At 73.3% G+C, this 55,792-nt stretch carries 52 protein-coding genes and 4 tRNA genes (1 of these 56 cut by a window edge); 35 read left to right on the forward strand and 21 right to left on the reverse strand.

What is annotated here, in order from left to right; translation table 11 throughout:
• Both SH587_RS20565 and SH587_RS20570 read right to left on the reverse strand, forming a co-directional pair.
• Positions 1 to 354 (reverse strand): collagen-like triple helix repeat-containing protein (locus tag SH587_RS20565; protein ID WP_375341795.1); only part of this gene is annotated, 354 nt, incomplete at its 3' end.
• A 100-nt stretch (positions 355 to 454) separates the two neighbouring features.
• Positions 455 to 527, reverse strand: a tRNA-Lys gene (locus tag SH587_RS20570).
• Between the two features lie 54 nt (positions 528 to 581).
• On the opposite strand from SH587_RS20570, the gene SH587_RS20575 reads away from it, so the two are divergent.
• The 5 genes from SH587_RS20575 (at position 582) to SH587_RS20595 (ending at position 2,984) form a co-directional block, all read left to right on the forward strand.
• Complete coding sequence (locus SH587_RS20575; RefSeq protein ID WP_320672528.1) at positions 582 to 851, forward strand: hypothetical protein; 270 nt, start codon at positions 582 to 584, stop codon at positions 849 to 851.
• A 29-nt stretch (positions 852 to 880) separates the two neighbouring features.
• Entirely contained in the window at positions 881 to 1,144 is a 264-nt protein-coding gene (locus SH587_RS20580; RefSeq protein ID WP_320672529.1) for a hypothetical protein, read from the forward strand.
• A 51-nt stretch (positions 1,145 to 1,195) separates the two neighbouring features.
• A tRNA-Glu gene (locus SH587_RS20585) sits at positions 1,196 to 1,267 on the forward strand.
• Between the two features lie 269 nt (positions 1,268 to 1,536).
• Positions 1,537 to 2,097, forward strand: a complete 561-nt coding sequence (locus SH587_RS20590) for an RNA polymerase sigma factor (protein WP_320672530.1) — start codon at positions 1,537 to 1,539, stop codon at positions 2,095 to 2,097.
• Positions 2,094 to 2,984, forward strand: a complete 891-nt coding sequence (locus SH587_RS20595) for a hypothetical protein (RefSeq protein WP_320672531.1) — start codon at positions 2,094 to 2,096, stop codon at positions 2,982 to 2,984. Before SH587_RS20590 ends, SH587_RS20595 begins: the two co-directional genes overlap by 4 nt.
• Here the strand turns inward: SH587_RS20595 and SH587_RS20600 are convergent.
• Positions 2,953 to 3,705 carry a hypothetical protein gene (locus tag SH587_RS20600; protein WP_320672532.1) on the reverse strand — a complete coding sequence of 251 codons (753 nt, stop codon included), beginning with the start codon at positions 3,703 to 3,705 and terminating at the stop codon, positions 2,953 to 2,955. The genes SH587_RS20595 and SH587_RS20600 overlap by 32 nt on opposite strands.
• A 3-nt stretch (positions 3,706 to 3,708) precedes the next feature.
• Between SH587_RS20600 and SH587_RS20605 the strand changes: the two genes are divergently transcribed.
• On the forward strand, positions 3,709 to 4,341 hold the full coding sequence (locus SH587_RS20605; RefSeq protein ID WP_320672533.1) for a hypothetical protein: 633 nt from the start codon (positions 3,709 to 3,711) through the stop codon (positions 4,339 to 4,341).
• Here SH587_RS20605 and SH587_RS20610 read toward each other — a convergent pair.
• The gene (locus tag SH587_RS20610; RefSeq protein ID WP_320672534.1) at positions 4,236 to 4,916 is read right to left on the reverse strand and encodes a hypothetical protein; all 681 of its coding nucleotides are present in this window, start codon (positions 4,914 to 4,916) and stop codon (positions 4,236 to 4,238) included. The genes SH587_RS20605 and SH587_RS20610 overlap by 106 nt on opposite strands.
• A 472-nt stretch (positions 4,917 to 5,388) precedes the next feature.
• Here SH587_RS20610 and SH587_RS20615 point away from each other — a divergent pair, with 472 nt between their 5' ends.
• Positions 5,389 to 6,324, forward strand: a complete 936-nt coding sequence (locus SH587_RS20615) for a hypothetical protein (protein ID WP_320672535.1) — start codon at positions 5,389 to 5,391, stop codon at positions 6,322 to 6,324.
• 19 nt (positions 6,325 to 6,343) lie between these two features.
• Here SH587_RS20615 and SH587_RS20620 read toward each other — a convergent pair whose 3' ends face one another.
• Positions 6,344 to 7,870 carry a BNR-4 repeat-containing protein gene (locus SH587_RS20620; RefSeq protein ID WP_320672536.1) on the reverse strand — a complete coding sequence of 509 codons (1,527 nt, stop codon included), beginning with the start codon at positions 7,868 to 7,870 and terminating at the stop codon, positions 6,344 to 6,346.
• Between the two features lie 85 nt (positions 7,871 to 7,955).
• Between SH587_RS20620 and SH587_RS20625 the strand changes: the two genes are divergently transcribed.
• The gene (locus SH587_RS20625; protein WP_320672537.1) at positions 7,956 to 9,686 is read left to right on the forward strand and encodes a pyruvate dehydrogenase; all 1,731 of its coding nucleotides are present in this window, start codon (positions 7,956 to 7,958) and stop codon (positions 9,684 to 9,686) included.
• Positions 9,687 to 9,689: 3 nt separating this feature from the next.
• Here SH587_RS20625 and SH587_RS20630 read toward each other — a convergent pair whose 3' ends face one another.
• From SH587_RS20630 to SH587_RS20655, 6 genes are all read right to left on the reverse strand, one after another.
• Positions 9,690 to 10,724, reverse strand: a complete 1,035-nt coding sequence (locus SH587_RS20630; RefSeq protein WP_320672538.1) for an SDR family NAD(P)-dependent oxidoreductase — start codon at positions 10,722 to 10,724, stop codon at positions 9,690 to 9,692.
• Between the two features lie 48 nt (positions 10,725 to 10,772).
• The gene (locus SH587_RS20635) at positions 10,773 to 12,446 is read right to left on the reverse strand and encodes an acyl-CoA synthetase (RefSeq protein WP_320672539.1); all 1,674 of its coding nucleotides are present in this window, start codon (positions 12,444 to 12,446) and stop codon (positions 10,773 to 10,775) included.
• 57 nt (positions 12,447 to 12,503) lie between these two features.
• Entirely contained in the window at positions 12,504 to 13,262 is a 759-nt protein-coding gene (locus SH587_RS20640) for an SDR family oxidoreductase (RefSeq protein WP_320672540.1), read from the reverse strand.
• Between the two features lie 20 nt (positions 13,263 to 13,282).
• Positions 13,283 to 14,938: an ABC-F family ATP-binding cassette domain-containing protein gene (locus tag SH587_RS20645; protein WP_320672541.1), complete on the reverse strand. Its 1,656-nt coding sequence runs from the start codon at positions 14,936 to 14,938 to the stop codon at positions 13,283 to 13,285.
• 224 nt (positions 14,939 to 15,162) lie between these two features.
• Positions 15,163 to 16,059 carry an enoyl-CoA hydratase/isomerase family protein gene (locus SH587_RS20650; RefSeq protein WP_320672542.1) on the reverse strand — a complete coding sequence of 299 codons (897 nt, stop codon included), beginning with the start codon at positions 16,057 to 16,059 and terminating at the stop codon, positions 15,163 to 15,165.
• Positions 16,056 to 16,763 (reverse strand): TetR/AcrR family transcriptional regulator, encoded by a 708-nt coding sequence (locus SH587_RS20655; protein ID WP_320672543.1) that lies wholly within the window; start codon positions 16,761 to 16,763, stop codon positions 16,056 to 16,058. Before SH587_RS20655 ends, SH587_RS20650 begins: the two co-directional genes overlap by 4 nt.
• Positions 16,764 to 16,843: 80 nt before the next feature.
• On the opposite strand from SH587_RS20655, the gene SH587_RS20660 reads away from it, so the two are divergent.
• Positions 16,844 to 18,172 (forward strand): adenosylhomocysteinase, encoded by a 1,329-nt coding sequence (locus tag SH587_RS20660; RefSeq protein WP_320672544.1) that lies wholly within the window; start codon positions 16,844 to 16,846, stop codon positions 18,170 to 18,172.
• Between the two features lie 6 nt (positions 18,173 to 18,178).
• Here SH587_RS20660 and SH587_RS20665 read toward each other — a convergent pair whose 3' ends face one another.
• Together SH587_RS20665 and SH587_RS20670 are read right to left on the reverse strand one after the other, a co-directional pair.
• Positions 18,179 to 19,609: an arylsulfotransferase family protein gene (locus SH587_RS20665; RefSeq protein ID WP_320672545.1), complete on the reverse strand. Its 1,431-nt coding sequence runs from the start codon at positions 19,607 to 19,609 to the stop codon at positions 18,179 to 18,181.
• A gap of 187 nt (positions 19,610 to 19,796) precedes the next feature.
• Entirely contained in the window at positions 19,797 to 20,480 is a 684-nt protein-coding gene (locus SH587_RS20670; RefSeq protein WP_320672546.1) for a hypothetical protein, read from the reverse strand.
• A gap of 89 nt (positions 20,481 to 20,569) precedes the next feature.
• On the opposite strand from SH587_RS20670, the gene SH587_RS20675 reads away from it, so the two are divergent.
• Positions 20,570 to 21,379, forward strand: a complete 810-nt coding sequence (locus tag SH587_RS20675; RefSeq protein WP_320672547.1) for a dienelactone hydrolase family protein — start codon at positions 20,570 to 20,572, stop codon at positions 21,377 to 21,379.
• Here SH587_RS20675 and SH587_RS20680 read toward each other — a convergent pair.
• Complete coding sequence (locus SH587_RS20680; RefSeq protein WP_320672548.1) at positions 21,376 to 21,765, reverse strand: hypothetical protein; 390 nt, start codon at positions 21,763 to 21,765, stop codon at positions 21,376 to 21,378. The two genes, SH587_RS20675 and SH587_RS20680, sit on opposite strands and share 4 nt — an antisense overlap.
• A gap of 106 nt (positions 21,766 to 21,871) precedes the next feature.
• Here SH587_RS20680 and SH587_RS20685 point away from each other — a divergent pair, with 106 nt between their 5' ends.
• The 3 genes from SH587_RS20685 (at position 21,872) to SH587_RS20695 (ending at position 25,183) form a co-directional block, all read left to right on the forward strand.
• Positions 21,872 to 22,255 carry a MerR family transcriptional regulator gene (locus tag SH587_RS20685; RefSeq protein WP_320672549.1) on the forward strand — a complete coding sequence of 128 codons (384 nt, stop codon included), beginning with the start codon at positions 21,872 to 21,874 and terminating at the stop codon, positions 22,253 to 22,255.
• Positions 22,252 to 23,709 (forward strand): adenosylhomocysteinase, encoded by a 1,458-nt coding sequence (gene ahcY, locus SH587_RS20690; protein ID WP_320672550.1) that lies wholly within the window; start codon positions 22,252 to 22,254, stop codon positions 23,707 to 23,709. Before SH587_RS20685 ends, ahcY begins: the two co-directional genes overlap by 4 nt.
• 238 nt (positions 23,710 to 23,947) lie before the next feature.
• On the forward strand, positions 23,948 to 25,183 hold the full coding sequence (locus SH587_RS20695) for a hypothetical protein (RefSeq protein ID WP_320672551.1): 1,236 nt from the start codon (positions 23,948 to 23,950) through the stop codon (positions 25,181 to 25,183).
• A gap of 3 nt (positions 25,184 to 25,186) precedes the next feature.
• Here SH587_RS20695 and SH587_RS20700 read toward each other — a convergent pair whose 3' ends face one another.
• The 3 genes from SH587_RS20700 to SH587_RS20710 form a co-directional block, all read right to left on the reverse strand.
• Positions 25,187 to 26,869, reverse strand: a complete 1,683-nt coding sequence (locus SH587_RS20700) for an FAD-binding dehydrogenase (protein WP_320672552.1) — start codon at positions 26,867 to 26,869, stop codon at positions 25,187 to 25,189.
• A 117-nt stretch (positions 26,870 to 26,986) separates the two neighbouring features.
• Positions 26,987 to 27,559, reverse strand: a complete 573-nt coding sequence (locus tag SH587_RS20705) for a type 1 glutamine amidotransferase domain-containing protein (RefSeq protein ID WP_320672553.1) — start codon at positions 27,557 to 27,559, stop codon at positions 26,987 to 26,989.
• Positions 27,560 to 27,807: 248 nt separating this feature from the next.
• On the reverse strand, positions 27,808 to 28,518 hold the full coding sequence (locus tag SH587_RS20710) for a TVP38/TMEM64 family protein (protein WP_320672554.1): 711 nt from the start codon (positions 28,516 to 28,518) through the stop codon (positions 27,808 to 27,810).
• 125 nt (positions 28,519 to 28,643) lie between these two features.
• On the opposite strand from SH587_RS20710, the gene SH587_RS20715 reads away from it, so the two are divergent.
• On the forward strand, positions 28,644 to 29,219 hold the full coding sequence (locus SH587_RS20715; RefSeq protein ID WP_320672555.1) for a hypothetical protein: 576 nt from the start codon (positions 28,644 to 28,646) through the stop codon (positions 29,217 to 29,219).
• A gap of 18 nt (positions 29,220 to 29,237) precedes the next feature.
• Here SH587_RS20715 and SH587_RS20720 read toward each other — a convergent pair.
• A tRNA-Val gene (locus tag SH587_RS20720) sits at positions 29,238 to 29,311 on the reverse strand.
• Positions 29,312 to 29,420: 109 nt separating this feature from the next.
• Between SH587_RS20720 and SH587_RS20725 the strand changes: the two genes are divergently transcribed.
• Positions 29,421 to 29,759 carry a hypothetical protein gene (locus tag SH587_RS20725; RefSeq protein ID WP_320672556.1) on the forward strand — a complete coding sequence of 113 codons (339 nt, stop codon included), beginning with the start codon at positions 29,421 to 29,423 and terminating at the stop codon, positions 29,757 to 29,759.
• A gap of 240 nt (positions 29,760 to 29,999) precedes the next feature.
• Here the strand turns inward: SH587_RS20725 and SH587_RS20730 are convergent, their stop codons facing one another.
• The gene (locus tag SH587_RS20730) at positions 30,000 to 31,655 is read right to left on the reverse strand and encodes a hypothetical protein (protein ID WP_320672557.1); all 1,656 of its coding nucleotides are present in this window, start codon (positions 31,653 to 31,655) and stop codon (positions 30,000 to 30,002) included.
• A gap of 79 nt (positions 31,656 to 31,734) precedes the next feature.
• Between SH587_RS20730 and SH587_RS20735 the strand changes: the two genes are divergently transcribed.
• Both SH587_RS20735 and SH587_RS20740 read left to right on the forward strand, forming a co-directional pair.
• The gene (locus SH587_RS20735; RefSeq protein ID WP_320672558.1) at positions 31,735 to 32,652 is read left to right on the forward strand and encodes a glycosyltransferase family 2 protein; all 918 of its coding nucleotides are present in this window, start codon (positions 31,735 to 31,737) and stop codon (positions 32,650 to 32,652) included.
• Positions 32,653 to 32,715: 63 nt separating this feature from the next.
• Positions 32,716 to 32,789 (forward strand) — tRNA-Asp (locus tag SH587_RS20740).
• 46 nt (positions 32,790 to 32,835) lie between these two features.
• Here SH587_RS20740 and SH587_RS20745 read toward each other — a convergent pair.
• A complete protein-coding gene (locus tag SH587_RS20745) occupies positions 32,836 to 33,507 on the reverse strand; it encodes a DUF899 domain-containing protein (protein ID WP_320672559.1) in 672 nt (223 codons plus the stop codon).
• A gap of 113 nt (positions 33,508 to 33,620) precedes the next feature.
• On the opposite strand from SH587_RS20745, the gene SH587_RS20750 reads away from it, so the two are divergent.
• The 3 genes from SH587_RS20750 to SH587_RS20760 are packed head-to-tail and all read left to right on the forward strand — an operon-like array spanning position 33,621 to position 35,064.
• Entirely contained in the window at positions 33,621 to 34,181 is a 561-nt protein-coding gene (locus tag SH587_RS20750; RefSeq protein WP_320672560.1) for an HhH-GPD-type base excision DNA repair protein, read from the forward strand.
• 55 nt (positions 34,182 to 34,236) lie between these two features.
• Complete coding sequence (locus tag SH587_RS20755) at positions 34,237 to 34,593, forward strand: hypothetical protein (RefSeq protein WP_320672561.1); 357 nt, start codon at positions 34,237 to 34,239, stop codon at positions 34,591 to 34,593.
• 30 nt (positions 34,594 to 34,623) lie between these two features.
• The gene (locus SH587_RS20760; protein ID WP_320672562.1) at positions 34,624 to 35,064 is read left to right on the forward strand and encodes an acyl-CoA thioesterase; all 441 of its coding nucleotides are present in this window, start codon (positions 34,624 to 34,626) and stop codon (positions 35,062 to 35,064) included.
• A 126-nt stretch (positions 35,065 to 35,190) separates the two neighbouring features.
• On the opposite strand, the gene SH587_RS20765 is transcribed toward SH587_RS20760, so the two are convergent.
• Complete coding sequence (locus SH587_RS20765) at positions 35,191 to 35,931, reverse strand: hypothetical protein (protein WP_320672563.1); 741 nt, start codon at positions 35,929 to 35,931, stop codon at positions 35,191 to 35,193.
• Between the two features lie 402 nt (positions 35,932 to 36,333).
• On the opposite strand from SH587_RS20765, the gene SH587_RS20770 reads away from it, so the two are divergent.
• The 15 genes from SH587_RS20770 to SH587_RS20840 form a co-directional block, all read left to right on the forward strand.
• Positions 36,334 to 37,650, forward strand: coding sequence for an MlaD family protein (locus SH587_RS20770; protein WP_320672564.1), 1,317 nt, complete (start codon positions 36,334 to 36,336; stop codon positions 37,648 to 37,650).
• A complete protein-coding gene (locus tag SH587_RS20775; RefSeq protein ID WP_320672565.1) occupies positions 37,647 to 39,233 on the forward strand; it encodes an MlaD family protein in 1,587 nt (528 codons plus the stop codon). Before SH587_RS20770 ends, SH587_RS20775 begins: the two co-directional genes overlap by 4 nt.
• Positions 39,230 to 40,702, forward strand: coding sequence for an MlaD family protein (locus SH587_RS20780; RefSeq protein ID WP_320672566.1), 1,473 nt, complete (start codon positions 39,230 to 39,232; stop codon positions 40,700 to 40,702). The genes SH587_RS20775 and SH587_RS20780 overlap by 4 nt, the downstream gene beginning before the upstream one ends.
• Entirely contained in the window at positions 40,702 to 42,228 is a 1,527-nt protein-coding gene (locus SH587_RS20785) for an MlaD family protein (RefSeq protein WP_320672567.1), read from the forward strand. The genes SH587_RS20780 and SH587_RS20785 overlap by 1 nt, the downstream gene beginning before the upstream one ends.
• Positions 42,225 to 43,571 (forward strand): MlaD family protein, encoded by a 1,347-nt coding sequence (locus SH587_RS20790; protein ID WP_320672568.1) that lies wholly within the window; start codon positions 42,225 to 42,227, stop codon positions 43,569 to 43,571. Before SH587_RS20785 ends, SH587_RS20790 begins: the two co-directional genes overlap by 4 nt.
• A complete protein-coding gene (locus tag SH587_RS20795) occupies positions 43,568 to 45,067 on the forward strand; it encodes an MlaD family protein (RefSeq protein ID WP_320672569.1) in 1,500 nt (499 codons plus the stop codon). Before SH587_RS20790 ends, SH587_RS20795 begins: the two co-directional genes overlap by 4 nt.
• Entirely contained in the window at positions 45,064 to 48,093 is a 3,030-nt protein-coding gene (locus SH587_RS20800; protein ID WP_320672570.1) for a lytic murein transglycosylase, read from the forward strand. The genes SH587_RS20795 and SH587_RS20800 overlap by 4 nt, the downstream gene beginning before the upstream one ends.
• Before the next feature lie 197 nt (positions 48,094 to 48,290).
• A complete protein-coding gene (locus tag SH587_RS20805; protein ID WP_320672571.1) occupies positions 48,291 to 49,091 on the forward strand; it encodes a hypothetical protein in 801 nt (266 codons plus the stop codon).
• Positions 49,092 to 49,199: 108 nt separating this feature from the next.
• Positions 49,200 to 49,826: a hypothetical protein gene (locus SH587_RS20810; RefSeq protein WP_320672572.1), complete on the forward strand. Its 627-nt coding sequence runs from the start codon at positions 49,200 to 49,202 to the stop codon at positions 49,824 to 49,826.
• 135 nt (positions 49,827 to 49,961) lie between these two features.
• Entirely contained in the window at positions 49,962 to 50,762 is an 801-nt protein-coding gene (locus SH587_RS20815; protein WP_320672573.1) for a hypothetical protein, read from the forward strand.
• Positions 50,763 to 50,874: 112 nt separating this feature from the next.
• Positions 50,875 to 51,504, forward strand: a complete 630-nt coding sequence (locus SH587_RS20820; protein ID WP_320672574.1) for a hypothetical protein — start codon at positions 50,875 to 50,877, stop codon at positions 51,502 to 51,504.
• 179 nt (positions 51,505 to 51,683) lie between these two features.
• The gene (locus tag SH587_RS20825; protein ID WP_320672575.1) at positions 51,684 to 52,322 is read left to right on the forward strand and encodes a hypothetical protein; all 639 of its coding nucleotides are present in this window, start codon (positions 51,684 to 51,686) and stop codon (positions 52,320 to 52,322) included.
• A 51-nt stretch (positions 52,323 to 52,373) separates the two neighbouring features.
• Positions 52,374 to 52,994, forward strand: coding sequence for a hypothetical protein (locus SH587_RS20830; protein WP_320672576.1), 621 nt, complete (start codon positions 52,374 to 52,376; stop codon positions 52,992 to 52,994).
• A gap of 83 nt (positions 52,995 to 53,077) precedes the next feature.
• On the forward strand, positions 53,078 to 53,704 hold the full coding sequence (locus SH587_RS20835; protein ID WP_320672577.1) for a hypothetical protein: 627 nt from the start codon (positions 53,078 to 53,080) through the stop codon (positions 53,702 to 53,704).
• Positions 53,705 to 54,166: 462 nt separating this feature from the next.
• Positions 54,167 to 55,792, forward strand: partial view of a hypothetical protein gene (locus SH587_RS20840; RefSeq protein ID WP_320672578.1) — the 5' portion only. 717 nt of this gene lie beyond the right edge of the window; 1,626 of the gene's 2,343 nt are visible here — the first part of the coding sequence; it begins with the start codon at positions 54,167 to 54,169; its stop codon lies beyond the right edge, outside the window.

Below are 55,792 nucleotides of genomic sequence, written 5' to 3' on the forward strand. Positions count from 1 at the left end.
GGCCTCGCCGGTCGGGCCGGGGCGGCCGTCGGCGCCGGGCGCGCCGTCGCTGCCGCGGGCACCGGCCGGACCGGTCGCCCCGGTGCGGCCGGTGGCGCCGGCCCGTCCGCGGGCGCCGTCGTCGCCGGGACGGCCCTCGGCGTTGAACGAGATCTTCTGCTCGCCGGCGTCGCAGCGGCCGCGGGCGGTGGTCAGGTTGAGGGTCTTGTAGCGCGGGGTGACGCACGCGTAGTACGTCTTGCCGGCCGCTGGGCGGGCCGCGCTCGTGACCGCGTAGGACGTGCCGCCGAGGGCGACGAACAGCGCCAGCAGCGCGATCGAATGACGCCGCACGAGCGTCGTCAGCAGGGACATGCGGGGGTTCCTTCCGTGGGGGACCGCGCGACGATAGGGCCGGCGGCGAGCGTCGACGGCGTCCACTGGACGGGTAGGCCGACGCGGTCGCGGAGGGAGGTGGGCCGCCTGGGACTCGAACCCAGAACCACGAGCTTAAAAGGCTCTTGCTCTACCGATTGAGCTAGCGGCCCGTGGCGGAGGGTATCCCGGAGGACGCCCGCGCGGCGATGTGGGAGGCTCGCACCATGAGCGACCCGGGGGACTACGACCACGAGCGGCGGCTGCTGCGGCGTCGGCGTCTGGAGCAGGCCCCGCTCGACGAGGCCGGCGAGGGCGAGTCGGAGGGCTTCGAGCTGGCCGAGCGCGACCTGATCGAGCACGCCAGCCACGGCGACAGCCACAACACGCTGCCGATCATCCGCGACGGCCGCGACGAGGCCGAGCGCGACGTCGCCCGCGACAGCTACGGCGAGGCGGACCAGGAGCGCCCCTGCGACCTCGGTCCGGGGGACTGAACCGGGGCGCGGGCGGGTAGCGGGGGGGCATGAGCACTCCCGACGATCACGAGCAGCGGCTGCAGGAGCGCCGGCGCCAGGAGCAGGCCCCGCTCGAGGAGGCGGGCGAGGGCGAGTCCGAGGGCTTCGAGCTGGCCGAGCGCGACCTGATCGAGCACGCCAGCCACGGGGACGGCCACAACACCCAGCCGATCATCCGCGACGCCCGCGACGAGGCCGAGCCCGACCCGGCCGCCGACGGCTACGGCGACGCCGACGAGGCAACCCCGGACGACCTCGGGCCCGAGCCCTGAGCGTCGGCGCCGGTCGTCCCGGACCCCGGGCGTTCTACACTCGGAAGACCCGCCCCCATGGTGTAGCGGTTAGCACGTCAGCCTTTCACGCTGGTAGCAGGGGTTCGATTCCCCTTGGGGGTACTGCGGCGCCCGATTGCCCTCGGGCTTCGCACTCTGTAGCGTCTCCGGGACCGTCGCTCGCGGCGGCTGAGGGAGACGTGCGTGTCGAGAGCAACCACCTGAGCGACCGGCGACGGTCGTACGCCGGGCACGGCAGGGTCCCCCGGTCCCGAGAGGCCTCGGGTCCGTGCCATCGGCGGTCACCGGGAGCCGCGCCGGGCTTCGGGGTATCGTCTCGTCTCCGACGCCGCAGGTCGAGCGACTGCGGCGGCGGCCGGAGTGAGCCGAGGATGACGTCGACGCCAGACCACGCGCGTGCGGCCGCGTTCGAACGGATCTTCGCGCTCCACTACGCCGAGGTCGTCGCCTACGGCCACCGGCGGGCATCAGCCGACCTCGCCGAGGACATGGCGGAGGAGACCTTCCTCGCCGCCTGGCGCGAGCTGGAGGAGCTGCCGGAGGACGCCCTGCCCTGGCTGCTGGCCGTCGCCGGCCGGACCCTCGCCTCCTACGAGGCGGCGAGCGAGCGGCGCGAGGCCCTGCTCGACCGCCTGGCCGTCGTGCCGCTCTCCAGCGACGAGGAGCGGTTCCGGATCTCGACCAGCCTCCGGAGCGAACTGGAGCTGCTCTCGCCCGCCGAGCTGGAGGCGCTGCTGCTGGTCGCCTGGGAGGACCTGAGCCCGGCCCGCGCCGCGGCCGCGGCCGGCTGCAGCCGCGGGGCCTTCCGCGTCCGCCTGCACCGGGCGCGCCGCCGCGTCGGCGCCGCGCTCGAGGCCTCCTGGCGCCGCACCGGCCAGGTCACCGGCGAGCACCCGGTCGTCCCGCCGGCGGTCGATCGGGGGGCCCGGTGAGCGACGGACGGTCCTGGGCGGTCGCCGTCCGCAATCCGGTCAAGGACCCGGACGCGATCGTCGATCCCGACGTCCGTGCCCAGACCCTGCGGACGATCACGGCCTCGCCCTACCCTGCCTACCGCGCCCGCCGCAGCGCCTGGTCGCCGGCGACCTTCATGGTCGCCCTCGCCGCCCTCGTCGTCGCCGGCTCGGTGCTCTTCGCCGTCACCCGCCAGGGCACGATCGGCGGCCTGCCCGGCGCGGCGACCGCGCTGGCGAACGTGATCGAGTCGAGGGACACCGTCCTGCACGTCGTGACACGGGAACCCGATGACGTCCCCAACGCCGCCGAGGGCGGGTCGCGGATCACCGCGACCGAGCAGTGGATGACGATCGACAGCAGGACCACCGGCGTCTCGCGCGTGCTGACGCGCTACGCGAACGGGTCGTTCGAGGACATGCGGACCGTCCTGCAGCGCAAGCGGTACCGGATCTCGGTCTATCGATCGAAGGACAACACGCTGACGATCGAGCCCTGGCTGCGGAACGTCACGAAGAAGACGCCCGCCGGCGAGCTCGTGCGGGCACAGGCCGATGCCTTCGTCAACGCGGTTCGCAACGGCACGGCGACGCTCGATGGCGAAACCGACGTCGACGGCGTTCCCGCCTATCGGATCGTGGCCAAGGACCCGGGCAGCGGCCCGAAGGCCTGGTACATCTCGCGCGACGAGCACTCGCCGCGGCTGCTCCGGGTCGAGTCCGGCTGCGGCGGAACGAAGGAGCGGCCGCAGTGCCCGGTCACGACCTTCGAGGTCTACGAGACGATCAACGATCGCAGCGTCCTGAAGCTGCCGGCGCGACCGGGCCAGAAGGTCATCCGCCGGGCGCTCGAGCGCCGGCCCTGAGCGGCCGCAGGACGAACACGCGGACCTCGTCCCGGCGCGTCCGGGGATTCGGCACCGTGGCCATCGCGTAGGTCCGACCGTCGAGCCGCGCCAGGCCGTAGTAGAGCGGCACGCTGAACCGTGAGCTGCGGCGGAGCGGCTGTCCGACCTGCGCCGTCCGTCCGGTCCGCCGGTCGAGCCGCAGGACCACCACCCGGGTCGCCAACGAGCCGGCGTTCGGTCGCTGGTCGAAGCGGATCGCCCACAGCTCGCGGCCGAGCGCGAAGAGCGAGCCCTGCTCGTTCCACCCCGGATCCTCGCCGGCGACCGACGTCGGCCGCCACTCCTGCCCCCGAAGGGCGTGCACCCGCCAGTCGCCGGCACGGCCGGCGAAGCGGTCGACGCCGACATGGATCTCGTCGCCGATCGCCGCGGCGCCGTCGACGCCGAACGCGATCCCGGGCACCCGGGCCCCGCCGGTCGGGTCGAGCACCGGCCCGGTACGACGCCAGCGCCCCTGGAAGAAGCAGCTGACCGTGATCACCGGCGAGCGCGTGCGGTCCGCCGGCAGCGCGTCGTAGGCAACGCAGGCCCGGCCGCGGACGGCGAAGCCGAACGGTCGCTGCGCTCCGCCGGGAACGGTCGGGGCGATCTCGCCCGGAGGATCCGCCACCCACTGCCCGGCCCGCAGCCGAAAGGCGGTGGTGCGCAGCCGGCTCCCGGGAGCCAGGGCGGTGGGCACTCGTTGGACACGCAGGAGCACGACGCCCTGACGGTCGCGGAGCGCGCCGCCGAACGACGTCCGCTCGTCGGTCGTGAAGGCCGGAGGGAGCGCCCGCCAGCGGCCAGCGCGCAGGCAGTGGACACGAACCCGGCCGCGGGAGGCGCCGGCGACACAGCCCTCGGGGCCGCCGAGCAGCTCCATTCGCTGATCGCGGTCGATCAGGAGCGGCTCGCCGGCTCGCCGGAGCGGCTTCCAGCCTGGGCCCTGGCGAGCGGCGACGAGCACCTCGCTGGGCCGGGAACCGGGACGCCGGGCGACGACGGCGACCAACAGCCGGCCACCGGCGATCGCCATTTGCGCGCCGTCGAGGTCGATCTCTCGGCCGTTCGGAAGCGCCGGCAGCGGGACCCACGCCGCCCGAACCGCCGGGCGGTCCGGGTGCGTGGAGCGGGGAGCCGGGGCATCGTCACCGCCGCAGCCGGTCAACAGGGTGGCGCCGCTGGCGCCCGCTATGGCGAGCGCCAACGGAAGCCGGTGGGCCACCGGCGCTACCAGCCGGCGAAGGAGCTGAAACGGTCGTTCGCCGTCCCGCCGTCGTTCATCGTGTTGTTCGACAGATCGTTGTCCGTGACACAGGTGCCGATCGGCCCGTAGTAGGCGCCGGCGCCGTCCTGCAGGTCGTGCCAGCGGGTGTCCCAGGCCTGGTTCGTCGTCCGGAACGACGAGATCTGGTTGCTGTACGTCGAGGAGTAGTTCTGCCAGACGTTGGTGCCGGTCTGGCCCTGGGTCCCGACCGTGCCACCGCCCGAGGTTCCCGTGGCGACCTGCGTGCTCGCCTTGCAGGCGTCGAAGGCCAACAGGCTCACGCCCTTGCTCGCGCTGCCGCCGGCGTCCGCGTCGAAGGCCTGGGCCAGCGCCTCGCGCTCCGGCTGGGTTGCCGGGATCACGCCCCAGCCGGGGGGCAGCTCACCGGCCCGCACCGCTGCTGCCTGCGCGGTGGCGAGCAGCTCATAGGTGCTGAAGCACTCGTTGACCCCCGAATCGTTCGGCGCCGCACCGCAGATGGCGCCGGCGGCCACGATCGCGGCCTGGGTCGAGGGTTGACCGTCGAGGGTGAACAGCTCGTCGGCGTTGGCTGTCGCGGGGACGATTCCGGCGACTAGCGCGGCCGCTCCGGCGAGCAGCAGGCGACGGGCTGAACGGGGTCCTCGGGGGGTGGGAGACGTCACGGTTCCTCCTGATCGTGTAAGAAACGGTTGTGTCCTGGACACGGTAGACGACAACGGGACCTTGGCGGGGAAAAGCTCGCTCGGGCTGTTACGCGCCCGCCGTCCAACATCCGCTGTTACATCGGCCAGGGGGCCGTGCCGATGCGTCCGAAAGCTTGTTTCGCGCTGGGTCCGCGGGCTACGGTCGCACCGCCCCGGGCGACGCACCCACCTCGTCGCCGGAGGCGCTCGAACCCCCCGTCCGGAGAACCAGCACGCCGTGCACCGCAGCGCACTTGGAACCACGCGAGAGCGTCCGCCGCGCCGGCGTGAGACCGTCGAACCACCCCCTGCCGCTCCCGACCGCCAGCGCTTCGACGACGTGTTCGCGTCCGTCGTCGCGCTCGAGGCGGGCGTGCGAGCGGTCAGTGGGCAGCCTTCGACGGATCTGATCCTCGCTCCCACGTTCGCCGCCGCCCAGCGTGTGGCCGGTGTGCGAACGTGGGAGTGGCTCGAAGCCGACCTGCCGACCCTGATCGAGCCGCTGGTCGACGTCCAGACCTACGGCCAGCGGTTCGCGGAGCTGGCGCCCGACCTGGCCCGTCACGCCGCCGGCGGCGCCGGCGCCCGTCCCTGGTGGCAGGTCTCGACCGCGCTCGACGACCTCTGCCGGGTGCTGGCCGCGGCCCGCGAGACGGTCGTCGACTGCGGCGCCGCGATCCAGCGGCTGGCGACCACCAACCGCCGGGCCCGGATCCGCCTGGGCCTCGAGGTCGACGACCTGCGCGACGACCGCCACCGCCCCTCGGTGGTCGACTACGCGGTGATCGCCGCCTCGGCCGCCGCCACCGCCGGCCGCCTCAGCGACGCCAACCTGACGATCGCCAGCGCCGCCCCGGCCGCCATCCGCGAGGGTCGGATCGCCGGCGTCAGCCTCTGTCCGGCCTGGGTCCCGCTCGGCGAGACGAGCCTGGTCGTGAGCGAGAACATCGAGATCGCCCATGGCATCTGCGGGGTCTGCGACAACGCGATGGACGACGCCCGGCGCGGGGTCGAGGAGCACGCCGCCGCGGTCGCCGAGTTGCCCGGCGACGGTCGCGAGCTGAGCGTGCTGGCCGCGGCCCGCGCCCACGTCGACGCGGTCGACCGCCAGATCGCCTTCGCCTCCCGCGTCCTGCGCGCGGTCGACGACACCTGGGCCTCGGAGCAGCGGCGGCTGCTGCGCTGGTTCGACGGTCCCGAGGCGCTCGGCGGCCCCGAGGTCGCCGACCACCTGCGGCGGACCGGCGAGCACTGGGCCTGCCACGCCGTCGACGCGATGGCGCTGGTGCGCGGCTACTCCCGCACCGCCCGCCACGAGCCGACCGACTGGAGCGGCGACCCCGGCCTCCGCTTCGACGACCGCGACTGGTCGCGGCTGCTGCGCTGACCCGCGGGCCGACCCGGATTCAGCGGATCGCGAGCGGCCGCCAGGCCAGCCGCCGCTGCTGGCTCCAGACCGACACCCGGTAGCGGCCGGCGGCCAGCGCGGGCACGCGGCCGACCGCGCGTCCGTCCCGCAATCGCAGCGTCCGCCGGGCGGCGATCCGCAGCGGACCGCCGCTGCCCGTCGCCTCCACCGCCACGAACCGCAGCTCGATCCGGTCGCCGGCAGCGGTCGCTGCGACGGCGATCGCCGTGCCGCTGCGGGCCGGGGACGGGAACGCGATCCGCGCCGTCGGCGTCAGCGGCGGCCGGCCGACCGGGGTCGCCGCCCCGCGCGGCAGCCAGACCAGGCTGGTGCCGAAGGTCTGGTAGCCGGAGTAGCGGCCGCGCATCCACGCCACCCCGCCGGCGAGCGGGAACGGCCGCACGTTGGCGGCCGGCGAGCGACGGGTGATCGGGGCCGCGCTCCAGCCGTCCGGCGTCCGCATCCAGCGGTCGATCTCGTGGACGCCACCGATCGCCCGCGACAGCCAGGCGACCGTCGGATCGCGCGGGTCGAGGGCGATCCCGCCCGAGTAGCGCTGCTCGCGGGCGTCCTCGGTGAAGGCCGGCCCGGCGTGGGCGATCGCCTCCTCGCTCCAGCGGCGGCGGTCCGGATCCCAGCGCGCCCAGCGGTAGACGTGGTCGCGGACGCTCGGGAAGGTGGCGTAGGCCAGCACCGGCCGCCCCTGCCGGTCGACGGCCAGGTCGTGGATCCAGGCCCCGCCGTGGCGCCGCTCGGGCAGCACCACGTCGCCCGCGGTCGAGGCGATCCGGTCGCGGCCGGGGACGCCCAGGCGGCGCCCGTCCTGGCGGTAGAGGACGCCGTCGCGGAGCACCGCGTGGCGGACCCCGCTGCGGCCCTGGCGCGGGTGCTTGAGCGTCCACGCCAGGTGGATCCCGTCGGCGGCCGCGGCGTACTTCACGTAGCGCACGTAGGGCGTCGCGGGGTCGAACAGCCGCCGCGCCGGTCCCCAGTGGTCGCCGTCGTCGGCCGACACCGCGAAGGTCGCGTGCGAGCCCGAGCCCGACCAGAACAGGTAGAGCCGGTCGTCGGACCGGACCGGGTTGGGGTAGGTGTAGCCGGGCCGACCGCCGGGCGGGTTCGGCGGCGCCTGGGTCGCCGGTCCCCAGGCCCCGACGTCGCGGCCGACCGTCGTCCGCTGCTCCAGCGACGCGCCGCGGTGGCCCGACCAGAAGGCGGTCAGCCGTCCGTCGCGGCGGACGTAGAAGGCCGGGTTGTCGTGGTCGTTGCGCTCCAGCCGCTCCTGCAGCACCGCCCGCCGGCCGGTGAGGTCGCCGACCATCACCGAGCCGTCGTCGGCGACCCAGCCGAGCACCGTGGTGCCGCCGTAGTCGATCGCCCGCGGATCGGCGAACCAGCCCCAGGCGCCGACCTCGGCGATCGTGACCGGCTCGTCGGCGGCCGCCGCGCCCGCTCCGGCCGCCAGCAGCAGGACCACGGCGGCGACCGCCCGCGCTCCCCGTCCCCCTGATCGACCGCGTCCCACCCGCGGCACCCTAGACGGCAGGGGGCAGGCACCGCGGCCGGGTAGCGTGGGACCCGTCCCGTCCGCTCCCCCCGGAGGTCTCCCGATGAACGTCGCCGAGCAGTTCGTGCAGGTCCTGCGCCAGGCCGGCGTCGAGCGCGTCTACGGCGTGGTCGGCGACAGCCTCAACCCGATCGTCGACGCGATCCGCCGCGCCGACGGGATCGACTGGGTCCACGTCCACAACGAGGAGGCGGGCGCCTTCGCCGCGGCCGCCGAGGCCCAGCTGACGGGCCGGCTGGCCGTCTGCGCGGGCAGCTGCGGGCCCGGCAACACCCACCTGATCCAGGGTCTCTACGACGCCCAGCGCTCGGGGGCGCCGGTGCTGGCGCTGGCCTCGCACATCCCCTCCGAGCAGATCGGGACCGGCTTCTTCCAGGAGACCCACCCCGAGCGGCTGTTCGTCGACTGCAGCGTCTTCTGCGAGACGATCGGCCGCGCCGAGCAGATGCCGCGGATCCAGCGGGTCGCGATCCAGCGGGCGCTCGGCGACCGCGGCGTCGCCGTGCTGGTGGTGCCGGGCGACGTCGCCGACCTGCCGACCGCCCACCCGACCGGCGAGGGGGCCTTCGTCAGCGAGCGCGCCGCCGCCGCGCCGCCGGCCGCCCAGGTCGAGGCGCTGGCGGCCGCGATCAACGCCGCCGAGACGGTCGCGATCTTCGCCGGCACCGGCGCCCGCGACGCCCGCGACGAGCTGCTCGACCTGGCGGAGACGGTCAAGGCCCCGATCGGCCACACGCTCCGCGGCAAGGAGGCGATCCAGCACGACAACCCGTTCGACGTCGGGATGAGCGGCCTGCTCGGCTACGGCGCCTGCTACGACGCGATGCACGAGGCCGACCTGGTGCTGCTGCTCGGCACCGACTTCCCCTACGACGCCTTCCTGCCCGGCCGCAACACCGCCCAGGTCGACCACGACCTGGCCCGCCTCGGCCGCCGCACGCCGCTCGACGTGGCCGTCCACGGCGACGTCGGGGCGACCCTCCGGGCGCTGCGGCCGCTGGTCCACGCGAAGCCCGACCGGAGCTTCCTCGACGGGATGCTGCGGCGCCACGAGAAGGCGCTGCGAAACGTCGTCGACGCCTACACCGGCGACCTCCGCCAGCGGACCCCGATCCACCCGGAGTACGTCGCCGACGTGCTCGACGAGCTGGCCGCCGAGGACGCGATCTTCACCGTCGACACCGGCATGAACAACGTCTGGGCCGCCCGCTACCTGACGCCGAACGGGCGCCGGCGGGTGCTCGGGTCGTTCCTCCACGGGACGATGGCCAACGCGCTGCCGCACGCGATCGGCGCCCAGTTCGCCGAGCCGGGCCGGCAGGTGGTGTCGATGTCGGGCGACGGCGGGCTGGCGATGCTGCTCGGCGAGCTGCTGACGCTCCGCCGCCACGCGCTGCCGGTCAAGGTCGTCGTGTTCAACAACTCGACGCTGGGGATGGTGAAGCTGGAGATGCTGGTCGAGGGGCTGCCCGACTTCGGGACCGACCACGACCCGATCGACTACGCGATGATCGCCCGCGGCGTCGGGCTCGAGGCGGTCCGGATCGAGCGGCCGGAGGAGTTGCGCGACGGGCTCGCCCGGGCGCTGTCGGCGCCCGGCCCGGTGCTGGTCGACGTCGTCACCGACCCCAACGCGCTCTCGATGCCGCCGCACGTGACCGCGCAGCAGATCCGCGGGTTCGCGACCGCCGCCGGCAGGACGGTGCTCGGCGGCGGCGTCGGCAAGATGCTCGACCTGGCGAAGGCGAACCTCCGCAACGTGCGCGGCGTCTGACCGCTACCAGTGGATGCCGCGCGTCATCCGCGCGAACGTCTCGCCCGCGCGGCCGATCTCGGCGTCGCTGTGCTGCGGGTCCGGCTTGCCCTTGGCGGCCTTCGAGTCGGGGAACAGGTGGTAGCCGCGGTTGCGGACCGCGTCCATCACCTGCGGGTTGAGCGCGTCGGCGAACGCCGCCACCTGCCCGATCGGCGAGCCGAGCCGCCGCGGGCGGTAGACGATCGCGTTGGCCAGCACGTCGGCGGCCTGCTCCGGCGTCAGCGTCGGGAACTTGTCGTAGAGCGTCGTCGGGGCGATCATCGGCGTCCGCACCAGCGGCATGTGGACCGTGGTGAAGCGGACGTTGTCGTCGTGGGCCTCGGCCTGGATCGCGTCGGAGAGCGTGTCGAGCGCCGACTTCGACGCGATGTAGGCGCCGAACCGCGGCACCCGCGTCTGGACTCCGATCGAGCTGACGTTGATCACGTGGCCGGACTTCCGCTCGCGCATCCCCGGCAGCAGCTTCAGGATCAGCCGCAGCGGCGCGAAGTAGTTCAGCTGCATCGTCCGCTCGAAGTCGTGGAAGCGGTCGTAGGAGAGCGCGACCGAGCGGCGGATCGAGCGGCCGGCGTTGTTGACCAGCACGTCGACCCGGCCGTAGGCGGCGATCACGTCGTCGGCCAGCTGGTCGATCGCCTCCAGGTCGCTGAGGTCGGTCGGGTGGACGTGGGCGGTGCCGCCGACCGCCTCGACCGCGGCCTGGGCCTCCTCCAGCTTCTCGCGCCCGCGGGCGACGAGGATCACCGTGCCGCGCGCCGCGCCGATCTTCTCGGCGGTCGCCAGGCCGATCCCCGACGACGCCCCGGTGATCAGGATCACCTTGTCGGCGACCGCGTCCTCGAGCGAGCGTGGGCCGTTGATCACCCGGTCCAGCAGGTGGGTGCCGTAGACGGGGCGGTAGCTGCCGGCGTTGCCCATCGGGGTGTTCGCCAGACGGGTGACGGTGCCGATCGGTCGGCTGACGACCTTGGGAAGCCGGGGAAGGCGCGGGGCCATATGGTTGCTCCTGGGGACGGTTCGAGGTGAAGGGGTTCGCGCTGGCGCTCAGACGTCCTGCTGGCCGTCGTCGTGGGCGGCCAGCTCGCGCTTGAGGACCTTGCCGGTCGGGTTGCGGGGGAGGGCCTCGACGAAGATCACGTCGCGCGGGGTCTTGTAGCGGGCGAGGTTGTCGCGGACGTGCTGCTTGATCTCGTCCTCGCTGATCCCGTCCGGCTCGTGGGGGACGACGAAGGCCCGCAGCCGCTGGCCGAACTTCGCGTCCTCGACCCCGATCACGGCCGCCTCGCGGACCGCGTCGAGCCCGCCGATCAGGTCCTCGACCTCGGCCGGGAAGACGTTCTCCCCGCCCGAGACGATCATGTCGTCGTCGCGGCCGTCGATGAACAGCAGCCCGCGCTCGTCGAAGTGGCCGACGTCGCCGGACGACAGCAGCCCGTCGACGATCTCCTTGTGGCCACCGCCGGTGTAGCCCTCGAAGGCGATCGCGTTGCCGACGAAGACCCGGCCGACGGTCCCGGGCGCGGCCTCGCCACCGGACTCGTCGATCACCTTCACGATCGCGCCGCGCGGCACCCGGCCGACGGTGGCGGGGTCGGCCACCAGGTCCTCCGGGGTGGCGATCGTGGCGAAGGCGACCTCGGTCGAGCCGTAGAGGTTGTAGAGCACCGGGCCGAGGTCCTGGAGCGTCCGCTTGGCCAGCTCCGCGCCCAGCGCCGAGCCGGAGACGAAGACGATCCGCAGCGAGCCGAGGTCGTCGCGTTCGGGGTGGGCGGCGCGCTCGTCGAGCAGCCGCGCGAGCATGATCGGGACCACGATCAGCGCGGTCGTGCCGTGGGCGGCGACGTCGCGCAGCACCTGGTCGGGGTCGAACTTGCGGCGCAGGATCAGGGTCGATCCGAGGCCGACGCCGATCATCCCGTGCAGGAACCCGAGCGCGTGGAAGAGCGGCGCGCAGACGGCGGTCACCTCGCCCGAGCGCAGCGGCACCTTCGAGAGGATCCCGCCGATCGGGGCCAGCGAGTTCGGCTGGTCGCGGGGCGCGCCCTTCGGGGTCCCGGTGGTGCCGCTGGTCAGGATCACGAACGACGACTTGCGCTCGGGCCGCGGCGGCTCGCCGTCGGGGCCGGTCGCGATCAGGTGCTCGAGCGTGTCGGGCGCCGGATCGCCGTCGGGGTCGTCGTCGGTCCAGGCCCGCCAGCGGCCGAGCGGCGGGTCGATCCCCTCCAGGAAGGCCCCGTACTCGTCGTCGTGGACGAGCATCCGGGTGCCCTCGCGCTCCGAGACCTCGCGGATCTGGGGGCCGGCGAAGTCGGTGTTGAGGAAGATCGCCCGCGCCCCCGCCTTGGCGCAGGCGAAGGTCGCGTCGAGGAACCAGCGGTGGTTGCGGCAGAGGATCGCGACCCCGTCGCCGGGCCGCAGGCCGCGCGCGGTCCAGGCGTTGGCCAGCGCGCTGCTGCGGCGGTCGAGCTCGCCGAAGCTGACCGTGCCGCGGTCGTCGATCACCCCGGGCCGGTCGCCGTGGCGGGCGGCCGCGATCCGGATCGACGCCCCCAGCAGCCCCCAGCGCTCGAGCGCCCGCAGCGCGGCGACCGCCTTGTGCGGCGCGACCGGGGCGATCAGCCCGGCCCGCACCAGCGTCAGGGCGAAGTGGGCCTCGTCGTTCGCGCGCCCGGCCAGCTGGGTCGCGCCGGTCAGCAGCGATCGCGGGTTCGGGGCCATGTGCCCAGCCTATGCCGGCGGCGGGCGCCTGTCAGGCGGGTCTCGGGAGGGATCCCGTCACCAGACGCCGCGCAGCAGGCCGCCGTCGACCGGGATCGCCGTCCCGGTCACGTAGGACGCCTGCCGCGAGCAGAGGAAGGCGGCGACCGCGGCCATCTCCTCCGGCCGGCCCAGCCGCCCGGCGGGGACCGCGCTGCGGGCGGCCTCCTCGGCCCGCTCCAGCGACCCGCCCCAGGCCGCCGCGATCCGGCCGGTCGCGATCTGGCCGGTCAGGAGGCTGTTGAGCGTGACGCCGTCGCCGGCGACCTCGCGGGCGAGGGTCTTGAAGGCGCCGAGCGCGGCCGAGCGCTCGGCGTTGGAGAGCATCAGCGCCGGGATCGGCTCGCGGACCGAGCTGGAGACGACGTTCACCACCCGTCCCCAGCCGCGCTCGCGCATCCCCGGCAGCACCCGCCGCAGCAGCGCCATCGGCGAGCGGACCAGGTGCCGGTGGGCGGCCTCCCACTGCTCGTCGTCGAAGGCCAGCGGGTCGGCGTTGGGCGGCGGCCCGCCGGTGTTGACGATCGCGATCTCGACCGGTCCGTGCTCGGCCTCGACCCGGTCGACGAGCGCGTCGGCGCCGGCCACGTCGCCGGTGTCCCAGGCCACGTGGCCGGCCGCGCCCAGCTCGGCCGCGGCGGCCGCGGTCCGCTCGGGATCGCGCGAGCTGACGATCACCCGCGCGCCCTCGGCCACCAGCGCCGCGGCGATCGCGCGCCCGATCCCCGCCGACGCGCCGCCGACGATCGCCACCCTGCCGTCGATCCCCAGGTCCATCGACCCAGTATCGCGGGGTCTCAGAGCGCCACGGTCCGGGTCACCTCCAGGTTGTCGCGCAGCCGCTGGTCGTGGGTGGCGACGACCAGTGCGCCGGGCCAGTCGGCCAGCGCGCCCTCGAGCGCCTCCAGCGAGCGCACGTCGAGGTGGTTGGTCGGCTCGTCGAGCAGCAGGCAGGTGACCCGCAGCCCGGCGAGCACGGCCAGCTCGGCGCGGGTCCGCTCGCCGGGGGAGAGGGTCGCCGCCGGTCGCCCGACCACCTCCGGCCCGAGGCCGAAGACGGCCAGCGCGGTCCGGGCCTCGGTGACCACCGCCGGCGGCGGCGCGCCGGCGTCGGCCGCGCCGCCGGTCCGGGCCCGGTGCAGCAGCTCGGTGACCGCCTCGGCGACCGGACGCGGATCGGCCGCCAGCTGGTCGCGGGCCTGCCCGAGCTCGGCGACGACCGCGGTCGGGCCGCGGCGGACGGCGCCGGCGGCGGGGGCGATCCGGCCGGCGATCGCGCCCAGCAGCGTCGACTTGCCGCTGCCGTTGGCGCCGGTCAGCAGCACCCGGTCGCCGTGGCCGACGGTCAGGTCGAGCGGTCCCAGCGACCAGTCGCCGCGCCGCAGCACCACGCCCTCCAGCGCGACCGTCCACGGCGCCCGCCGCTCCGACGGCGTCAGCTCCAGCCGCAGCGGCGGGTCCTCCCAGGGACGGTCGGGGACGTCGATCCGGTCGGCCCGCTCGGCGACCTTGCGGGCCCGCTGGCGCATCCCGTCGGCCCGCATCCGGACCCACTCGGCGCTGTGCTTGTCGCCGTCGTGCTTGTGGGTCTTGGCCTTGCGGAAGCTGGTCGCGGCCCGCCGCCGGGTCTCGGCGACGGCGTCGTCCAGCCGCGCCTGGGCGGCCAGCGCGTGGTCGCGGTCGGCCAGCGTCCGCAGCCGCTGCTCCTCGCGCCGGCGCTCGTAGGCCGCGTAGCCGCCGCCGTGGTGCTCGGCCGTGCCGCTGCGGGCGTCGAGCACCAGCAGCTCGTCGACCGCCGCCTCGAGCAGCGCCCGGTCGTGGGTCACCAGCACCACGCCGCCGCGGTGCTCGGCCAGGAACCGCCGCAGGACGGTCAGCCCGGCCGCGTCGAGGTGGTTGGTGGGCTCGTCGAGCAGCACCGCGTCGCTGCGGACCGTCCGCAGCGCGGCCAGCCCGACCCGCGCCGCCTGCCCGCCGGAGAGCGAGCGCAGCGGCCGGTCGAGCAGCGCGGCCGGCAGGCCGACCTCGTCGGCCGCGATCGCCAGCCGCGCCTCGGCGTCGTCGCCGCCGAGCGCCAGCCAGCGCTCGAGCGCGTCGGCGTGCGGCTGCAGCGCGTCGAGGTCGCCCGCGCCGAGCCGGGCGGCCAGGCGGTCGACCTCGCGGCTGGCGGCCGCGACGCCGATCCGCTCCAGCACCACCTGGCGGGCGGGGCGGTCGTCGTCGCTGCCGGCCAGCTGCGGCAGGTAGCCGACCGGGCCGTGACGGCGGACGCTGCCGCCGTCGGGCGCCTCGACCCCGGCGACGATCCGCAGCAGGGTCGACTTGCCGGCGCCGTTCGGCCCGACGAGCCCGATCCGGCTGTCGCGGTGGACGGTCAGCGAGACGTCGTGGAGGACGGTGCGCGGGCCGTGGTGACGGGTGATGTGGGACGCGTCGAGGACGGTCGAAGACATGCGGTTCCCTCCGGGGAGCGGGCCGGACGGCGGAGGGGCGACGCAGGTGGTTCGTCCTCCCCGTCGGCCGGTGGGCGACGGACGGACAGCCGCGGCGACCGGGCGGACCGGTCGGCGAGTTCGGGGCGGCTGTCAGCGGGAGGAGCGCATAGGAGGCCCGGCGGGCCGCCCTCGACGGTAGCAGAGGCCCCCGCGGCCGCGCGACCGCGGGAGCCCCTGGCGGGTCAGCCGGCGGCGTAGCGCTCGACGTCCTTCTCGGCGGCCGGGAAGCGGTGGATCGCGTCGGCGAAGTCGCCGTTGACGAAGCACTGCGGCTCGGCGAACTCCTCGGCCACCAGGGCGTGGTCCCAGCTGCTGTCGGCGGCCTGGCGCAGCAGCACCTTGGTCAGCTGCAGCGCCTGCTCCGGCTGGGCGGCGACCAGCCCGACCCAGCGGTCGACCGCGGCGTCGAGCTCGGCGGCGGGGACGACCTCCTGGACCAGGCCCAGGTCGAGCGCCTCGGCGGCGGAGATCGGCTCGCCGGTCAGGTAGCGGGCGAACGCGCCGGCGCGGCCGAGCGCCCGCGTCATCGTCCACGAGGTGCCGACCTCGGGCACCAGGCCGATCCGGCCGAACGCCGGCACCAGCACGGCGCGGTCGGTCGCCACGACCAGGTCGGAGGCGAGCGCGAAGGCGAGGCCGACGCCGGCGGCGGGACCGTCGACGGCGGCGATCACCGGCGCCTCGCTGCGGGCGATCGCGCGCACGACGCCGCCGAACTCGCGCCGGATCCACCGCCAGATGCTGGCGGTGCCGTCGCGGTCGTCGGCGTGGCGCAGCTGGCGGACCGCGGCCTCCATCATCGCCAGGTCACCGCCGGCCGAGAACGCCTGGCCGCCGCCGCGGACGACAATCGCGCGCACCTCGGGGTCGCGGCCGAAGCGCTCCAGCGCCTCGCGCAGCGGGACCACGATCTCGGGGATCAGGGTGTTCAGGCGCTGGCCGTCGCCGAGCACGAGGTCGACGCGGGCGCCGTCGCGGCGGACGTCGACGGCCGAGTCGCGCTGGCCCTGGGCGACGAGGCCCTCGTAGCGCAGGTAGCCGGCGGTGCCGCGGTGACGGTCGCTGCTGGTGGTGGTCATGGTGCGGTCTCCGGGTCGGTGGGAACGGGACGGGCGAGGGCGCGCAGGCCGCCCCAGGCGGCGCTGGCCAGCTGCTCGGCGACGGCGGCGTCGATCCGCGGCGGGGCGGGGGAGGGACGCTCGGCCAGCCGCAGCCGGACCAGCTCGGTGGCGGGCCCGAGCCAGGTGGCCCAGGCCAGGTCGAGCGGCAGGTCGGGGAGGGCGCCGGCGGCGACGTGGCCGTGCCACCAGCCGAGGACGGTGGCGAAGAAGGCGCGGTTGGCGTCGCGGAGGGCGTCGTCGGGCCGATCGCCCCCGCCGCCGCCGTCGACCAGCACCCGCGCGCCCTCGGGCTGGTCGCGGCACCAGGCCAGGTGCAGGTGGACCCCGCCGCGGATCCCCTCCTCGGCCGACGGGCCGTCGTCGAGCAGCCGCAGCAACCGCCACTGGTACTCGCCGAGCAGCTGCAGCCGGACGGCGGCGACCAGCGCCGAGCGCTCGCGGAAGTGGTGGTAGAGCGCGCCGACGCTGACTCCCGCCTCGACCCGGATCGCGTCGAGCGAGGGGCCGTGGGCGCCGTCGCGGGCCAGCAGCCGGACCGCCGCGGCGAGCAGCTTGTCGCGGGCCGGGCGGGCGGGCCCGACGGCGGGCGGCGGCGGGGCGGCGGCGATCGCGGCCGCGCGGGCGGCGGCACGGGCGTCGACGGTCGGCGGATCGGTCGTCACGGCGGGGCCGATGGTGACAGACCGAGGAATCCTCTGTCAACGGTGGACGGTGCACCCGCGCGGCCGTCTAGCCTTGGGCGATGGCCCCGCCCCCCAAGCCCGCCGCGCGTCCGCGCCGGCGGACCGCCCGGCCGCCGCACGATGTCGCCGACCTCTCGCTGGCCGCCGCCGGCGAGGCCCGGATCGACTGGGCGGACGCGCAGATGCCGGTCCTGGCCCAGGTCCGCACTCGCTTCGCGGAGCAACGGCCGCTCGACGGCCTGCGCGTCGCCGCCTGCCTCCACGTCACGGCCGAGACGGGCAACCTGGTGCGGACGCTGCGCGCCGGCGGGGCCGAGGTCTGGCTCTGCGCCGCCAACCCGCTCTCGACCCAGGACGAGGTCGCCGCCGCGTTGGTGGTCGCCGACGGGATCGCCGTCCACGCCCGGCGGCGGGTCGACCGCGCCACCTACGCGGCCCACCAGACGACGGTCGCCGCGGCCGGCGGCGACGGCCCGCACCTGACGATGGACGACGGCGGCGACCTGCTGGCCCTGCTCCACGACGGCGGCCCGGCCGCCGACGGCGAGCGCCCGGCGCTGGCCGCGCACCTGATCGGCGGTACCGAGGAGACGTCGGCCGGCGCCCTGCGGCTGCGGGCGATGGCCGAGCGCGGCGCGCTCTCGGTGCCGGTGCTGGCCGTCCACGAGGCCGACACCCACCGGGTGGTCGAGAACCGCCACGGCACCGGCCAGTCGGCGCTCGACGGGATCCTGCGGGCGACCAACGTGCTGCTCGCCGGCCGCCGGCTGGTGGTCGTCGGCTACGGCTCCTGCGGCCGCGGCGTCGCCGCCCGCGCCCGCGGCATGGGCGCGGCGGTGATCGTCTGCGAGGTCGATCCGGTCAAGGCGCTGGAGGCGAAGCTCGAGGGGTTCGAGGTCGCCCCCGCGCTGGAGGCGGCCGCCCAGGGCGACGTCTTCGTGACCGTCACCGGCAACCGCGACGTCCTCACCCGCGAGCACTTCGAGCGGATGCGCGACGGCGTGGTGCTGGCCAACGCCGGCCACTTCGACGTCGAGATCTCGCTCGGCGACCTGGCCGCCGCGGCCGACGGCCCGCCGGTCGAGGTCCGGCCGCTGGTCGAGCGCTACGTCGTCGGCGGCCGCCGGCTGCACCTGCTGGCCGGCGGCCGGGTCGTCAACCTGGCCGCCGCCGAGGGCTACCCGGCCTCGGTCATGGACCTCTCCTTCACCAACCAGGCGCTGGCCGTCGAGGCGCTGGTCCGCGACCGCGACCGCTTCGCCCCCGGCGTCCACCGCGTGCCGCAGGAGATGGACGCCGAGATGGCGCGGCTGAAGCTGGCCAGCCTCGGGATCGCGATCGACGCGCTGACCCCGGAGCAGGACGCCTACGGCCGCGCCTGGGGCTGAGCCCGGCTACCAGTCCTTGCCGACCCTGACCGTCCGCGAGGTCCCGAGGACCTTGCCGTCGGCCGCGAGCGCCTGGACCTGGACGACGGCGTCGTTGGTCCCGTAGCGCAGCAGGGTCTCGAAGCCGGTCTTCGGCCGCGTCTGGCGCGGCTGCAGCTGGTCGGCCTCGGGGCCGCCGAGCACCTGCCAGCGGGCGACGGCCGTGGCGCCGTTCCAGCTGACCCGGATCGCGGTGCTCTTGCCGCTCTTGCGGGCGACCGCCTTCGGCGGGACCGTCGGCGTCCCGGTCCACTCGAACCGGTAGGCGCGGTAGGAGTCCATCTTCTTGCCGTCGTAGCGGAGGTCGAACAGCACCCGGCCGCTGCGCGCGAACTCGGTCACGAACGGCTGGCTGCCGCCGAAGCCCATCAGCAGGTTGCCGTTGGGCAGCGTCTGGGCGTTGCCCTGGCTGGCCGAGAGCTGCGGCGTCGGCCGATACCACTGGCGGACCAGCCGCGCGGTCTTGGCCTGCTCGTCGACCGCGATCTGGACCCCGCGGGTGCGCGAGCCGCGGGTCGCCTTGGCCGGCGCGTCGGCGTGGTTGTCGAAGAGCGTGATCGTGCCGTCGGCCAGCCGGTGGACGTCGTGGTGGTAGGGGGTCTTCGTGCCCGGGCCCATCCTGAAGCTGGAGCGCTTGCCGCCGAGCTTCCAGATCAGCGCGCCGGTCTTGCGATCGATCTTGTAGACGGCGTGGGTCGCGCGGCCCGAGATCAGCAGGTTGCCGTCGCTGTCGACGTTGACCGAGTTCAGGTGGATGTAGTCGTAGGGCAGCTTGGGGTCGAGCGGCGGGATGTCGTAGGACTCGGCCGGCGCGACCGACTTGTTGGCGTCCCACTCCAGCAGCACCCGGCCGCTGGCGACGTCGATCTCCTGGACGACGTTCTGCATCACCAGGTCGTTCTTGCGCCCGCGCTTGACGCCGCGGGTGTCGCCGCGGACGATCTTGTAGGCGATCACCAGCGCCGTGCCCTCCGGCGTCAGGTTGAACTCGTGGAGGTCCATCTTCTGGCCGTTGCCGGCCTTGACGGACGCGATCTGGCGGTACGAGCTGTCGTAGATCACGCCCTCGCCCTCGCCGTAGCCGCGCTTGACGGTGCCCTGCCACCAGGTCAGGACCGGATGGCCCTTGTAGGTCTGGGCCCGGAAGTCGTAGGCCCCGCCGCCCTTGATCTCCTTGAAGAAGACCAGCCGGCCGGCGTTGTCGACGATCATCGGGCCGGGGTCGTCCTTGCCCGCCTTCGGCGCGGTGAAGACGTAGCCGGGCGCCACGCTCGGCGCGGCGGCGACCTGGACCCGGGTGCCGGTCGGCCGCAGGTCGGGCCGGCTGGCGAAGCGCTGGGTCGCGTCGGCGGCCGCGGGGACGATGGCCAGCACCGCGACCGCGGCGGTCCCGGCCACCGCCGGCGGCAGGGCGCGTCGGCGTGGGCGGGCGGGGGCGGATTCGGGCACGGGGGGCTGCTCTCGGTCGGCCGGCGGGGCGGGACGGGGGGAATGGCGCGTTGGCGCCATCCTCCGCTACAACCGCTCCGCGGCGCGCCGGTTGCGACCCCCCGGGGCCGCTCTTACGCTGCTCTTACGAAACGGCTCAGAGCGCGGTCGCCTCGAGCAGACCGGGCGGGTCGGTGCGGGCCGGGCCGGTCGGGAACGAGAGCCGCAGCAGGCGGCCGGCGGGCTCGGTCGCGACGTGGGCGATCACCGGCGGGACGACGGTCGCCGAGAGCTCGTCGAGCGCCTGGGCGACGTCGACCAGGCTCGGCCGCAGGCGGATCCGGAAGGCCTCGAAGCGGCCGGCGGGGACCTCGATCGTCTCGCGCTTCTCGACCCGCACGTCGAGCGGCCAGTGGACCACCGCGGCCAGCCAGACGCGGGGCACGAAGCGGGCCTTCTCGGCCAGCGGCAGCGTCCGCAGGGCCAGCGCCAGCGCCGGCGCCGGCACCATCGGCCGCGGGTAGCCGGCGATCTCGCCGCCCATCTGCGGCACCTGGACGTCGCGGAACGACGCCTCCTCGGTCAGCACGTGGCGGTCGCGGTCGCGCAGATCGAGCGCCTGCGACTCGGCGATCAGGCCGCCGGCCTTGCGCCGGAAGCGGACGACGGCGCTGCCGGTCAGGCGGCCGAACGCGCGGCCCTCGATCTCCTGCACGAAGGTCCGGTCGTCCTCGGCCCGCAGGGTCAGGGTGCCCTCGCCGACCTCCTCGCCGTCGATCAGGGCGCGGAAGGCGCTCCGCTCGGGGGCCGTCAGCTCGGGGTCGCGCAGGGGCTCGTCCATGGGGCGGCATCATCGCCGATGGGGAGCGGTTCGTGGGCCTTCCTACTGATGAGTAGGAATTCCGGTCGGCGCGCGCTAGCGTTCGCGCGATGGGACTCGAGCGCTACGCCAGGGAGCAGTTCAGCGACGGCGGGGTGACGCACGACGTCTACCGCCGCGGGGAGGGTCCGGCGGTGATCGTCGTCGCCGAGGTGCCGGGGATCACGCCGGCGGTGATCGCCTTCGCCGACCGCGTCGTCGACCTCGGCCTGACCGCCGTCCTGCCGCACCTGTTCGGGGTCCCGGAGGGCGCGGCCCGCAACCCGCTCAACCTCGGGCGGACCTTCGCCCACGTCTGCGTCTCGCGCGAGTTCAACCTCTTCGGGCTGCGCAAGCAGTCGCCGGTCACCGACTGGCTGCGGGCGCTCGGCCGGCGCGAGCACGAGCGCTGCGGCGGGCCGGGGATCGGGATGATCGGGATGTGCCTGACCGGCGGCTTCGGGCTGGCGATGATGGCCGACGACTGGATGCTGGCCCCGGTCCTCAGCCAGCCGTCGCTGCCGGCGCCGGTCGGCCGCGCCCGCAAGCGCGACCTCGGGATCGACGACGCGACCCTCGCCCGGATCAAGCAGCGGGCCGCCGACGGCGCCTGCGTGATGGGGATGCGCTTCACCGGCGACCGGCTCTCGCCCGGGGCCCGCTTCCAGCGGCTGCGCGAGGAGCTGGGCGACGCCTTCATCGCGATCGAGATCGACTCCTCGATCGGCAATCCGCACGGCAACCTGCCGATCGCCCACTCGGTGGTGACCGAGGACCTGAAGGACCGGCCGGGCCACCCGACCCGCCAGGCGCTCGACCAGGTGCTCGACTTCTACCGCGAGCGGCTGCTGGCGCCGGCGCCCGCCGCGACCGGCGCCTAGATCCGCACGCAGCGCGACTGGACGCTGCGCCGCCAGTGGCGACCGTCGCGCGACTGGGCGACGGTCACCACGCCGCGAGCGGTGCGGCGGGCCCGGTAGCGCTTGCTGCAGCGGAGCGTGGCGCCGTTCTGCCGCAGCGCCGCCTCGGTCCGGCAGGTGACCGTCGAGCGGCTGGCGCGGCGGCAGCCGAAGACCCGGCTGTCGAGCGCGGTGCCGGGCGCCCAGGCCAGCTCCTGGTGGAAGCTGCGGGTGATCGTCGCGCGCCCCTTGGCGAGCGAGAGGCTGGCGGCGTCGGCGCTGGCGGGCAGGGCGACGGCGGGCAGGGCGGCGACCACGGCGGCGAGGGCGGCGGTCGCGGTGGGACGGCGGGGGACGGACACGCGCATGGCCCCACCGTAGCCCCGCGGCCGACGCGACGGCTCACCCCTGGCGGTGAGCGGGCGCACCGCTCCCAAACCTTGACACAGTCGTGGTAAGGTTCCGCCGTCCCGCATGGACGCCCTGACGATCAACGAGGCCGCGGAGACCTCGGGCTGGAGCCCGAGGATGCTGCGCTACATCGAGGAGCTGGGGCTCGTGGAGCCCCCGCGCTCCTCGGGCGGCTACCGCTTGTACGGGCCCGGAGAGCTCCAGCGCCTGCGCACCCTGCGCGAGCTGCTGGACCGCTTCGACCTGGGTCTCGGGGACGTCGGGTTCGCCCGCCGGTTGCAGCGCGACGACGCGCTGCGGACGGTGGTCGAGGGGTGGCTCGAGGCCGAGCCCGCGCGTCCGGACCACGTGCCCGCCGACGACTGGCTGGAGTGGGAGCAGGACAAGCACGAGCGACTGCTGGCGGAGGCCGCACGTCGCGACACGACCCTCACGGAGACCCCATGAGCACCGTCCTCCAGCAGAACGACTTCAAGGTCCGGGATCTGTCGCTGGCCGCCGCCGGCCGCAAGCAGATCGAGCTTGCCGAGCACGAGATGCCCGGCCTGATGCAGACCCGCGCCGAGTTCGCCGACGCGCAGCCGCTGAAGGGCGCGCGGATCATCGGCTCGCTGCACATGACCACCCAGACCGCCGTGCTGATCGAGACGCTGACCGCGCTCGGGGCCGAGGTCCGCTGGTGCTCGTGCAACATCTTCTCGACCGACGACCAGGCCGCCGCGGCCGTCGCCGTCGGCCCCGACGGGACGCCGGAGAACCCGCAGGGCGTGCCGGTCTTCGCCTGGAAGGGCGAGACGCTCGAGGAGTACTGGTGGTGCACCGAGCAGGTCGTGGCCGGCTGGGCCGACGACGCGCCGGCGAACATGATCCTCGACGACGGTGGCGACGCCACCATGCTGATCCACAAGGGTCGCGAGTTCGAGCTGGCCGGTGCCGTGCCGGATCCCTCGACCGGTGAGTCGGAGGAGTTCCAGATCTTCCTGACGCTGCTCCAGAACTCGGTCGCCGCGCACCCGGACCGCTACACGAAGATCGCGGCCGAGATCAAGGGCGTCACCGAGGAGACGACCACCGGCGTCCACCGCCTCTACGAGCTGGCCCGCGACGGCAAGCTGCTGTTCCCGGCGATCAACGTCAACGACTCGGTCACCAAGTCGAAGTTCGACAACCTCTACGGCTGCCGCCACTCGCTGATCGACGGCATCAACCGCGGCACCGACGTGATGATCGCCGGCAAGACCGCCGTGGTCTGCGGCTACGGCGACGTCGGCAAGGGCTCGGCCGCCTCGCTGCGCGGCCAGGGCGCGCGCGTGATCGTGACCGAGATCGACCCGATCAACGCGCTCCAGGCCGCGATGGAGGGCTACGAGGTCAAGACCGTCGAGGACGTCGTCGAGTTCGCCGACATCTTCATCACGACGACCGGCAACAAGGACATCCTCACCAAGGACCACCTGGTGCGGATGAAGAACAAGGCGATCGTCGGCAACATCGGCCACTTCGACAACGAGATCGACATCGCTGGCCTGGCGTCGGTCCCGGGGATCGAGAAGGTCGAGGTCAAGCCGCAGGTCCACGAGTGGGTCTTCCCCGACGGCCACTCGATCATCGTCCTCTCCGAGGGCCGCCTGCTGAACCTGGGCAACGCCACCGGCCACCCCTCGTTCGTGATGTCGAACTCCTTCACGAACCAGACCATCGCCCAGATCTCGCTCTTCACCGAGCCGGAGAAGTACGCGGACAAGCAGGTCTACATCCTGCCCAAGCACCTCGACGAGAAGGTCGCCCGCCTGCACCTCGACGCCCTCGGCGTCAAGCTGACCAAGCTCTCGCAGGAGCAGGCCGACTACATCGGCGTGCCGGTCGAGGGGCCGTACAAGCCCGACCACTACCGCTACTGATCTGACTCGCCCTCGTCGCGCCTGGGGGTGTCGCCGCCCCCTCGGCAGTACTGGCGTACAGCTCTCGGGTGCGCTCCTACCCAGGCACGACGATCGCTTCGTCAGATCGGCAGGCCGATAGCGCCTCGTTCGACGGGCGGCCCAGTGGGCCGCCCGTCGGCGTTCTCGGGGCGGCTTGCTCGCGATCCGCGTACGAAATACGCTGGCGCGCACTTCGTCGTCCGCCTGGGTCCTCGCGATGCTCCGTTCCCTCCTCGTCCCGCTGCTCGCCGCCGGGGCGCTCCTGACCACGCCGATCGCGGCGGGGGCGTCCGCTCCCAGCGAGGGCTGGATCTACTACGTCTGCGGCGACGGGCTCGACCTCTGCCGGATCGATCCCGACGGCAGCGGCCAGACGCGGCTGACCACCGACGGTCACGCGATCGGCAACCCCTACGGCGATCCGGCAGTGTCGGCCGACGGACGGCGGCTGTTCTACCGCAGCAAGATCGGCCCGCTGCGCGGCTACGTCCGCGATCTCACGACCGACGCGCCCGCCAGGCTGGTCATCCCGAGCGTCGGCTACGACATGGCGATCTCGCCCGACGGCTCCCGGGTCGCCTTCCAGCCCGACTACGAGACGGCCTGCACCGCCTCCGCCGTCGACGGCGGAGCGCGGCGCTGCGTGGCGACGACCGTCTGGGGCCTCGCGTTCGCGAACGCGACGCACCTGATCGGGACGTTCCGGCCGTACGACCCGTCGCGGACGCCGCTCTCGCCGCCGAACGGCGAACTGGTGGAGTGGCCGGCCGACGGCTCGGCGCCGCCGCGGACGACGATCCGGATGGCGGGCTTCGGCCTCGAGCAGCCCGCGGTCTCGCCCGACGGCCGTCTGATCGCGGTCGCGGTGACGGGCCGGTTCGACGTGGGCCGGATCGCGATCTTCGATCGGGCCAGCGGGCGGTTGCTCCGCTACCTCACCGAGAATCCGTCGACCGACGCGGGGGCGGCGTCCGACGGCGAGCCGTCCTGGTCCCCGGACGGCCGCCGGATCGTCTTCCAGCGCGAGCTCTCGGGCCAGGTCGTGCGGCTGTTCGTGACGGCGGCCGACGGCGCCCCCGGCAGCGAACGGCCGCTGACCGCGGGGATCGAGCCGGTCTGGGGGCCGCGACCCGGGGCCGCGCCGGCGCCCGAGCCCTCCGCCCCGTCCGCGACCCGCCTGCGCGCGACCGCCTCCAAGCTCAGCGTCCGCGTGTCGACGGCGGCCAGCGTCCGCTTCACCGTCGACCGGCGGACGGTGCGCGGCAGCGGCAAGCGGCGGCGGGTCGCCTGGGTGCGGGTCACCCGGCGGACGGTCGCGGCGGACCGCGCCGGGGCCGTCGCGCTGCGGCTCGGCACGCGGCTGAAGCCCGGGCGCTACCGGCTGGCCGTGACGGTCCGCGAGACGGCCGGCAGCCGCTCGCGGACGGTCCGTACCAGCTTCCGGATCCGCTGACCCTCAGGCCACGGCCCGCGCCGCCGCCCGCCCGGCCGCGCGGCCGCTGAAGAGGCAGCCGCCGAGGAACGTCCCCTCCAGCGCGCGGTAGCCGTGGACGCCGCCGCCGCCGAAGCCCGCCACCTCGCCGGCGGCGTAGAGGCCGGGGATCGGCTGGGCAGCCGCCGGATCGGGCCCGGCCGCCAGCACCCGCGCGTCGAGATCGGTGTGGAGGCCGCCGAGGGTCTTGCGGGTGAGGATGTTCAGCTTGACCGCGATCAGCGGGCCGTTGGCCGGGTCGAGGAAGCGGTGGGGGGCGACGACGCGGGTGATCTTGTCCGCCAGGTAGGTGCGGGCGTTGCGGATCGCCGCGATCTGGAGGTCCTTGGTGTAGGTGTTCTCCACCTCGCGGTCGCGGGCGACGATCGTCCGCTCGAGCGCCGCGCGGTCGATCAGTGGCGTCGGGGTCTTCTCGTTCATTCCCCGCACCAGCCCGTCGAGGTCGCCGGCGGTGACGAAGTCGATGCCGTGGTCGACGAACGCCTGGACCGGCCCCGGCGCGCCCTTGGCCAGCCGGCTCTTGAGCACCTCGCGCACGCTCTGGCTGGCGACGTCCGGGTTCTGCTCCGAGCCCGAGAGCGCGAACTCCTTCTCGACGATCTTCTGGGTCAGGACGAACCAGCTGTGCTCGTGGCCGGTCCGCATGATCGTCCCGAGGGTCCCGAGCGTGTCGAAGCCGGGGAAGTTCGGCGGCGGCAGCCGCTTGCCGGTCGCGTCCAGCCACAGCGACGAGGGCCCGGGGATGATCCGGATCCCGTGGTTGGTCCAGATCGAGTTCCAGTTGTGGATGCCCTCGACGTAGTGCCACATCCGGTCGCGGTTGACGACGCCCGCCCCGGCCGCCTCGGAGATCCCGATCATCCGCCCGTCGACGTAGTCCGGCACGCCCTGGACCATGTGCTCCGGCGGCGTGCCCAGCCGCTCCGGCCAGCTCGACCGGACCAGGTCGAAGTTGGCGCCGATCCCGCCCGAGGTGACGATCACCGCCTGCGCCGACAGCTCGAAGCGGCCGACCTCGACCCGCGAGGTCGGCTGGCCGCGCTCGGCCGAGGTCGGCTCCAGGATCGCGCCCCGGACGCCGGTCACCGCGCCGTCGCTGGTCACCAGCTCGTCGACCCGGTGGCGGAAGCGGAAGTCGACCAGGCCGCGGGCGGCCGCCGCCTGGATCTTGGCCACGAACGGCCGCACCACCGCCGGTCCCACGCCCCAGGTCAGGTGGAAGCGGGGCACCGAGTTGCCGTGGCCCTCGGCGGTGCCGTCGCCGCGCTCGGCCCAGCCGACCTGCGGCATCACCTTGATCCCCTGCTCGACCAGCCAGGAGTGCTTCTCGCCGGCCGCCCAGCGGACGTAGGCCTCGGCCCACTGCCGCGGCCAGTGGTCCTCGTCGCGGTCGAAGCCGGCGGTGCCCTGCCAGTCCTGCCAGGCCAGCTCGAAGCTGTCCTTGATCCGCATCCGCCGCTGCTCGGGCGAGTCGACCAGGAAGAGCCCGCCGAGCGACCAGAACGCCTGACCGCCGAGCGACTGCTCCGCTTCCTGGTCGACGAGCAGCACCCGGCGACCGGCGTCGGTCAGCTCGCAGGCGGCGACCAGCCCGGACAGTCCGCCGCCGACGACGATCGCGTCGGCGGTGTTCTCGGTTGCGCTCACGAAGGCTCCTCGGTCCTGGATCGACGACGGAGCGCGCGGCGCCGCAGGGCGGGACGCGGGGCGGCGAGCTCAGGCGCGCATGGTTACACACCTGCAACTCGCCGTCGAGCCCGTGGTTCAGGCGCTGCGGGCCTGGGCCGGGTGGCGGCCCTCGGCGAACTCCTCGACGAGCTTCGCGTTGAAGGCCGGCAGGTCGCTCGGCGAGCGGCTGGTGGTCAGGCCCTCGTCGACGACCACCTCCTCGTCGACCCAGGTCGCGCCGGCGTTGCGCAGGTCGGTCCGGATCGAGGGGAAGGAGGTGACGATCCGGTCGCGGAGGACGTCGGCCTCGGCCAGCACCCACGGTCCGTGGCAGATCGCGGCGACCGGCTTGCCGGCGGCGAAGAACGCGCGCACGAACCGGACCGCGTCGTCGTCGGCCCGCAGCTGGTCGGGGTTGTGGACGCCGCCCGGGATCAGCAGGCCGTCGTAGTCGTCGGCCGAGACGCTGCCGGTGGTCTTGTCGATCCGCTCCTCGCCGGCGCGGTCGAAGTGGTCGAAGGTGATCAGGGTGCCGGGCTTCGGCGAGACGAGCTCGACGGTCGCGCCGGCGTCGAGCAGCGCCTGGCGCGGCTCGGTCAGCTCGACCCGCTCGACGCCGTCGGCGGCGAGGATCGCGATCGTGCGGTCGGTCAGGGGGCTGCTGGTCATGCGCTGCTCCTTCGATCGGGGGTCCGGAGGCCGGCCAGTACCCGACCCGCCGCGACCGATGCGTGAAGAGCGCCTACGCGCCAACTTTTAGTTGTGCTGGCAATTTTCGTCGGGATCGCTCGCCGGCCGCGTCTCAGTCAGTGAGCGTCCACTTCGGTGGGCGCACGGACCAGTGCGAGGCGCGCTGGATGGGACCAGGTCCAGGGGGTGCGGTCGACGATGGGGGATCTCGACCGCACCCCCCGGGCCTACCGCTCGCCCGTCGCCGGTCCCGCTGCTCGTCGCCGCTCGCGGACGATCACCCACCAGGCCAGCGCCAGGCCGGCCACGCCCGTCGTCACGTTGAGCACCACGCCCGCGATCGCGTCGGGGCCGGTCAGGTCGTCGGCGCTCGAGCCGAGCAGGGCGTAGGAGAGCGCCCGCGGGCCTCCGGCGATCAGCGTCCCGAGGGCCAGGTCGCGAGGGCGGACGCGGGCCAGGCCGAAGGCGTGCGAGAGCGGCCCGTCGGGGATCGCGGGCAGCAGCCGCTGGACGATCACCGCCAGCAGCCCGTTGCGGCGCGCGAACGCGGTCAGCCGCCGCAGCCGCTCGCCGGAGACGTCCTCCAGCGCCTCGCCGCCGACCCGCGACGAGAGCGCGTGGGCCAGCAGCGAGGAGAGGACGGCCGAGGCCAGCGCCAGCAGCGCCCCGGCGACCGCGCCGAACAGCAGCCCGGCAACGGCGGCCAGGGCGGCTCCCGGCACCAGCGCCGCGCCGAGGATCCCGGCCAGCAGCACGTAGGCGACCGGCGCGGCGGCGCCGAGCGGATCGATCCAGCCACGGATCGTGCCGGTGCCGAGGATCCCGCCGACGGCGAAGACGAGGCCGAGGGTCAACAGCCCGGTCAGGAGCCCGGTCAGGCGCAGCAGCGGACGACGCGCGGGAGCGTCGGCGTCGGGAGCGGGGGCCTGCGGCGGCACGTGGCCGCGGACCGTAGCCGACGCCGCGTCCGGCGGTCGGCGTGCGCGCCGGCCGTATCGGTGGTTCCACGGAACGTGGATCCGCGCCGTGAGAGCGGGGAACCGATCATCTAGGCTCGACCGCGATGCCCCCCAAGAACCTCCGCGCCCCCGCGCTCGCCGCCGCCTGCGTCGTGGCCCTCGCCCTGGGGGGCTGCGGCTCCTCGGACTCCGACGACGACACGACCGCCGCCAGCACGACGGCCGCGACCACCGCCAGCACGGCGACGACGACCGCGACGACGCCGACGACCGACACCGCCACGACCACCACCGAAACGACGGCGACCGGGACCACCACGACCGACGCCGACCCGACGGCGAAGATCGACCCCTGCTCGCTGCTGACCGACGACGACGTCACCGGTGCCGGCGGCAAGGCGGGCGTCCACCGTCCCGACAGCAACGACGTCGGGCGCGGCTGCAACTTCGGCGTGCTGTCGCTCTACGTCGGCGAGATCCACCCGAACTTCACGAAGATGGGCGGGATCAACGTCGACGGCCTCGGCGACGAGGCGTTCTACCGCTCGGACTGGCACGACATCCGCGTCCGCAAGGGCGACGTGCGGGTCGACGTCCGCTGCACCCTCTGCAGCGGCGACGAGCCGACCGTCCTCAAGACCCTGGCGGGCCAGGCGGTCGGTCGGCTGCCCGCCGGCTGACTCGGCGGCGGGGCGAGGTGGGCGCGGCCCGGCTCGAACGGGCGACCTTCCGGGTGTAAACCGGATGCTCTGGCCAACTGAGCTACGCGCCCCGGAACGGGAGGAGGGTACCGGCCGTGCGCGTGGCGCGCGCACGCGGTCGGCCGTTGCCCCGGTCGTCACCACGCGCCGCGGACGATGTTCTAGCCTGTGATGGAGCCCATGTCGGACACGTCGAAGATCGCGAAGAACCTGCAGGCGTTCCAGATGGCGATCAACGCCCACGATCGGGAGAACCCGTCGCACAACGCGTACGGGATCGGCCTCTCGGCCTTCGACATGGACCGCCTCGGCCTCGACGAGGGCGAGACGATCCTCCCCGGCATCACGATCCACTGCGACGCGGGCACCTCGGGCAACTTCCGGGTCCTCTGCGACGGCGATCACGACCAGGAGCTCGAGGAGGCCGAGGAGGAGGTCGTCGACGCCGTGGCCGTCCGCGCCGGCACCGCCGACGACGGCCTCGACTCCCGCACGATCCCGCCGCCCGAGGAGTGGTAGCGGCGGCCGGGCCGTCGGCGCCACGTGGTGGCGTCGCTGAGCGGTCCGGATCGGCGAGGGCAGTGACGAGACGGGCCGGCGATGCCGGCCCGTTCGTCGTTCAGGAGGCCTCGGGCGCTGGCCGGGCCGGAGCCTAGGCCGGGACGAAGCCGAGCCGGGGCCCTAGGCGGGCGAGCCGGGCCGGGGCCCTAGGCAGGCGAGCCGGGCCGGGGCCCTAGGCGGGCGAGCCGGGCCGGGGCCCTAGGCGGGCGAGCCGGGGGCGCCCGGCGCGGAGCCGTCGCCTGCGCCGTCGGCGTCCGCCGGGGCGGTGTCCGTTGCCGAGGCGTCGGCGTCGGGCGCGTCGGCCTCGGTCGCCGCCGGGGTCGCGTCGGTGGCCGAGGCGGCGTCCTCTGCCGGGGCCTCCGCCGCGGGCCCGTCCTCGGTTGCCGGCGCGGTGTCGGCGGTCGCGGGCGCGTCCTCCGCCGCGGGCGACGACGGCAGGTCGTCGGCCGGCTGCGGGGCACTGCCGGTCTCGGCGTCGGGCGTGACCGGGCTCGGAGCCGCGTCGTCCGCCGGCTGCGGGGCGACGCCGCTGTCGGCGGACGACGCGGCCGTGGCGGGCGCCTCGACCGTGGCGGGCGCGTCCTCGGACGCGGTCTCCTCGACGCTCGGGGCCTCGGGCGTGGGGGTGGGCTCCGGCTCAGCGGCAACCGCGGGCTCCGGCTCGGCCGGCGGGGCGGAATCCGCCTCGGCCTGAGCCAGCGCCGCGCGCAGCTTGGCGCCCAGCTCGCCGCCGATCCCGGACTCGCCGATCGAGTAGACGCCGCCGGGGATGCCCGGCTCGCGCCGCCGCCGGCCGCGGCGGTCGTCGTCGCCGCCGGGGCCGCCCGGCCCACGTCGGCGGTCGGGCCGCTGGTCGCGCGGGGGCGCCATCGCCGAGCGCACGTCCTGCGTGCGGGCGAGCGACAGCAGCGCCCAGGCGGCCTTCTGGTCCTCGCCGCCCTCGCCGCTGACGTCGACCCGGCGGGCGCGCTCGGCGAACACCTGCTGGGTCGGCCGGTCGCTCTGGAGGGCGGTGTTGACCCGCGCCACGCCCAGCCGCTCGGCCGCGGCCCGGACCTGCTCGCGCTGGTCGCTGGTGCCGGCGACCGCGGTCCGCGCGATCGGCAGGATGTCGCGGGCGCGGACGGCCGCGAGGATGATCCAGGCGGCCTGGTCGTCGGTCTCCGGCTCGGCGCGGTAGGCGCGGCGGCCGAACTCGCGACCGGAGGAGCCCTCGCCGGCGAGGATGTCGGCGACCACGAAGCGCCCGGCGGTGTCGACCGCCCAGGTGATCGCCTCCGGATCGGGATCCATCGCGCGCAGCAGCTCCAGCCGCTGGCGCAGGAAGACCTCGTCCCAGGCGAACCGGCGCGGACCCTGGAACCCGCCCTGGCGCCGACGGCGGGGACGGCGCTTGCCGCGGCGGCCCTCGCCCTTGCCCTGCTCGTCGCCGGCGGCCTGGCCCTCGCCCGTAGCCTGGCCCTCAGCCTCGCCCTCGGCGCTGGCCTCGCCCTCGCCCGCGGCCTCAGCCGGCTGGCCCTCAGCGGCGACGCCCTCCTGGCCCTCGGCCGGCGTGGAGGCCTCACCGTCGCTCGGCGCCTCCGCCTCGGGAGCGTCCGCGGCGGAAGCGCTCTCCCCGGCCGCCGGCGCGCTCGGCGTCTCCGGGGCCTCCGGCGGCGCTGCGTCGGCCGCCGGCGCGGCCGCGGCCGGCTCCGGGACCGCGCCCTCGGGGGCGGTCCGATCGGGCTCGGCCCGTGGAGCATCGTTCGCCGACGGCGTCGGCGGCTGCTCCGGGGTCGGCGTGGGCTCCGGGCGCTGCTCCTCCGCAGGGGCGGGGGCGCTGCTCTCCGGCTGGGTGTCGTCGGGCACCGGCACGGGACGCGAACGCTACCGGGAAGCCTGGTCGGACGCAGCCGTCACCGGTGGCGGGTCGGGGCGGATAGGCTCGGGCGCCGTGCGTGCCGGCGTCGTCCTCCCCGTTCGCGGGTTCAGCCCGTACCTCGTCCAGACCCTCGACGCGATCCTGGGCCAGACCGCGCCGCCGGCTGCGGTGGTCGTGGTCGACGACGGATCGTCGCGCCCGCTGGGGCTGCATCCGGAGCACGAGGGACGGGTCCAGCTGGTCCGCACCGAGCGCTCGCGCGGACCGGGCGCGGCCCGCAACGCCGGGGTCGCGGCGCTCCCGCCCGAGGTCGACGCGATCGCCTTCTGCGACCACGACGACGTCTGGGAGCCGGGCCACCTGGCGGCGCACGCGCGGGCGGCCCGGCGGCACCCGCAGGCGGCGATCCTGACCGGCGACACGGTGATCGTCGGGCCCGACGACCGGCCGACCGGCGAGCGATGGCATCCGCTGCACCCCGGCCCGCACCGTTCGTTCCTCGTGCTGCCGCTGGTCTACGAGCGGCATCCGCTCTGCACCTCGGCGACGGTCGTGCGGCGGGACGCGTTCGAGGCCGCGGGCGGGTTCGACGAGCAGCTGCGGCAGGCCGAGGACCTGGATCTGTGGCTGCGCCTGCTCGAGGCAGGCTCCGACCTGGTCGCGGTGCTGGGGGCGACGGTCCGCTACCGGCGGCACCCGGGCGGTCTGACCCACGACCTGGTCTCGCTGGCCGAGTCGCTGCTGCAGGTCCACCGGGCGCACGCGGATCAGGTCGAGGGCTCGGCCGCGCGGCGGGCGATCGCGGCCGACCTGCGGGGCCTGGCCGCCGGCTTCGCGCGCGTGGGCGAGCCGGAACGCGCGCGCGCTGCGCTGGCCGAGGCCGACGCCCTGTTGCCGCCGACGCCGGGCGAGCGACTGCGGCGCGCGCTGCTCGCGGTCCCCCTGGTGCGGTCGCGGATCGGCCGCGGCGCGCCCTACGGCGTGGCCTGAGCGGCGCCGCGCGGGGACCGGCGGACGCCCGCCGCCGGATTCGTGCATACTTCTCTGCCCCCAGGGGGCGTAGCTCAGTTGGTTAGAGCGCCGGCCTGTCACGCCGGAGGTCGCGGGTTCGAGCCCCGTCGCTCCCGCCTCTAGGGGAACCCCGCTCCGGCGGGGTTTTTTCGTTCCGGGGCCTCAGTCGTCCTGCCCGTAGCGGTCGTGCAGCCGCCACCACTCGTAGGGCGGCGTCTGCGGATGACCCTCGGGCGAGTCCTCCCACTGCTCCTGGCGGCCGAGGGCGGTCAGGTCGAGGTAGCTCCAGGTGCTGCCGACCGCCTCGTCGCCGCGCTCGTTGACGAAGTAGGTGCGGAAGACCTGGTCGCCGTCGCGGAGGAAGACGTTGGTGCCGTGCCACTCGTCGACGCCGAAGTCGCGGTCGAAGTCGTCGGTCAGGGTGTACCAGGGCATCGTCCAGCCCATCCGCGCCTTCCAGCGGGCGATCTCCGGCTGGCCCCCGCGGGAGACGAAGGCCAGCGTGGTGTCGCGGGCGTTCAGGTGCGCCAGGTGGGCGACCTGGTCGGCCAGGAACGAGCAGCCGCGACAGCCGCTGTCGGGCCAGTCGCCGACGCCGGGCTCGAAGAAGAAGCGGTAGACGATCAGCTGGCGACGGCCCGCGAAGAGGTCGGTCAGCCCGACCGGGCCATCGGGGCCCTCGAAGCGGTACGGCGTCTCGACCGCCATCCAGGGCATCCGGCGGCGCTCAGCGGCCAGCGCGTCGCGGGCGCGGGTCAGCTGCTTCTCCTTGACCAGCAGCGCCTGGCGCGCGGCCTCCCACTGGTCGGCGGGGACGATCGGTCGCTGTTGCACGGTTCGCTCCTCTGCGTCGGGGCCCCGGGGCGAGGCCGAGTCTCTCCGACAGCGACCGGCCGGCGGGACGGAACTCATCGGTCGCCGGGCGGTGACGCCGCTACGATCGGAGCGTGCCCGGTCCCGATCGCCTGTACTTCACGGATTCGGACGAGGCGAACGCCCTGATCGCCAGCGATCCGATGGCCCTGCTGGTGGGCTTCGTCCTCGACCAGCAGGTGACGGTCCAGAAGGCGTTCATGGGCCCGTTCGTGTTGCGCGAGCGGCTGGGGTCGCTCGACGCCGCCGCGATCGCCGACGCCGACCTCGAGGCGATCTTCCGCGAGAAGCCGGCGATCCACCGCTTCCCGGGCTCGATGGCCGAGCGGGTCCAGGCGATGGCCGCCCACGTCCGCGATCGCTACGACGGCGACGCGGCGCGGGTCTGGACCGACGCCGCCGACGCGGACGAGCTGCGGGCCAACCTCGCGGCCCTGCCCGGCTTCGGGGTGATGAAGGTCAAGGCGCTCGGCTCGGTGCTGGCGAAGCGGTTCGGGGTCGCGGCGGCCGAGCCGCTGATCCCCTGGCACCCGACGCTCGGCGACGTCGACTCGTCGCAGGCGCTCGCCGACTACCAGGCGATGAAGAAGGTCCACAAGAAGCAGTGGACCACCGCCGCGGGCCCGCCGGCCTGAGGGAGCGGGGGAGGGAGGATCCGGGCTCGCCGGAGACCCGGACTACAATAGGATCATGAACGTTTCTATTGCCGAGAGGCTGCGGAGGGATCGTCGTTGCGCTCGGCGACTCGTCGGTTCGGCCGCCGGCCTGGTGATCGCCCTGGGTGCTGTGGCCGGCGCTGACGCCGCCAGTCCCGGGCAGCAGTGCCGCGTCGAGTACGCGTACCCCTACGTCTTCGACAACCCCGATTCGGTGGTCTCCTGGTCGAGCGGCTTCATGTACGAGATGGCGTACGGCCAGTGGTTTCGCGTCGTCGCCTACGGTCACGAGTCGAACGGAGACCCGACGAGCTACTACGGGCACGGCGCGGGCAGGCCCGACGGCTACATCGGTCGCTGGACCATCGATCAGCCGTCGTGCAAGTCCTGATCGGGCAGGTCGGGCTGCTAGGAATCGTCGATGGCCGACGCCCCGACCCCGACCCCTGCCGACTTCCCTTACCTGCGGACGATCAGCACCCGCTGGAAGGACAACGACGTCTACGGCCACGTCAACAACGTCGAGTACTACTCGTACTTCGACAGCGCGATCAACACCTACCTGATCCGCGAAGGCGACCTCGACATCGCCGGCGGCCCGACGATCGGCGTCTGCGCCCAGTCGCAGTGCCGCTTCCTCGCCTCGGTCAGCTTCCCGGGGGACGTCCGCTGTGGCGTGCGGGTCGGCCGCCTCGGCCGCACCAGCGCCACCTACGAGTTGGGGCTCTTCGACGAGGCCGGCGCGCTGGTCGCCGAGGGCTCCTTCACCCACGTCTTCGTCGACCGCGAGAGCCGCCGACCGGTGCCGATCCCCGACGGGCTCCGTGGGGCGCTGGGGCGTTTGGTGGTCGGGAAGGGGTAGAACGACGACGGGCCCCTTCGCCGCAGCGGAGGGGCCCGTCGATCGGTGGCCGGCGCGCCTGGGTCGGGGCGCGCCGGCGGTTGCTCCCGGGGGGTCAGGCCGAGAGCGGTGCGAGCAGCGCGGGGGCTACTTGCAGGGGGTGGTGTCCGAGGTCTTCGTCGTCCCCAGCGGAGCGCCGGTGTCCTGGTCCTCGAGGTAGGCGGTCACCTCGAACGGCCACTTCTTGTCCTTCGGGCAGGACGAGGTCGCCAGGATGCTGCCCTTGCCGGCGGTCACCGCCAGGTCGGTCACCGCGATCGGCACGCCGCCGACGATCTGGAGCTCATCCGGGATCGTGACGTCGAGCTCGTAGGCCCACTTGCCCGACTTCTTGGTCAGCTTGCCGGGGGCGGGAGCACGGACGACGGCCGGGTTGTCGAGCGAGGTGTAGAAGTAGATGTTCTTCGCACCGCCGTTGACCACGCGGATGCTGGCGACGGTCGGATCGGTGTCGGCCAGGGCGTTCGCCTTGCCCTTGCCGAAGACGGCCTTGCCGCACTTCGAGGTCGGGAAGTCCGCCGAGGAGCTGAGCTGCGACAGGCTGCACTTCGGGTACTTGGCGCCGTTCCAGACCGAGCCCTTCGGGAAGAGCACCTTGATCCGGTTGATGACGGGTCGCTTCTGGCCCTCGGCCACGTTGACCCGGGCGCCGACCGTCAGCTTCTTCACCGCGCGCGGCTTCTTCTTCGTGCCGGCCTTGTTCGGCGACACCTGGACCTTGGTGACCTCGATGGTCGTGCCCGAGCTGGTCTGGGCGGCCGCGGGGCCGGCGATGACGGCCAGGCCGAGCAGGGCGGCGGCCGACGCCGCGAGCTTGCGATGGGGCATGGACTCTCTCCTCGTTGGAATTGGGGTCGGCGCAGGACTCTTCAGGGCCGGACCCTCGATTTCCGCACCGTACACGTTCGTCGATCTCTATGCGCAGGTTCGTATTCGAGCGGCGCCCGATAGCGACGCGGGCGTTCGCGTACGCCGTTCGGCCCGAGCTGTCATCTCCTCTGGACCAACGTATGAGCCGCGGCGCCCGTGATTCGGAGCGTTTCGGGCGCCAGGGCGGTGCCTGGTATCCGACGCAACCAAAACCCAATGAACGCCGATCGAATGGCCATGTGTATATTCACGGCGATCGGAGTGCCGAGTCGTTCGGCACTCCGAGAGGAGAGAGACCCCCTGTCGATGACGTCCCCCAACGGCCGGCGTGCGCGCCGCGTTGCGCCATTCGCGTTGGCGTTGGTCGTCGGCATCGTCCTGGCGATCACGCTCGGCGGAAGCGACTCCCGCGAGTACCGCCTGGTCTTCGACAACGCCAGCCAGATCGTGAAGGGCGGCGCGGTGCGGATCGGCGGCGTGCAGGTCGGGACGGTCCAGTCGATCTCGCTGACCCGCAACGACCTGGCCGAGGTCCGGATCTCGGTCGACTCGGCCTACGGTCCGCTGCGCGACGGGTCGACGGCGACGATCCGGATCAGCGGTCTCGGCAGCGTCGCCGGCCGCTACGTCGACGTGTCGCCGGCGCCCTCCTACCGCAAGCCGTTGGCCGACGACGCGGTGATCCCCGTCGATCGAACGACCTCGACCGTCGACGTCGATGCGCTCCTGAACGCGCTCGACGGCCGCACCCGCAAGGGCCTCCAGCGGATGGTCGGCGGGTTCGCGAGCTGGTACGCCGGTCGCGAGAAGCAGGCGAACGCCTCGGCGCAGGCGTTGCCCGCCGCGCTCGGCGGGCTGCGTCGCCTGAGCCAGGAGATCACCGGGCAGAGCGCCGAGTTCCAGCAGTTCCTGGTCCAGAGCGGGCGGGCCACGAGCGCGCTGGCGCGCGAGCCGGAGCGGCTGACGAGCCTGGTCGGCGGCGCGCGCCGGACCATGGAGGCGCTCTCGACCGAGACGGCCGGCCTCAGCGGGGTCCTCCGAGACCTGCCGACGGCGCTGCAGGAGGGCAGCGAGGGGCTGGCCGAGCTGCGGGCGTCGATCCCCGACCTCCGCGGCCTGCTGCGCGCCGCCGACCGGTCGAGCGGCGACCTGGCGCCGTTCCTGCGTCAGCTCCGCGGAACGACCGAGCGCGCGGTGCCGGTCGTCACCCGCCTCCGTCAGCTGGTCGATCGCCCCGGCGTCGGCAACGACGGGCTCGACGCGCTTCGCGACCTGCCGCCGCTCGCGGCGCAGGCGAGCGCCGCCTTCCCCCGCTCGAGCCGGGCGCTGAAGGACAGCACGCCGATCTTCTCCTTCATCCGGCCGTACATCCCCGATCTCGTGGCCTGGCTGCGGGGCTACGGTTCGGCGGCGGCGACCTACGACGCGCGCGGCCACTACCTGCGGTCGCTGCCGCTGTTCGACGCCTACCGCGTCGTCGACGGTCCGGACGGGCCCCGCCTGGAGCCGAAGCCGCTCGACGAGCGCGGGCGCAGCGATGCGGTGACCAACGGCAACCTCCGCCGCTGTCCCGGGACCGCCGCGGCGACGCCCGACGGCTCGGCGCCGTTCGTCGACGACGGGCCGCTCGCCAACCCGGACTGCGCGCCGGCCCAGCGGATCGGGGGCGGCGGATGAGCGACGGCAGCTTCCCCACCGCCAAGGAGGCGAACCGCCGCGGGCTCGTGCCGCTGCTGCTCACGCTGCTCGCGCTGGTGCTGCTCGGCGTCGTCGTGGCCCTGCTCAGCGGCGACGACGGCGACGACGGCGCGTACCGCGTGCGGGTCGAGTTCGACAACGGCAGCTTCCTGGTCACGGGCGAGGACGTGAAGGTCGCCGGCGTGATCGCCGGCACGATCGAGAAGCTCGAGCTCAGTCCTCAGAACCGCGCGGTCGCCGTGCTGCGGATCGACGATCCGGCCTTCATCCCCTTCCGGTCCGACGCGACCTGCGCGATCGGGCTCCAGTCGCTGATCGGCGAGCAGTTCGTCGACTGCAAGCCGACGCAGCCGCGGGCGGAAGGGCGTCCGCTGGCGCCGAGCCTGGCGCGGATCGAGCGCGGCGACGGCGCGGGACAGCACCTGCTGCCCGTCGAGCGGACCACCAGCGCCGTCGGCATCGACCTGATCGGCAACATCAACCAGCTGCCCCAGCGCGAGCGGCTGCGGCTGATCGTGGCCGAGTTCGGGGCCGGCGTCGCGGGCAACGGCGAGACGCTGCGCAAGGCGATCATCCGGGCCAACCCCGCCCTTCAGCAGGCCGACCAGCTGGTCACCATCCTGGCTCGCCAGAACCGCACGATCGATCGGTTGGTCTCGGACTCCGACGCGGTGCTGCGACCGCTCGCCGAGCGACGGGCCGACCTCGGCTCGTCGTTCGACCGGATGGGCGACGTCGCGGAGGCGACCGCCGAGCGCGGCGACGACCTGGAGCGGGACATCGAGCGGCTGCCGGCGTTCCTGCGCCAGCTGGAGCCGGGCGCGAAGCGGATCTCGGCCCTCATCGACCAGGCCGATCCGGCGATCGCCAGCCTGTCGCGGAACGCGCCCCAGATCAACCGGTCGATCTCACTGCTCGGTCCGTTCGCGCGGGCCGCGACCCCGGCCTTCGTCTCGCTCGGCCGCCTGGCCGATCGCGGCCGCGTCACCCTGCCGCGGATCCGGCCGCTGGTCGACCGCTTCGCCGCGCTGGGCACGCCGCTGCGGCCCGCGATGCGCGAGCTGAGCGCGCTCTTCGGCAGCCTCGAGCGAGCCGGCGGCATCGAGTCGCTGATGCAGCTCATCTACTTCTACACGGGCGCGCTCAACGGCTTCGACGGGACCGGCCACTACACGCGGGCGAGCCTCCTGGTCAACGGCTGCCTCGATCGGCTCGCAAGCTCGAGCACGTCCGACGGCACGTGCCGCTCCTGGCTCGGCGGTCAGCTCGGCACCGGCGCGTCGTCGGACCCCGAGGCCGAGGCGCGGGCCTACGCACGCCAGCTGCGCAGCAGCCCGCCGCCGCCGGTCCTGCCGACCTCGGCCTCGGTCGCGGCGGAGAAGAAGGCCGCTGGCCGATCGCGCGACGCCGAGGATCACCCGGCCGGCGGCGACGAGGCCCCGTCGACCGAGCGCCAGCACAAGGACGATCGCGAGCGACCGCTCGCCGGAGATGATCCCGCGCGCGTGAAGCGAGCGCTCGAGGCCCTGCTCGGCGAGGCACCGAAGGAGGCCAAGCGATGAGCGAGCGTCCGCCGCTGCGGGGCCGTTCCGCCCTGGTCGCCAATCCGGTCCTGGTCGGCGCGGCGGGGATCCTCATCACCCTCGTCGCCTTCGTCCTCGCCTACAACGCGAACAGCGGGCTGCCGTTCGTCCGCACCTACGACGTCGCGGTCGACGTGCCGGACGCCGCTGGCCTGGTCGCGGGGAACGACGTCCGCAAGGGCGGCGCCCGGATCGGTCAGCTCGGCTCGATCACCCCGATCGTCGGACCGGACGGACGGACCGGGGCCCGCCTGCACCTCAAGCTCGACCGCTCGTCGGGGAAGCTGCCGGTCGACTCGCGGATCGCGATCCGCCCGAAGTCGCCGCTCGGTCTGCGCTACGTCGACGTGACCGCCGGCCGCTCGTCGCGGATGGTGCCGCAGAACGGCCGGATCGCGCTCGATCGCGCGGCGCCGGCGCCCGTCGACTTCGACGATTTCTTCAACACCTTCGATCCGCCGACCCGGCGGGCGTCGCAGGAGAACCTGGTCGAGTTCGGGGCGGGGTTGGCCGGCCGCGGCGCGGCCCTGAACCGGGCGATCGTGGGCCTGCTGCCGCTCGTCACGCACCTCGAGCCGGCGGCGCGCAACCTCGTCCGACCGGAGACGGGCTTCGCGGTGCTGTTCCCGGCCCTCGCCCGCGCCGCCGCCGAGGTCGCGCCGGTCGCCCGCGAGCAGGCCCGGCTGTTCACCGCGCTGCGGCAGACGTTCGCCGCGCTCAGCAGCGTCCGGACCGACCTGATGGCGTCGATCAGCTACGGCCCGCGCGCGCTCAAGGCCGGCACCGAGGAGCTGCCGAAGCAGGCGGCCTTCATGCGCAGCTCGACCGCGCTCCTCCGGCGGCTGCGACCGGCGTTCGCCTCGCTCTCGGCCGCCGCGCCGGATGCGGCGGCGGCGTTCGCAGCGGGAACGCCCGCGCTGCGTCGGGCACCGGCACTCAACCGGCGCCTGATCGGCACGCTCGGCGATCTCGAGCGGTTCAACGACGACCAGCGCGTTCACACCGGGCTGCAGGCGCTGACCAACACCGCCGTCACCGTGCGTCCGCTCAGCTCGTTCCTGGCGCCGGCCCAGACGGTCTGCAACTACGGCGGGGTGCTGCTGCGCAACCTCGCCAACGTGATCTCCGAGGGTGACGCCGTTGGCGCGATGCTGCGGGTCTCGGCGGTCGCGCCGAGTCAGGTGCCGGCCAGCGAGGTCGGACCCTCCGCCGTTCCCTCCTCGGCCGCCGACCCGGATCGACGCGGGGCGGCGAAGGACAGCTACCTGCACAGCAACCCCTACCCGAACACCGCCGCACCGGGCCAGCCCCGCGAGTGCGAGGCCGGCAGCGAGAGCAAGGTCTACCGGACCGGGGCCCCGCTGATCGGCAACGTCCCCGGCCTCCAGGGCGTGGCGACGACCACGACCGGCCGCTGGAAGGCCGCGTCGGCGAAGGGCGGCCGCTGATGGCGCAGACCACCCAGGGCGTCTGGATCGAGCGCTTCGGCAACGTCAAGGCGGGGATCTTCACGATCGCCCTGGCGCTGATCGTCGTCTACTTCATCTTCAGCAAGGCGATCCCCTTCCAGTCCCACTACGAGGTGAAGGCGGTCGTCCCGACCTCGAACCTGATCGTGCCGGGCAGCCAGGTCCGGATCGCCGGCGTCAACGTCGGCAAGGTGATGGCCGTCGGCCGCTACCGGCAGACCAACCTCGCGCAGATCACGATGCGGATCGACGACGAGGGTCGGCCCATCCGCCGCGACGCCGAGCTCAAGATCCGGCCGAAGCTCTTCCTCGAGGGCAACTTCTACGTCGACCTGCGCCCTGGCACCCCCGGGACGGCGGAGCTGCCCAGCGGTGGGACGATCCCCGTCGCGCAGACGGCGACCCCGGTCCAGCTCGACCAGGTCCTGAGCCCGCTGCGCGGCAACGTCCGCACGGGGCTCCAGCAGACGCTGCAGGGCTTCGGCGACGCGCTCGGGTCCAAGCCGACGGCCGCCGAGGACGCGACCCAGGCCCCGGTGGTGCGTGGCCTGACCGGTGGCCAGGCGATGAACGAGACGCTCCGTTCGAGCGTGCCGGCGCTGCGGGACGGGGCGATCGTGACCGACGCGCTTCGCGGCACCGAGCACGGCGACCTGGCCCGGGTCCTGCGCGGGTTCGGACGGGCCGCCGGCGGACTCGCTCGCGACGAGGGCGCGCTGACGTCGCTCGTCCGCGACTTCGACACGACCGTCGGCGCGACCGCGCTCCACGCCGCTGGGCTGCGGGCGACCGTCCGCGAGCTGGCCGCCGTCGCGGCCACCGGACGGGTCGCGTTCGCCGACCTGCGACGGGCGCTCCCGCCGAGCCGGCAGCTGGCGCGAGCGCTCGCGTCCGGCCTCGACGAACTGCCGGCGACGATCGTCGCCGCCCGTCCGTGGCTGACCCAGGCCTACCCGCTGCTGGGGAACGCCGAGTTCGGCGGGCTGGCGCGCGACCTGGCGCCGGCGATCGGCAACCTCGCCGCGTTCACGCACCAGAGCCGCAACCTGGTCCGCAACACCGACCTGCTGGCGCGCTGCGCCAGCGACACGCTCGTGCCCACGGCCAAGCTCCCGGTCCCGGACGGCGACCTCTCCACCGGCTCCGAGAACTACAAGGAGCTGTGGTACGCGATGGTCGGCCAGGCCTCCGAGGCCCAGAGCTTCGACGGCAACGGCACGCTCCTGCGGCTGCCCACGATCGGCGGTGGCCCGGTCATCCGCAGCGGCACCACGATCGCCGAAGGCAAGGCTTCGCGCAGCGTCTCGCCGATCCGCTCGGCCGGCACGCGGCCGGTCTACCCCGGCGGCAGGACGCCGCCGCTGCGACGCGACGTCCCGTGCTACCGCGCCGGCGTCCCCGACCTGCGCAGCGCCACCGGGCCTGCCGACGGCTCGCGTCCGAACAGCCCGGTGCCGTCGCGCCCGAACCTGAACCCGCTGCCGCCCGAGGAGCTGGCGCCGTGAAGCGCGCGATCCGCTTCCACGGGACGCAGGCGGTGAAGCTCGTCCTGCTGATGATCCTCGGCGTCGCCGTCGGCGGCTACATCTTCGGCCACCAGAACTTCGTGCCGCCGAGCTGGTTCCCCTTCGTCGGCAAGGAGCACTTCTACCTCGACGCCCGGTTCGAGACCGCCAACGGCGTCGCGCCGGGCCAGGGGCAGGCGGTCACGATCTCGGGGATCCGGGTCGGGGACGTCGCCGGCGTTCGGCTCGACCGTGGCGTCGCCGTGGTGCGCCTGCGGATGGGCCCGAAGCACGCGAAGATCTACCCGGACGCGAGCTTCCTGCTGCGGCCGAAGACCGGCCTCAAGGACATGGTCGTCGAGGTCGATCCGGGGACGCCCGCCGCGGGGGCGCCGCTGAAGGACGGCGCGACGGTCAGCAGCGCGTTGACCGCGCCTGACGTGAACCTCGACGAGGTGCTGGCCAGCCTCGACAGCGACACCCGCGCCGAGCTGGCGAACCTGCTCAGCGAAGCCGGGGTCGCGCTCGGCGGTTCGGGTGGTCGGGCGCTGGCGCGCGACCTGCGGCGCTTCACCCCGCTCTCCTACCACTCCGCCGAGGCGACGCGGCTCGTCGCCCGGCGCAGCGGGCAGCTGCGGCGTCTGGTCCACAACCTGGGCTTGATCGCCGACGAGCTCGGCAACCGCGACCAGCAGCTCGCGCGGTTCGTGCGGTCGAGCGCCGACGTCTTCCGGCGGTTCGCGAACCAGAACCGCAACCTCGGCGAGGCGCTCGACCGCTTCCCGGCCGCCCTCCGCGCCAGCGACGAGGCGCTGGGCAAGGCCAAGCGGTTCGCCCGCACGCTGCAGACCGCGTCGCCGCGTCTGCTGCCCGGCGCCCGCGCGCTCCCGACGGCGATGCGGGATCTGCGCCCGTTCCTGCGCCAGACGACGCCGGTCCTCCGCGAGCAGCTGCGGCCGTTCTCGCGCACGGCCCAGCCGACCGTTCGGGCGCTCGCCCCCGCGGCGCGCGACCTGGCCGCCGCGGCGCCGGACCTCGACCGGGTCCTGCGCGTCTTCAACGCGCTGACCGACACGCTGGCCTTCGATCCGCCCGGCGAGCAGAAGGGCTACCTCTACTACCTGCCCTGGGCGAACCACAACACGAACTCGGCCCTCGGCAGCCAGGACGGCGTCGGTGCGCTCCGGCGGTCGATGGTCTACCTGCCCTGTGGCGCGCTGAGCCTCGCCGACGTGGTGGTGAAGAACAACCCGACGCTCGGCACGCTCCTTCGGCTGCTGACGGTGCCGACCTACGACCAGACCTGTCGCGGAACGCCGGACAAGGATGACAACAAGGGATGATCAAGAAGCGTCCCACCATCCCGCAGATCCTGGCGATGATCGTCTTCGCGCTGTCGAGCTTCGGCTGTCTGCTCTTCCTCTGGGTCTCGTTCGGAGGGCCGGTCCCGCTCAAGCCCGAGGGCTACCGCTTCTCCGTCCTGCTCCCGGAGGCGACCCAGTTGGCGACCACCGCCGACGTGCGGATCTCCGGCGTCAACGTCGGCAAGGTGGTCAAGATCGAACCCGGCGTCCAGAACCGGACCCGGGCGACGATCGAGCTGCAGGGACGGTTCGCCCCGATCCCACGCAACACCCGCGCCATGCTGCGGGCCAAGACGCTGCTCGGCGAGACCTACCTGGAGCTCGCGCCGAGTCGCAACGACCCCGGCGGGACGCTGCCCGAGGGCGGGGCGCTCCAGAGCTCGCGGGTCGAGTCGACGGTCGAGCTCGACGAGATCCTGAAGACCTTCGATCCGAAGACGCGCGCGGCGTTCCGGGTCTGGATGCAGTCGCAGGCGCAGGCCGTCCGCGGCCGCGCCGCCGACTTCAGCGCCACCCTCGCCGAGCTGCCGGAGTTCGTCGACGAGATGGGCCGGTTGAGCGCGCTGCTCGACGCCCAGCAGGACGCCGTCCGGCAGTCCGTCTCCGGCACCGGCAAGGTCTTCGGCGCGATCAGCGCTCGCGACGGCGATCTGCGGGGACTGGTTCGGGCGAGCGAGCGCACGTTCTCGCTGCTGGGGGCGCGCAACCGTGACCTGGCCGCGATCTTCCAGCGGCTGCCGCGCTTCGAGCGGGAGACGGCGGCGACCCTGCCGGCGTTCACGCGGCTGGCCCGCGAGGGTCGGCCGATCGTCCAGCGCCTGCTGCCGGCCGCCGACGAGCTGGGCCCGACCTTCGACGCCCTGCAGCGGCTCAGCGGTCCGCTCCGCGGCTTCATGGAGCGACTGGGGCCGCTGGTCACGGCATCGGAACGGGGCGTGCCCGCGCTCCGGCGGCTGCTCGGCGACCTGCCGCCGCTGCTCGAGGACTTCCAGCCCTTCCTGCGCCAGCTCGATCCGATGGTGCGCTACCTCGGGCAGTACCGTCGCGAGATCACCGGGTTCGCGGGCAACCTGGCCGCGGCCAGCCAGGCCCGCCAGCGGTCCGTGGGCGGTGGGGCGCCCGTCAACTACCTGCGCGCATCGCAGACCCTGAGCCCCGAGGGGCTGGCCTTCCAGCAGCGGCCGCTGGGCCAGTCGCGCCGCAACGCCTACGTCAGTCCCGGCGGCATGGGACTGCTGGCGCAGGGGCTGACGTCGTTCTCGACCGCCAGCTGCGCCAACCCCGATCCGCCGGCGCCGACCGCCAGCATCCCGGAGGGCCTCGAGGACCTGGTTGGCGCCTACGTCTTCCGGAACCTGACCGGTGGCGAGGTGCTGCGGCCCGGGTGCAAGCCGCAGGGGCCGCAGCCCGGCTACGGCACCGCCTACCCGCACCTGACGGCCGACCCGCCGGTGCAGCTGAAGGGAACGCGATGAGCCCCGACCCGACCGACCTGGCCGCCCAGCATCGCCCGGCCCACGCCTCGCGTTCCGGGCATGCGCGCGGCGGCCTGTTGGCCGTGGTTGCGGGCGTGGCCCTGGTCACGCCCGCGGCTGCCGCGGCCGAGGGCGCGGACACCACGCCGCTGCCGGCCGCGTCGACGACGACCGCGCCCGCCTCGACCGAGGCGACGACGCCGACGGAGACCACCCCGTCTCCTGAGACGCCGACCGAGACCACGCCGACCCCGCCGCCCGCCACGCCCAAGCCGGGTCGCCGGCCGGGTCGCTCCGACCCGCTGGCCGTCGATGGCGGTGGGCAGAAGCGCGAGGACGCCCGCAAGTCGGTCAAGAAGGCGCGGGAGGCCGCTGCGCGCGAGCGCGAGCAGCGTCGCGAGGAGAAGCGTCGCCGGGACGAGCAGCGGCGCGCCGGAGACCGCGACGCCGACCGAGAGTCGGGCGGAACCACGCCGGACGGGACGACGCCGGGCGATGCGTCGGCCGACGCCGGCGATCCGCTGCCCGACGCGCCGACGGCGGTTCCGAACCTCTTCCTCGACCGCTTCCGGATCCCGCCGTTCCTGTTGCCGATCTACCAGGCGGCGGGCATCCAGTACGGGATCCGCTGGGAGATCCTGGCCGCGATCAACGAGATCGAGACCGACTACGGCCGCAACCTGAGCATCTCGACCGCGGGCGCGCTGGGCTGGATGCAGTTCATGCCCGCGACCTGGGACACGTACGGCACCGACGCGAACGGCGACGGCAAGGCCGATCCCTACAACCCGGTCGACGCGATCTTCTCCGCCGCCCGCTACCTGCGCGCCGCGGGGGCGGATCAGGACATCCGCAAGGCGATCTTCGCCTACAACCACGCCGATTGGTACGTCCGCTCGGTGCTGCTGCGGGCGCGGCTGATCGCCGGCTTGCCCGCCGATCTGGTGTCCTCGCTCGCCGGTCTGACCCAGGGGATGTTCCCCGTCGACCGTGCGGCGACCTACGACGGCGACGACGCGATCGAGGCCTCCCAGAAGACCGCCAAGGGCAACAACGCCGCCCGGCCGGTCGAGTCGAGCCAGCGTCGCTCGATCGAGATCCGCACCGCTCCCGGGGCGGCGGCCGTCGCGGTCCAGGACGGTGAGGTCACCCGGGTCGGCGAGAGCCCGCGCCTGGGCAAGTACGTCCAGCTGCGCGACGTCTACGGCAACGTCTACACCTACGCGCACCTGAAGTCGGTCGAGGCCTACTACCCGGCGCCCAAGGATCCGGAGGCCGACGCCGACCGCGGCGCCGAGCCCGATCAGCCGCCAGCCGATCCGAAACCGACCCGACCCGCGACCGCGGGCACGGTGAAGCGCGGCGCGGCGTCCGGGGCGGGGGAGGAAGACCGCAAGGAGCCGCTGAGCTCGAGGCCGTCGCCTTCGCCTGCCGCTGACGCGGAGGTGGCGACGACCGCGGTCGACGCATCGCGACCGGCCGCCGCACCGCTGCCGCCGCACGGGCCGCTCAGGGGTTTGCCGCTGGCCAAGGCCGGCCTCGCCGCCCCGAAGCCGAAGACGAGGCCGCGCACCCCGGTGGCCGAGGATCCGGCGAACCCCGAGCCGGCGGCGGACGGCACGATCGGCGTCGTCGATTCGAGCCCGCGGCCGAAGCTGCGCGTGCTCGCCAACCCGGGCCGTCGGCAGCGCGCCGAGGCGAACCCCGGGGCGCTGCCGGTCGACGGTCCCACCCCGGGCGCCGAGCGGAGCGCGCCGGCGAAGCGGCCCGCCGGTACGCGCGTGCGGGCGGCGATGGCGATCGATGAGTCGGCGACCGTGGCGGCGGACGCGGATGCGGCCCGCGAGCGGACCGCGCCGGACTCGAAGCCGCGACGGTCCCGGCGGCGGGGGAGCCCGGTGCCGCCCCCGACCAGCAGCCTGCCCCCGCTGCTGCCGGTTCCGGGCGTCCCGGAGCCGATCGGCGACACGTCGGGCGGGCAGCAGAGCCGGACGCCGGACCAGACGCCGGTCGAGTCGGAGAAGCCGGCTCCCGGCGCCGAGGTGGCCACGGTCACGCCGGGGCCGTACGCGCCCCCGACCGACAGCCTGACCACGGGCGACGGCCAGCTGCCGGCGATCGGCGATCGTCCCGACCTGGCGGCGCTCCACGGGCTGAAGCCCGAGCAGCTCAGCTACCGGCCCCTCAAGCGTGGCGCGCGGGTGCTCGCCGGGACCAGCCTCGGACGCGTCGGCTCCGGCACGGACGATGGCGAGGTCGACGGTCCGCCCGATCAGGCGGGGCGGATGACCTTCGAGATCCGGCCGGCGGGTCGCGAGGCGCCGCGGATCGACCCGAAGCCGATCCTCGACGGCTGGAAGCTGCTCGAGTCGACGGCCGTCTACCGGGCCAAGGGCCGGTCCTTGTTCGGCACGGCGGGGGCGGGCCAGGTGCTGCTGATGAGCAAGGCGCAGCTCCAGCAGCGCGTGCTGGCGGACCGGAACCTGAGCATCTACCCCCAGGGCCGGGCCGACATCGAGGCCGGCGCGATCGACCGGCGCGTGCTGGCGACCCTGGAGTACCTGACGGCGAACGGCCTGAAGCTGACGATCACCTCGCTGCGTTCGGGCCACGGCTACCTGACCGCGTCGGGCAACGTCTCCGAGCATTCGTCGGGCAGCGCGGTCGACATCGCGGCCTTGAACGGCATCACGATCACGCCCAAGACCCAGGGTCCGGGCACGATCACCGAGTCGACGATCCGCCTGCTGCTGCAGCTGCAGGGCGCGATGAAGCCGCACCAGATCATCAGCCTGATGACCTTCTCCGGGACCGACAACACGATGTCGCTGCCGGATCACGACGACCACATCCACGTCGGCTTCCGTCCCCAGGCGACCGACGACCCGAAGCTCGGCCGCCAGCTGGCCCGGATCCTGAAGCCCGGCCAGTGGGCGCGCCTGATCAGCCGACTGGGCGAGATCGACAACCCGAAGGTCCTCACCCAGCCGTCGAAGTACGCGGTGCGGGTGAAGCGGGGGCGGTAGCGAAAGTGAGGGCGAAGGCCCCGCTTCCTGAAGGGCTTTTCGAGGGGGGCGCTAGCGCCCCCCTCGGCGTTGCACGCGCCGGCAAACGCCGGTTAAAAACGCACTTGCGTATCCATACAGACTCAGGTACGTTCTCGTCTCAGAGGAGAGCGCTTGAAAGCGATCTCCCAATGGTCCAAGAGAGGAGATCGTATCCAATGCCGTTCCAGCGTATTCGCGGTCGAGCCGCCGCGGTCGGAGTCACAGTCTTGGTTGGTGTCGCGAGCGCCGCGCCGTCCGCGATGGCCGGTGGCGACCCGCCGCCGTCGTTTGCGCGCTGTCCGACGGGCAATCCGGACGTGCTGTCGTGCATGGTGATCCAGAGCACGGGCGGCTACCTGCGGATGAACAACACCACCGTGAACCTCGGAGACTCGATCAAGATCGAGGCCGGGCTCTCGCAGGATGAGAACTACAACGTGACGGTGGTGCCGCCGACGAGTGGCAGCGCGTTGACGGCGAAGCCGATCAAGATCCCGGGCGGCCTGTTGGGTCTCGATGCCTCGATCTTCGGCGCGAACGACGTTTACGCCACGGCGAAGCTGGTCGGGACGCCGGTGCTGAACTTCGACACGTACAGCCTGAAGCTGCCGATCAAGATCGAACTCGACAACCCCTTCATCGGGCCCAACTGTCAGATCGGCTCGGCATCGAACCCGATCATTCTGGACACGATCACCGGTACGACGAACCCGCCGCCGCCGGCGACGCCGATGACGGGCCACCCGGGCGATATCCAGTTCCCGGATCCGTACGTGACCGAAGTCCAGAACAACATCACGGTCGACAACACCTTCGCCGTCGGCTCGGCGAACAACTGTGGCTGGTTCGGTGGGTTCTTCATCAACCCGCTGGTCAACCTCAAGGTCGGCCTGCCCTCGGCCGCGGGCAAGAACGCAACCTCGGTGACGGCGAACATCTTCCTCAAGGCCGCGAGCGACGTGGTCGCGGGGAACTGACCGCGATCTGCGGTCACCCCACCAAGTAGTCCCCTGCGGGCTCTACTCGCTTCTCGCGAAACGGGCCCGCAGGTTCCCCATCCATCGCCCCAAGGAGGCGGTAGCACCATGAAGAAGTCCAAGGGAATCGCAGCGCTCATGATCGCGGCGGGCGCGCTCGGCGCGTCGGCAGCTCAGGCGTCGGCCGCATCGACCTATTTCGCGTCCGCCACGTCGATCTCCGGCACGCTGGGCGGCGGCCCGGCAGTGTTCATCGACGGCAACATCATCGTCAAGTGCACGGGTAGCACCGCGACGGTGTCCGGCCTGGATACCTCGCCCACTGCGCTGGCGAAGTCGTTCAGCGCTCCGGCGCCGGCGTTCACCGGCTGCACGGCGACCGTTGGCGGTCTGCCTCGTTCGGTCACGGTCTCGACGACCGGCACCTGGGGCGGCTCGCTGCTCACCTCGAGCTACGACGCGGTCATCAACCCCATCAACAGTGGTGCGACGATCACCGTCGGTACCTGCGTTATCACCGTGAACGCGTCGTCGGTTGCGGCGAAGCTGACCGGTGGCGGCGCTCCGACGCTGGGCAGCGCGGCGAACACGTTGACTGTGAACGGCGTTGTCAACGTCTCGAACGGCGCTGGCTGCCCGACCAACACCACGGCGACCTACGTCGCTGACGGCAGCACCGTCGCCGGGTCCGTCACGGGCACCTACGCCCTGAGCGGGACCGTCACCGAGAACTGAGTGTTCCCGGACGCGCCCGAAGTGCTGGCAGCAAGTCACTGACCAGCGCTTCCGTGTCCGACGCTCTCGAGGCCGGGCTCGCGTCAGGCGAGCCCGGCCCCGCCATTCAGACGACAACGCAGGAGAGTTGTGACGATGCCAGTCAACCGGCTCGGTGCTCGGGCCACGGCAATCGGCGCGGCGGCGCTGCTGGGGCTCGCAGCCTCCGCCTCGACCGCGATGGCGGGTGGCGATCCGCCGCCGTCGTTTGCGCGCTGTCCGACGGGCAATCCGGACGTGCTGTCGTGCATGGTGATCCAGAGCACCGGAGGCTACCTGCGGATGAACAACACGACGGTCGACCTCGGAGACTCGATCAAGATCGAGGCGGGGCTTTCGCAGGACGCGAACTACAACGTCACGGTGGTGCCGCCGACGAGTGGTAGCGCGTTGACGGCGAAGCCGATCAAGATCCCGGGCGGTCTGCTCGGCCTCGATGCCTCAATCTTCGGCGCGAACGACGTCTACGCCACCGCGAAGCTCGTTGGGACCCCGGTCCTGAACTTCGACACGTACAGCCTGAAGCTGCCGATCAAGATCGAACTCGACAACGCCTTCGTCGGCCCGAACTGTCAGATCGGCTCGGAGTCGAACCCGATCATTCTGGACACGATCACCGGTACGACGAACCCGCCGCCGCCGGCGACGCCGATGACGGGCCACCCGGGCGATATCCAGTTCCCGGACCCGTACGTGACGGAGGTTCAGGGCAATGTCACGGTCGACAACGCCTTCGCCGTCGGCGAAGCAAACAACTGTGGCTGGTTCGGCGGGTACTTCATCAACCCGCTGGTCAACCTCAAGGTCGGCCTGCCCTCGGCTGCCGGCAAGAACGCGACGTCGGTGACGGCGAACATCTTCCTCAAGGCCGCGAGCGACGTGGTCGCCGGGAACTGACCGCTCGCGAGTCGTCACTTCACCACTAGGCAGTCCCCTGCGGGCTCGACTCGCTTCTCGCGAAACGGGCCCGCAGGTTCCCCGTCCATCGCCCCAAGGAGGCGGTAACACCATGAAGTCCAAGGGAATCGCAGCGCTCATGATCGCGGCGGGCGCGCTCGGCGCGTCGGCAGCTCAGGCGTCGGCCGCATCGACCTACGTCGCTTCCAGCTCGTCGATCACCGGTACGCTGGGCGGCGGCCCCGCAGTGTTCATCGACGGCAACATCGTCGTCAAGTGCACCGGTAGCACGGCGACGGTCAGCGGGCTGTCGACGACGACCGCCGCCCTGCCGGCGACGTTCAGCGCGCCGGCGCCGGTGTTCAGTGGCTGCACGGCGACCGTTGGTGGTCTCCCGCGTTCGGTCACGGTGTCGACTACCGGCACCTGGAGCGGTACGCTGAGCACCACCAACTACAAGGGCACCATCAACCCGATCAACAGCGGCGCCACGATCACCGTCGGCACCTGCGTGATCACGGTGAACTCGTCCGCCGTCGATGCTGAGGGTCGTGACGCTAGCAACGCCGTTCCGGCTCTTGGTTCGCCGGCCAGCTACCTGACGGTCAACGGCATCGTCAACGTCTCGAACGGTGCTGGCTGCCCGACGAACACGACGGCCACCTACGTCGCTGACGGCAGCACGGTTGCCGGCTCGGTCACGGGCCGCTATGCCTTGAGCGGCACCATCACCGAGAACTGAGCGTCTCGCTCGCTCGTCCGACCTGGTCTCGCCGCGATCGACGCGATCGCGGCGGGGTCGGGCCTCGGCCGCCGCTACTGCGACGGCCTGCGGCACGCGATGTATGTCCTGCAGAGGGCCCAGTCGACCTTTGGTTCGTCTGACGCGGCTCCTGCCAGGCCCTAGAGAGGCGGAGCAATATGAAGAAGTCCAAGGGCTTCCTGGCGCTCGCGTTGGCGGCGGGCGCGCTGAGCGTCGCCACGGCGCAGGCATCGGCGGCGTCGACCTACAGTGTGTCGCCAGCGTCGACGACCCTCTACGGCACGCTGACCGGCGGTCCAGTGGTGATCATCCACGGCAACATCACCGTCAAGTGCACGTCTAGCATGATGGCGATCGCTGGCATGTCGACGACCTCGGCGTCGTTGCCGGCGACCTTCAGCGCTCCGGCGCCATGGTTCGGTGGATGCACGGGTGTGGTCGCTGGCTTGCCGCGGCCGACAACAGTCTCGACTGCAGGTAGTTGGAGCGCCACGCTCGGCACCACCAACTACCAGGGGACCATCAACCCGATCAATAGTGGCGCGACGATCACCGTCGGCACGTGCGTGATCACGGTGAACGCCTCCACGGTGGCGATTGAGGGCCGCGACGCGGCCAATGTCGTCCCGGCTCTCGGTTCGCCGGCGAGCTACCTGACGCTCAACGGCAGCGCGAACGTCTCGACCGCTGGGCCATGCCCGACGAGTACAACGGCGTCGATCGTGGCCGACGGCAGCTCTGTGGCTGGCTCGACGACGGGTCGCTACCAGCTGACTGGGGCGATCACGGAGAACTGAGCGTTTCGCTCGAAGGCAGATCCTGATCCGCACCTAGAGAGGCAGACTGGCATGAAGAAGTCCAAGGGACTGGCAGCGCTCACGATTGCGGCGGGCGCGTTCGGTGTCTCGGCGGCGCCAGCGTTGGCGGCATCGTCCTACATCGCGTCCGGATCGATCACCGGCACGGTGACTGGAGGCCCGGCGCTGTTCCTTGATGGCAACATCGTCATCAAGTGCACCGGTTCCGTGGTGCCGCTCCCGTCGTCCACCTCGCTCACCTTCCTGCCGGCCACGGTCAGCGCACCGCCGCCGTCGTTCAGTGGCTGTACCGCGACGGTCGGCGGCCTGCCCCGTTCGATGACCGCGACGACGTCCGGTACGTGGCTCTGGTCGCTCTTGATTTCGGACTACGACGTGAGTGCCAGCGTGAGCGCTGGCAGCGTCAAGTTCACCGTCGGAACCTGCACGATCACCGTCAACGCATCCACGCTTCCGGCGAAGCTGACCGGCGGCGGCGCGCCCGTATTGGGGAGCCCGGCGAACACGCTGCGGGTCAAGGGTGCGGTCAACGTTTCGCACGCAGGGGCCTGCCCCGCGACCACGACGGCGTTGTTCGTCGCCGACGGAAGCACTGCGGCGGGCTCGGTCGCGGGCACCTACGCGCTGAGCGGCACCATCACCGAGTACTGAGCGTCGCGGATCGCCCCGAGTTCGGAGCTGGCGCCTGGCGTCGCTCGAAGCAGCCCTGACAAGCATTGGAAAGGCAGACCAGCATGAGGAAGTCCAAGGGAACGGCGGCACTCATGGTTGCGGCGGGGGCGCTCGGCGTGTCGACGGCGCAGGCGTCGGCCGCATCGTTCTACGTCGCGTCCAGCTCCACGCTGAGCGCCACGGCGACTGGTGGCCCGACGGTGTTCATCGACGGCAACATCGTCGTCAAGTGCAACAACAACACAGCGACGCTCAGCGGGGCGTCGACGGGCATCACTAGCCTGCCGGCCACGTTGAGCGGACCGTCGCCGTCGTTCGCCAACTGTACGACGACGGTCGGCGGCCTGCCCCGTTCGGTGACCGTGACGTCGTCCGGTACGTGGCTCTGGTCGCTCCTCGCTTCGGACTACGATGTGAGTATCAGCGTGGGGGCTGGCAGCGTCAAGTTCACCGTCGGAACCTGCACGATCACCGTCAACGCTTCCACGCTTCCGGCGAAGCTGACTGGCGGCGGCGCGCCCGTATTGGGGAGCCCGGCGGACACGTTGCGGGTCAAGGGCGCGGTCAACGTTTCGCACGCCGGGGCCTGCCCCGCGACCACGACGGCGTTGCTCGTCGCCGACGGCAGCGTGGCCGCTGGTTCGACGACGGGCCCCCTCCATCTGAGCGGCACGATCACGGAGTACTGAGCGTTCGCTCAACGCTGACCGGAACGGCCGGCGAGCGTCGGGGCTAGCGGTCTCTCATGCGGCTTCCCCAGTGAAGGGCAGACCAGCGTAGGTCCAGAGGGCGATCTCGGCGCTCATGTTCGCGGCAGGAGCGCTCAGCGCCACCGCCGCCGGCTCGCCCTCGTGCCTGGAACACTGTCGTTCATCGTTGGGGCCGCCCGAAGTCGCTCGTCGGACCGGTGGTCGCCGCGTCTCTGCCCGGCGGCGGCGCGCCTGCGGTTCGCCGTGTCCCTCGATGTCGTCGGCGACGATCTGTGCGCAAGCACGACCTCATTTGCACGGCCCCTGACAGTCAGGTACGATCGCGTGTCAAGAGAGAGGGAGGCGGGCTGGAGCCATGCTCGGTCCGCTAGTTCATATCGCAGCGCAGGACGCCGCGCGCAACGTCGCGGCGTTGCGCGGTGGTCTTGTCTGATGGTTGTGATGCGGGACGTCGCCATTGATGCGCGCCTCGCATTGCGTGTCACGCACGAGCTTGGAGCAGAGTTGACTAGTCGGAACGTTCTTCGCGGGACTGGCACGGCATTGCTGGGCCTCTTGGCGCTGAGCGCCATCCCTGCCGGTGCGAGCGCTGCCAGCGAGGCGCCCGCCCCGAATTCATCCGCGGGTTTGCCCGGCGGTCGCGCATACGAGAAGGTCTCGCCGGACGACAAGGGCGGCTTCGGCATCGAGCGTGTCGGCCAGCCAGGCGCTGATGGCCTGGTGGCCTACACCTCGTTCGGCGCCTTCGCGGGCCAGCCGTCGGGCGCGTACAACTCGCCGTACGTCGGGCGTCGGGGCCCGGCTGCCTGGGCGACCGAAGCGAAGGGCGTTCCGTCCCCTGCTCCGCCGCCCCCGCTGACACCGTCGGCGCCGGTCCGATGGAGCGCGGACCTGGCGACGCAGATCGTGAGTTCTCCGTTCTCGCTCGCCGGCGGCGCGCCCGACTACTCACTGAACGGCCCGTACTCGCCGTACTTCTACCAGAACGCGAATCTCTACCGCCGGGGGCCCAATGGCCAGTTCGAGTTGGTCTCGGCGGCCGAGTCGGACATCCCGCCCGCGGAACGCACCGCCTTCCAAGCCGTCGCCACCGGCTCGTCGGCGGATCTGTCGACGGTGATCTTCCAGGCCAACGCGAGTCTAACGCCGGGCGCTCCGGCGGCTTCCCAGGCGCCAGCTGGCAACATCTATGCGCGGTCGGCCGCCGGCCTCGAGAACGTCGGGATCCTTCCGGGTGAGACGGTCGCGCCGAGCGGCGCGATCCAGGCGGACCGTCCGATCGGGAACACGCCGCAGGGCCTGGCCGAGAACGCGGTGTCGAGCTCGGGCGCGCGCGTCTACTTCCAGGCCTCGCCGTCGGCTGGCGAGCCGAATCAGCTCTACCTTCGTAGCGGCGTGGGCGCGTCGACGAAGCAGACCGTGTTGGTCTCGCGATCGCGGCGAGCCACGCCCGACGCACGTGTCGCACCGCAGTTCCAGGCCGCGACTGCCGACGGAGCCAGCGCGGTCTTCATCAGCCGGGAGCGGCTGACGGACGACGCGACGCCGCCGGCGCCCCTCGGCAACGAAGGCGGCGATCTGTACCGCTACGACGCGTCGTCCGACACGCTGACGGACTTGACGGTCGCGGATCCGAGCGGTGCGCGCGTCGAGCAGGTCGTCGGGGTCTCGGAGGACCTCTCGGTGATCTACGTGATCGCGCGGGGCGTGCTCGTATCGGGCGGCACGGCCGGGGCGGTCAACCTCTACCGACTGTCTGGCTCCGGGACGACGTTCGTCGCCAAGCTGGACGAGTCGGATATGCAGATGGTCACGCCGGCCAATCGCCAGGTCATGGCCACCAGCGACGGCGAGACGCTGGTCTTCCAGTCGCGGGCCCGCCTGACTTCGGACGACAATCGCGATCCGGACACGTCCGCGCCGCACGCGCAGATGTACCTCTACGAAGCGAGTGGGGACTCGCTGGCCTGCATCTCGTGCAGGGCAGGCGCCCGGCCGAAGTACGACGCCCAGTTCCCGAAGGCCAACATCAGCTACTTCCCGTCGGGCGTCCAGGCGATGACGGCG

Source organism: Patulibacter defluvii, assembly GCF_034096925.1.
Lineage (GTDB): Bacteria > Actinomycetota > Thermoleophilia > Solirubrobacterales > Solirubrobacteraceae > Patulibacter > Patulibacter defluvii.

What these genes read in the sequence shown, in the direction of transcription:
- SH587_RS20575 (WP_320672528.1), top strand. Translation starts at nt 582, where the DNA reads ATGAGCGACCCGGGGGACTACGACCACGAGCGGCGGCTGCTGCGGCGT.
- SH587_RS20580 (WP_320672529.1), top strand. Translation starts at nt 881, where the DNA reads ATGAGCACTCCCGACGATCACGAGCAGCGGCTGCAGGAGCGCCGGCGC.
- SH587_RS20590 (WP_320672530.1), top strand. Translation starts at nt 1,537, where the DNA reads ATGACGTCGACGCCAGACCACGCGCGTGCGGCCGCGTTCGAACGGATC.
- SH587_RS20625 (WP_320672537.1), top strand. Translation starts at nt 7,956, where the DNA reads ATGAACGTCGCCGAGCAGTTCGTGCAGGTCCTGCGCCAGGCCGGCGTC.
- SH587_RS20630 (WP_320672538.1), bottom strand. Translation starts at nt 10,724, where the DNA reads ATGGCCCCGCGCCTTCCCCGGCTTCCCAAGGTCGTCAGCCGACCGATC.
- SH587_RS20635 (WP_320672539.1), bottom strand. Translation starts at nt 12,446, where the DNA reads ATGGCCCCGAACCCGCGATCGCTGCTGACCGGCGCGACCCAGCTGGCC.
- SH587_RS20640 (WP_320672540.1), bottom strand. Translation starts at nt 13,262, where the DNA reads ATGGACCTGGGGATCGACGGCAGGGTGGCGATCGTCGGCGGCGCGTCG.
- SH587_RS20645 (WP_320672541.1), bottom strand. Translation starts at nt 14,938, where the DNA reads ATGTCTTCGACCGTCCTCGACGCGTCCCACATCACCCGTCACCACGGC.
- SH587_RS20650 (WP_320672542.1), bottom strand. Translation starts at nt 16,059, where the DNA reads ATGACCACCACCAGCAGCGACCGTCACCGCGGCACCGCCGGCTACCTG.
- SH587_RS20660 (WP_320672544.1), top strand. Translation starts at nt 16,844, where the DNA reads ATGGCCCCGCCCCCCAAGCCCGCCGCGCGTCCGCGCCGGCGGACCGCC.
- SH587_RS20670 (WP_320672546.1), bottom strand. Translation starts at nt 20,480, where the DNA reads ATGGACGAGCCCCTGCGCGACCCCGAGCTGACGGCCCCCGAGCGGAGC.
- SH587_RS20675 (WP_320672547.1), top strand. Translation starts at nt 20,570, where the DNA reads ATGGGACTCGAGCGCTACGCCAGGGAGCAGTTCAGCGACGGCGGGGTG.
- SH587_RS20680 (WP_320672548.1), bottom strand. Translation starts at nt 21,765, where the DNA reads ATGCGCGTGTCCGTCCCCCGCCGTCCCACCGCGACCGCCGCCCTCGCC.
- SH587_RS20685 (WP_320672549.1), top strand. Translation starts at nt 21,872, where the DNA reads ATGGACGCCCTGACGATCAACGAGGCCGCGGAGACCTCGGGCTGGAGC.
- ahcY (WP_320672550.1), top strand. Translation starts at nt 22,252, where the DNA reads ATGAGCACCGTCCTCCAGCAGAACGACTTCAAGGTCCGGGATCTGTCG.
- SH587_RS20695 (WP_320672551.1), top strand. Translation starts at nt 23,948, where the DNA reads ATGCTCCGTTCCCTCCTCGTCCCGCTGCTCGCCGCCGGGGCGCTCCTG.
- SH587_RS20705 (WP_320672553.1), bottom strand. Translation starts at nt 27,559, where the DNA reads ATGACCAGCAGCCCCCTGACCGACCGCACGATCGCGATCCTCGCCGCC.
- SH587_RS20715 (WP_320672555.1), top strand. Translation starts at nt 28,644, where the DNA reads ATGCCCCCCAAGAACCTCCGCGCCCCCGCGCTCGCCGCCGCCTGCGTC.
- SH587_RS20725 (WP_320672556.1), top strand. Translation starts at nt 29,421, where the DNA reads ATGTCGGACACGTCGAAGATCGCGAAGAACCTGCAGGCGTTCCAGATG.
- SH587_RS20755 (WP_320672561.1), top strand. Translation starts at nt 34,237, where the DNA reads ATGAACGTTTCTATTGCCGAGAGGCTGCGGAGGGATCGTCGTTGCGCT.
- SH587_RS20760 (WP_320672562.1), top strand. Translation starts at nt 34,624, where the DNA reads ATGGCCGACGCCCCGACCCCGACCCCTGCCGACTTCCCTTACCTGCGG.
- SH587_RS20765 (WP_320672563.1), bottom strand. Translation starts at nt 35,931, where the DNA reads ATGCCCCATCGCAAGCTCGCGGCGTCGGCCGCCGCCCTGCTCGGCCTG.
- SH587_RS20775 (WP_320672565.1), top strand. Translation starts at nt 37,647, where the DNA reads ATGAGCGACGGCAGCTTCCCCACCGCCAAGGAGGCGAACCGCCGCGGG.
- SH587_RS20780 (WP_320672566.1), top strand. Translation starts at nt 39,230, where the DNA reads ATGAGCGAGCGTCCGCCGCTGCGGGGCCGTTCCGCCCTGGTCGCCAAT.
- SH587_RS20785 (WP_320672567.1), top strand. Translation starts at nt 40,702, where the DNA reads ATGGCGCAGACCACCCAGGGCGTCTGGATCGAGCGCTTCGGCAACGTC.
- SH587_RS20795 (WP_320672569.1), top strand. Translation starts at nt 43,568, where the DNA reads ATGATCAAGAAGCGTCCCACCATCCCGCAGATCCTGGCGATGATCGTC.
- SH587_RS20800 (WP_320672570.1), top strand. Translation starts at nt 45,064, where the DNA reads ATGAGCCCCGACCCGACCGACCTGGCCGCCCAGCATCGCCCGGCCCAC.
- SH587_RS20805 (WP_320672571.1), top strand. Translation starts at nt 48,291, where the DNA reads ATGCCGTTCCAGCGTATTCGCGGTCGAGCCGCCGCGGTCGGAGTCACA.
- SH587_RS20810 (WP_320672572.1), top strand. Translation starts at nt 49,200, where the DNA reads ATGAAGAAGTCCAAGGGAATCGCAGCGCTCATGATCGCGGCGGGCGCG.
- SH587_RS20815 (WP_320672573.1), top strand. Translation starts at nt 49,962, where the DNA reads ATGCCAGTCAACCGGCTCGGTGCTCGGGCCACGGCAATCGGCGCGGCG.
- SH587_RS20820 (WP_320672574.1), top strand. Translation starts at nt 50,875, where the DNA reads ATGAAGTCCAAGGGAATCGCAGCGCTCATGATCGCGGCGGGCGCGCTC.
- SH587_RS20825 (WP_320672575.1), top strand. Translation starts at nt 51,684, where the DNA reads ATGAAGAAGTCCAAGGGCTTCCTGGCGCTCGCGTTGGCGGCGGGCGCG.
- SH587_RS20830 (WP_320672576.1), top strand. Translation starts at nt 52,374, where the DNA reads ATGAAGAAGTCCAAGGGACTGGCAGCGCTCACGATTGCGGCGGGCGCG.
- SH587_RS20835 (WP_320672577.1), top strand. Translation starts at nt 53,078, where the DNA reads ATGAGGAAGTCCAAGGGAACGGCGGCACTCATGGTTGCGGCGGGGGCG.